Raw genomic sequence first — 57,671 nt, 5'->3', positions numbered from 1 at the left:
GATCTCACTCCACCGTCATTGGAGGATGGGATGAAGGCGCACCGTTATTTGTTTGATATCAGTGTCTGGTATATGCAGGTGTATGTGAACTATGACTTTGAGGCACCGGTTTATAAGTTGCGTGCTCCTGAGAAAAGCGAAAATCCATCTTTGTCAGAGGAGCAGATCAGTGAGCTGATGAAGCCGTTTTTTGAAAAGGGCATGCAGCAGATCGACAAAATGCGAGATGAAATTCAACAGCAGCTCGATGCTATAAAAGAGGAAAAAGAGCGGCTCGCTTTTCGGGAAGATCAAGTCACTGAGGGAGAAGCGGGAGAAGAAAAGGAATCGTTCTTTCTGTTTCAGTATCTAAATCAGGAGGGCCTGGAATATATAGATAAACGGGATAAGAAGGGTGCCTTATGGGTGGTTGGTGATTGGTCATTGAAGGAGAAGCTTTTTGCCCTAAAGGAGCATAAGCTTTATTTCCGCTTCTCTAAAAATGGTGCACGCTCGACTAATCAGGAGCCAGCCTGGTTTTTAATGAATAAAAGCTTTCATGAACAGCCGGACGATTATAAGCAGAATCAGCCTGTTCCTAAAGTTCATGTGCCAGAAAGAAAGCTTGCAACACCTGTTGCAGAGATCAGGGAAGTCCCGAAGGATTTCTGGCAGTCCGCCGGACAGATTAATCATCCTGTACATCTGGCAGGGATGTCCCTAGAGAACTTTTTTATATCCGCTGAAGGGCTGGAGGGATGTCAGACTTTTTCAAGTCTGAATGAAGACCGGCTGAGACAGCTGTATAAAGTTGATAAAGAGTCATTTTTTACTGTGATGCAGGAGCTTTATTTTCTAGGATTCCGTTTTCAAGACAGAATGGCGGCTTTTCAGCCTGGTCCTTCTCTAGAAAAAGATTGTATGGTCCGTATAAAACATGCATCCGGACTGAAGATCCGTGACGTGGCCCCGTTTGCGGTAAGTGAGGGGCTGGCTGAACGGAATATTAGACTTGTACAGGAGCTGGATCTGCTGCTACTTTCCTCACTTAACTGGTGGACAGGTACGGATAATGAGGATTGGCTGAAAAAGATTAAATACAACGCGGAAGTAGCAAATTCAGAGGCTGAAAAGAAAGAGATCTCTGATCATGGGGAGCACTCTCTCATTTACAAAGGAGAACAGTTGTCCATTTCCTTAAATGTGGCTGAAGCGCCGCTGAATGAAATCGGTGTTGAAGGCTGTGAGCACCTGATTAATAAATTTCAATCGATCGGTGTTGATAAGCTGAAGGATATTGATTTTCCGCTGGATGGGATTCATGAAAAGCTGAAGGGTGTCGGTGAAAGAACAGTCGATAAGTTCTGGAGTCAGCTCCCTGCCGAACGTCAATTAGTGATACAACCTGTGGAAGAAACTGACGGTGAACGAAAGGTGTTTTTTGAAGGGCAAATAATCGTAATTCCTGAGGAGCTCAAAGAAATCATGCTCGACAGTCAGGACTTCCCCGGAGCGGAAAAAGCGATTGGAAATATGAAGCAGAACGGGATAGAAAGTCTTAAGGATCTGCCTGCTGATTTAAAGAAATTGAAGGAAATTAAGGGTGTCGGCATTGGAAAAGTGAAGGCTATTGTTGAAAAGCTACCGGCTATCATTCAACGGGAACTTAACCTCGCAGAGATTGCATCGTTACCTCCTTCTGAGTATTACCTTTTTTTAATGAAGGAATGCCAGGAGTGGATTGGCAGAATTACTGAAAGTGAGGAAAATGCAAAGGCGGAAAAAATCCAGCCGAGGTACTTGGAGCTTACGAAAAATCGTTTTGATGCAGATCTTGAAGGTCAGCACTTAACTCTTGAAGCACTTGGTCAGGAAGCCGGCCTAACCCGTGAACGGATCCGTCAAATTATTGCAAAGGGCGATCAACGTTTAGCCGGAAAAGTGGAGCCAGTAATTCGCGCGTTTTTTGCTGCCTCACGGGATTCACTTGCAATAACTGAATTGAAGGATCTCGACCTTTCTTCCTTTAAGGATTACCTCATGGCAAAAGGGCTTGAAGTGCTAGGGTACGAAGTGTTTACGCGGGGCGGCTTAACTTATATAACAAAGCTTGGCAGAGATGCTCTTGAAGACCTTGAAAAATCCATAGTCCGTGAATTCCGCGAAGCTTTTCACCTGCATGTGATTAGTCAGGAGGATCTAACGCATTTCTGTGAGGAGAAAGCAGAGGACGACGCCCTTCCGGATTCCTTCGTTTCGGCAGTAGCTAAACCCGAGATCACCTGGGTTGCGGAGGGGCAGGGGATTCTATCCACCAGCCGTAAAAAGGATGTCGTTGAAATGGTTATGCTTCAATATCCTGAAGGGGTCGACGTATATAAACAGGAGCAGGAGCTGATTAATAAAGCCAATGATTTTATGCCCGGGGAATTTGAAGGAGAGCGGGCTTTTTATTCGATCGCGACGCGTGCAGATTTGTCTGAAACGTTTATTTTATGGGATCGTGGAAGGTATATTCATAACCGCTTCGTTACGGCAGAGGAGTCCTTTATTAAAGACACGCAGGAAATTGCGGTTCAGATAATGGAAAAGGACGGCCCGATTCATGTTCTTAAGCTATATGAAAGAGTGAAAAAGGAAGCTTTGGAGCAGAACATTCCGAGTGAATATGGTCTTTATTCACTGATGAGAAAATATTCGGATACCCGTCTGGATCTTCAGAAATTCCCGCATATTTATCCGGAGGGTACAGATCGTCAGATGAATGCGGATCATATTAAGGAATTTATTCGGGACCGAGGTGGACTGGCTACCTATCAGGAGATGTACGAGCAGTTTGTTGAAAAAAAAGGCTGGAAGAGGTTCACGCTTGAATACAATCTGACCACAAACGAAGAAATCGTTAGCTGCGGACGGGGAGAATATACGCTTTTATCTCTTTATTCCAATGTTTCATCCTCTGATTTGGACTTTGTTACCGCACAGATTCGGAATAAGCTGGAGGAATCCCCTATTACGCTTATTCATTCCTTTTTCGAACAAAATGAGTTGCTGATCAGGGATCTTGGGATAAAAAGTAAGCAGCTTCTCCATGCGATTCTGAAGGACAGGGAGAGAGACAGTTTCCGGATGCCGAGATATCCCTATATTCTCACAAAGGATGCAACGATTGATCAGTTTTCTGCTAAAGGGCTGATTGAGGAGTATATCCAGGAGCAGCAAGATATTGTTCCACGGGAGGAGGTCAGCCAGTGGATCACGGATGTGTTCGGAGAAAATGACAGCATTCTTGATATTGTTTTATTGAATTCAAAGGAAATTCTGTATTACTCAAAAGGGCAGTACGGGGAGTACATCCACAAACAAACGATCGGCTATAATGCGGAGCTGGAGCAGCGGATTCTAAAGGCAGCAGAGCAGCTTTTCTGTGAAGAGTCAGCGTTAAGGGGACGTGAATATGTCTTTCTTGAGGAGCTTGTAAAGGAGGATGTACTTCCTGAGCTGGCTAATGACATTGACTGGGGTGCAGAGCTGTTGGGAGATATTCTGAAAAAATCCGGACAATGGAATCTGATCGGATCCTACGGTGCGATTTTGACGCCAAAGAGCTCTTCCATTAGCACCAATACAGACTTTATCGGGCTTCTGTTGAAAACAGAGTTCGATGGTTCGGTGAGAATAAAGGACCTGCGCCAGTATCTAGCTGCAATTCAATATTCAAATGAAGGAAAGCTGCTCGTTGAGGTGGAGGAGGCATTGAAGAATCAGTCCGCTCCATTCGAAATCGACGGCGATGAAATTCTTTTACGAGACTGGAGTGAAGTAAACATATGAGCATTAAACTGATCGCGCGGGTTTCCTCTTTATTGGAAGAGGAAGATCCTATCGTTCATGAATTAATCATGGAAACCATTTTGCAGGTAAGTGCCAGCCCGATTTCACCGGAGGCACACTCGAAAAAAATCGACCGGCTGTTAGAACGGAAACTGAAAAGCAGGGGAGGTAATGAAGAATGATTATTCAAGCGCTCGAGCTGCAGAACTTCAGACAATATTACGGCTCCCAGCAGCTTGAATTTGCCTATTCAGATGAAGGAAGAATCGTAACAGTGATCCTTGGTGACAACGGGCGGGGGAAAACAGGGATCTACCGTGCGATCATGTTTGCTTTATTTGGTGACCTGAAGCTCATGCAGGATTCTGATGAAGCAGAGATCACGCTGGTGAATCTGAAGGCATTGAAGGAAAACCCAAGCCAGACTGAAGCACGAGTAACCGTAAAGTTTCTCCATGATCAGGAGACCTATGAAATATCACGCTCACTTGTTGCCGGCCAGATCGGCTCACAGGTGAAGGAGCAGTTGAAAGATCAAAAGCTCGTGCATTTGGAGTCCGGAAAAGAATGGACGACATCAAAGGATATCCTTCTAAAGCTGCAGGAAATTGTCGATGAACGCGTAAAGCATTATTTCTTTTTTGATGGAGAACGAATCGAGCGGCTCACAAGGGTCTCAAGACAGCAAAAAGATGAAATTTCTATGGGGATTAAAAATCTTCTTAAAATTGATGAAGTGTTAAAATCCCGAGATGTCCTGCGACTTCTTATGAAAAAATCAAAAAAAGAGCTTGGACAGTTTTCAAAGGGTGAATACAAGAAAGCGCTAATGGAGCTTGAGAAAAAGGAACTGGAACAATTAAACATTCAAGAGGACGAGAAAGCAAAAGCAAAGCTTCTCGTCAAGATGGAGAACGACCTGACTCTTATTGACCAGCAGCTAAAGGAATATGAAACGCTGAAGGTCCTGTTTCGTGAACGGGATGAGCTGGAAGAGCAGATTAAAAAAGCGGATGTCCTGATCACGGATAAAACAGAACACCTGAAAATTTATAACGAATACCTTCCGATGCTTGCAGGGGAGGATCATTTATATCACGTTCAGTCCAGTCTGAAAAATGAGCTTTCCGCTGATAATCTGTCCGGTATTTCTTCAGACTTTGTAGCAAAGCTAATTGAGGATATGAGGTGTATTTGCGGTACTGATTTAGAGAGAAATAACGAACAGTATTATCAGCTTGAACAGCTGAAAAGCTCAATAGCTGATTTTGAAGAAAACCGTTCTGCCCATGAGCTTCAAACCTCCATCCGTTCGCTTTTCTCTTACTTGAGCAAAAGACAGAGCACCATCGACTATCAGCTGACTGAAATAAGAGCTCTTCAATACGAAAAGGAAGAAAGCCAGGTGAAGCTTGAGCAGCTAAACAAAAGGCTATCCTCCTCCTCTGAGGGACACGTTCAGTCATTGAATGATCAACGCACCAGTCTGATCAAAGCCATTGCTGAAACAGAGGGTTTAATGAAACGTTTTAAGGAAAATCTAGCTACAATTGAAGAAGAGATCGGCACTTTAAATAATCAGCTAAAGGATCTGAAACGAAAAAGCGGAGTACGTGATCAGCTGCTCGATAAGCATGACATTTTAGAGCGCTCAGTTGCATCCATGGACGGATTGATCAAAAGATTTGAAGCAGAAATGATTGAAGAGCTGGAATCAGCCACCCAGCAGAATCTAAACTACCTGCTTGATGCAGCTGGACAATCTATGATTAAAAGGGTCGGTATTCAAAAAGACTTTTCAATAGAGGTATACAATGCTTTCGATCAGCCGTTTCTGGCGAATATCTCACAGGGGCAGAGACAAGTGCTTTCCTTAAGCTTTATTACCGCCCTCGCCCAGACAGCGGGTGGAGACAAGGCGCTTGAAATGCCGCTTCTCATGGATACACCGTTTGGACGTCTGTCTGAAATGCATCAAAGAAACTTGATTGAATATCTTCCACAGATTTGCTCCCAGTGGATTCTTCTCGTTACAGATCGGGAGTTTGGAGAAGAGGAAAAAGCAATTTTCGAAGAGTCTGATGCCATCGGCAAATACTATGAGCTTGAATCAACCGAACCTGGTGTCACCATGATACGTGAAATGCAGCCTGCTATGAAGGGAGGAATTTGAGATGTCCGATATCGGTCAGCTGCGAATCTATGTGGATGAACAGCACTTCCCGCTCTATCACCACATGGGAAAAACGCTGTTTCAGCAAAATAGCCAATTCTTCACCTTTTGTGCCATGATCGGCAAAAAAGAAAATCAAAAAAGCCTGGTCCCTCAAAAACACGAACTGTGCCGTGCCGTAACCCTTTCAGAACACGAATGGACTATGATAAAATCCGTCTACTACAAAGAAAACGGTCAGCTGGGCTCTTACAAGGAAATGACCCAACTTATGGAGCAATATGCCCACGCCGGTCTCACCCAACTCTTGGAAAATGACCTCCAGGATCTAGTTTCTCTAACAGACGGCCAGTACCACTTCACTAAAGAAGACCATGACATTCAGCTTTATCTCATGGAATATACGCTCAGGGTGAAGGATGAAGTACCATTTTGATGGAAAAAGCAGCAGGTGGGTCTGTATAGTTTTATTTTAATTCGAAATACATACTGATGCCTGACCCTAGTCCATTACTGTGCAAAGGGTCAGGCATTTTTCAATGATCTTGAGAAATGAGTTCAATATAAAAATAAATTCTACTTCTATTTGCATTTCTTTTTTTGGCTTTAACATTGAATCTACAATCTTTTTCATTGAAATCTGTAATATATGAAATTAATGCAGTGAAATAGTGAAGTTAGTGAAAAAATGGCTGTCGAGCGTTTCTTGACATCGTGAGTACATCTATTGAGATGTGCTTTCTTGTTTTTTAAAACTAATTTAAATATGTCCTTAAACCACATGAAATTTATCGATTGGAAATTATTTGATATACTAGTAGAAACAAAGATTTAGGAGATAGCCATGATATTAGAAATATTAAAGGCGCTAGCAAAACAAAATAAAGTAATCGAAACGTTAACTTTAAAAAAGAAAAACTATATAAGAAAAATGGATGAAGACGGGATTTATGTAGAAACAGAATCTTCTTTAGATAAGTTTCAACGAGGAGAAAAAAATGATTCTTTAGAATTCATTTCTTTTGATTTCCTTCAAGAGGCTTGGAATGAATTTTTAGAGAAACGAATTGCTACTGCCGAAGATTTTATACAGACAAAAGGAAGATCATCATTTGTTATGTCTTTTTTCTCTCAACTACCATTTGGGAGAGCGGTGGAAAAACAACAAAGAACAGCTATTTCATTAATTGAATTTAAGACAGACGATCTGCCAAACCAGCCTCTAGATAAGGTGATGAATTTTCTTCAAGAAATAACTGAAGGGAAATATCAACCTGAAAGCTTAAGTAAACAGGTTGAAGGAAATGAATACCGAATAAAGTCTAGAGCTCGGCAAGACTTAAGGCTGCTTGGCTTCATTGATCATAATCAACATCGGAATGAAGAGCTATTAATGGAATACATACGCGCAGATGACAAACTTGAAGTATTCAGGGAACAGATGTTAACTAAGGAATATTTTAAAATGGCACTGGAATTACTAGCGATTTTAAAACAAGCTACCCCTGAAGAAAAGAAGCAGGCTTTAGTTGAAATGGGGAAATTGATCGTTAGGAATTCTCTTGGAGAAAACTTAATGGTAGAGAGTGTGGCTAAAGAGAGAACGAACCATCTTCTCAATTGGCTTCAAGAAGTTGACCTAATCGATAACCAGTTAAATCCGTTAATATCTCTGACCATTTCAAAGGAGAATACAATGATTCGTGAAAAGCTCTTATACATAATGGATAATTACCTTAATGCAAGAACACAACCATTTGGGGGAAATCAGCTAGGGAGCTACGTTCGTAAAGAAGTTCCAGCAGAATTTAATAAGTTGGATTACATGGATAACGATTATTCTGTAACAGCTTCAGTTGGACAAGGAAATTGGGCCTCTGTTCCGTGGATTGCGATCATGAATAGAGAGATTACGACCTCTACTCAAAGAGGCTATTATCTTGTCTATTTATTTAGCGAAGATATGAAAAGGCTATATCTTACTCTAGCGCAAGGCGTAACTGAAACCTCTCGAGAAGATATGCTCAGAATTAAACAGGAAATCCGGGATAATGTTGAAACAATCCCTAAAGTGAAAAAGGACGATGAGTTGTATTTAGGAGAGTCATCGAAAGCAAAAGGTTATGCTTTATCAACTGCAGCCTACATCGAATACCAAAGAGATTCTTTTCCTTCTGAAGAGGAGCTAATAAACGATTTGGAGCAAATGATGAGTTATTATGAACGTTACATAGAGTATTCGGGTGAAAACACAGATGAACCAGACGTAACAAGTAATAAGAGTGATAGTGAGATAGTTGATCATATCCACTCATACATTTCAAACAAAGGATTCTATTACGAACGAAAAGAAATTTTCAATTTATATCTTTCTTTAAAAACCAAACCATTTGTCATTCTATCCGGTATTTCTGGAACAGGTAAAACAAAAATTGTAGAGTTATTTGCTGAAAGCCTTGGCGCCACAGCAGAAAACGGTCAGTTTGCCTTAATCCCCGTTCGTCCTGACTGGAGCGATGGTTCTGATTTAATAGGCTATGAGAATATAAGTGGAGTGTTCCAGCCAGGTCCTTTTACGAAAGTTTTAATAGAAGCGAATAAGCCGGAGAATCTGCATAAACCATATTTTGTGTTGCTGGATGAGATGAACCTTGCACGTGTGGAGTACTACTTTAGTGATTTATTAAGCATTATGGAGAGTCGGAAACGTGTTGATGGCGAATTTTTGTCAGCGCCAATTGTGGATCGTGAAGAGTTTGGAACGTTGTACTTAAGGGATAATCTTTATGTGATTGGTACCGTCAATATGGACGAAACCACTTATCCATTCAGTCCAAAGGTGTTAGATCGGGCCAATACGATTGAGTACAATGAGGTAGTGTTGGATCATTTTGGTTTCTTAACAAAAGATTCTGAGGTAGAAGCTATTTCTGTTTCGAACGATCAGCTGGCTGGGCGGTTTCTGAATTTGAAGGATGCCTTTTCTAATTATGAATCGTTAATAAGAGAGGTCACTGAACTTCTGATAGAGGTCAATAAAACGCTGGAACCGATTAAAGCACATTTTGGCTACCGGGTTCGAGATGAGATTTGCTTTTATATGATTTATAACGATGAAGGGAAGCTCATGAGTCAGGATGATGCCTTTGACTATCAGCTGCTTCAGAAGGTGCTGCCGCGTTTAACAGGGAACGATATGAAGACAGAAGATGCTTTAAAAAAGCTATTCCGTTTTTGTACGAGCCATGATTGGAGCGAGCAGCATGATGAATCGATTATTCGTGAAGCCCGTTTTAAGAAGTCTGCGAAGAAGTTATCCGGCATGATTTCCAACATTGTTCGCGATGGCTTTGCTTCCTTCTGGGGTAGTTAAAAAATGAATGGATCTGAAACGAAGGAGCTTTTATTTATAGAAACCGAGGATTTTACCCTTTTTATCAAAGGGACTCCATATAATCCAAGATTTCAAAGTCTTTCCCAATATAGAAAGCATACATCCATTGAAAAAGAGAAAATGACTTTTACCTATGAGGGAGAAGCAGTCGAGTCCGTTGAGCTTTATGACGTGGAGCACGATTCGCTGAGGGGACTTGATGACCACCCGCTCTCTCCCATCTTCTTTGAAAATGGCATCTATCAGATCGTGATTTCGCCTAAACATGACAAAATACTGAGCTTTTATCATGAACACCCAGGGCTTCGAAAAGCAGTCGAACCTGTTGGAAGAGGCAAGCATCCGATTCTCATGGGGAACCTTCAATTTATGAATGAAGTCGGGTATACGAGCTTTTCGGTTAAACACGATAAGAAGGTTTTACTGGAAGTGAAGCTTGAAATTTTCCCGACGAAGTTAAGCTATAAGGATGATTATCATAAGCTTTTGGAAGAAGTAAATGATGAAGTGTATAATTTGGCGTTTCATTTTATCAAGAAAACGTTCCTGGGCGCCTCGAGTCATTTGTCGGAAAATCCGTCCTTAGCAGAGTTCTATCGATTAATTGAATTTTATATCGGCAGTTTTACTCGATCCATTCAACGCATTGAGGAGCAGCCGCACCATCAGCTGTTGACAGAGCATCAGCTGGTGAGAGGTGAGCGGATCAAGAAGCTTGATCAAAAAGGGAGAAAGTATTTGCGCCGCAATCCCCAGCTTTTTGTAGAAACGAAAAATGGAGTAGTTCTGCACGACAAACCCGTCTTTCCTGTAAAAGGACTAACGGCTCGAAAAACGATAACGTATGATACGCTTGAAAACCGATTTGTGAAGTGGATGATGGAGCGGCTCCATCATAAACTGAAGGATTTGGAAGAGAAACTACGTCAGCCAGGTCGATACGAAAAGAAAGCAGATGACGATTTATTAGGAAAGACCATATTGATGCAGGCTGCCTTGAAAACTTCTTTAAACAAACCTTTTTGGAAATCAATCAGTGGGTTGGACCGGACAGCGACAAGCATGGTCATTCAGCGGAAAATGGGCTACAGGGAAGCCTATAAAATCTATCTCATTGTGACAAGAGGACTGATGCTTGAAGGAGAGCTCTATAAAATGTCTGTGAAGGATGTTGCGACCCTTTATGAGTATTGGACGTATCTCAAAATGGGCCAGATACTTCGGGCAAACTATATCCCACAATACCAGGATGTTGTGAAAATCAGCCATGGGTCGCTGTTTGTGAATTTGGACCAAACCGCACAAGCAAAACAAGTCTTTCTGCATCCTGAAACCGATGAGCGGATCATTTTATCTTTTCAAAAAAGAGACGGTCAGCTCCCAACCGTTACGCAAAAACCTGACATTATGCTCGAAGTCGAGAAGAAGCATGCCCACAACCGCTATCACTATGTCTTTGATGCCAAATACCGGATCGATTTTGACTTTAACAAGAACCCCGAGGAAAGTAATGCTGAGCGGGTTGGGCCGATGGAAGAGGATATTAATACGATGCATCGGTACCGGGATGCTTTAGTACAGAAGCATCATGACCGTGGTCATTTTGAGCGGTATGCGTTCGGGGCATATGTTCTTTTTCCATGGAACGAGGAAGAGGCGTATCGTGAACATCCTTTTTATAAAAGCATCGATGAAGTGAATATTGGCGGGCTTCCGTTTCTGCCGAATTCAACGATGCTTGTTGAACAGTTGGTAGAGCGGCTAATCGAAAGCAGCCCAGAGGACCTGCAAGAGGAAGGGGTATTGCCTGCCGGTGCCTGGACTCACTGGCAGTCATCGTTGGATGAAAAGGTTCTCGTCTCGACGGTGAATGATGAGGATATGTATCAAAAGTTTAAGAGATTCAAATATATTGACGTGGAAGCTGCCCAATTGAAAAGAGGCTGGCAAGGAAGTGTCTATGCTGCATTATATGTCACAAGCCATGTGAGTGATGCAACAGGTGCAGCCAATGGGATTCAATTTTACGGAAGGATCCTTGACGTAAAAGTGGAGGGGGATCTAGTAAGGTTTGAGGTCGAAAGCTGGAAGACATTGAAGAACGTCATCCAGCCAGTCGGATACGGCATTCAGTCATATTTGATCACGACCATGCCGTTACTGGTGCAAGCAGAGGAACTTCCTGAACTGTTTATGAAGTCCGCTGAAGAAATTAAGCTGTGGCGGATGCTGCGAAGACTCAAAAGTAAAGTGAGAACAAGCTTGGATGAAGTCACAATAGATCACGCTCGAAAAATCCAGGCGTATCAAATTGGACATGTTGAAGTGTTATTCAATGAGGAAAATGAACAAATCGAGATCATGCAGCATGATGATCTCATCAACGCAGTCCCATTTGAAACTTTCCAAAAGCAGCCCACACAAGCGTTTAAGATCATTAGAAAATCATTTTTAGGTAGATGCCTTTTCATATAGAAGAGGCACCTTTTTTTATATCCACCAGGAAAATATACCCATTAGTTTTGAAAAATAAAAGGTGTAGGCCAATCTGTTGGAGAATTTTATAGTAAAGAACTTACGCTGAGGTGAACGATATGTCTCCAATCTCCTATAAAGATTATGATGGACTTGGCTTGGCTGAATTAGTGAGAAAGAAAGAAGTGCAACCGAATGAATTAGTAGAATGCGCGATTCAGGAAATCGAACGGCATAATCCCAACTTAAATGCTGTGATACATAAAATGTATGAACAAGCGAAGCAATCACTAGATATGCCGATTCCAGAGGGGCGGTTCATGGGTGTCCCGATGCTGCTTAAGGACATCACCCAGGAAGTGAAAGGGGAGCCGATCACGTCAGGATCGAGGTCGCTGCAGCAGTACCGGGCAGCCGAGGATTCGAACTATGTCCGAAAGCTGCGGGAGGTCGGTGCGATATTCCTCGGCCAGACGAATGTACCGGAGTTTGCGCTGATGGGAAATACCGAGCCTGCTTTCTATGGCCCGACCAAGAATCCTTGGAATATGGGGCATACACCTGGAGGTTCGAGCGGGGGATCGGCTGCAGCTGTCGCATCTGGAATGGTGCCAATTGCGGGAGCCAATGATGGGGGAGGATCGATTCGGATTCCTGCTGCTTATTGCGGGTTGTTCGGATTAAAGCCGACAAGGGGAAGGACGCCGGTTGGACCAACTGTCGGCCGGAATTGGCAGGGGGCCTCAGTCGATCACGTCCTCACAAGATCCGTGCGGGACAGCGCCGCCATGCTCGATGAATTATCGGTCCATGAAAAATCGGCAGCCCATCATGCCCCTCTCTTTCAAGGGTCATATCTTGATTATGCGAATATTCCTTTGGAACATCCGATGAAAATCGCTTTTTCCTTCGATTCCCCACTCGGAACAGAGGTGCACCCGGAATGTAGAGAAGCCGTTTTGAAAACCGTGAAAATGTTGGAGTCGATGGGCCATCATGTAGAGGAAAAGACGCCTGCCATCGATGGAGTGAAATTGGCCAATAGCTATATGATGATGTACTTTGGGGAAGTGGCGGCAGCGATCAAGTCAAGTGAGCAAGTGCTTGGAAGAAAAGCAAGATTTAACGATGTAGAGGCGACGACCTGGATTTTGGGCTTGCTCGGAAAATCGATGTCGGCAGAGGAATTTGTCCTTCATTTAAGGGAATGGGATAAAGCGGCGTATATCATGGAACAGTTCCATGAAACCTATGACTTCTATGTGACGCCGACAACTGCCTTCCCACCGGCCAAAATCGGCGAACTGGATCCAAGTCCGATGCAAAAACTGGCCATTAATCTCATCGGCAAAATGCGATTGGGCAGCCTATTGAAAAAAACAGGTATCGTAGACCAACTCGCCACGGAGAGCCTCATGCGAACCCCTTTTACACAACTAGCGAATTTGACCGGACAGCCCGCCATGTCCGTCCCGCTGCATCAAACCGCTGACGGACTGCCGTGCGGAGTACAATTCATGGCAGCGAGAGGGAGTGAACACCTGCTGTATCAACTGGCAGGGGAGCTGGAGGAGTCGCCTTATTGGTTGGATTTCCGTGAAAATCCGGTGTTTCAAGCTTGAAGCTTGGGGAACAAGGGATAGTTGAGTTTGTAAAAATAGAAATGATTAGAGTAGAAGGTGCGAGATAACAATCCCCCAGTTTCCTGTAGTTGCTTCGTCCAAAAGGCAATTATGAATTTTAACATTAGTATCTCTTTATTCATTGTTAATCACTCTTTTTTGAGGAAGTCTAAAAGTATTTAAACTAAAATTAGTTATGATCCCTAAAAATTGAGTTAAAGGAATAAAAAGGATAATTACTCTAATTTATAGAATGTAAAGTCTATATGCAATATATAGTGGGGTGATCATGTGGAAAGAATTCTTGAATTGCACTACAACTTTTTTGAGGATATGCAAAGTGATCTAGAATTAAGAGAAACTTTAGAGCGAGAAAAAATAACGGTACTTAATGGATTCTATAAAAATTTTAAATTAGTAAAGAAATATTATAAGCATGTATATTCAAATCAATCAGAAAGAGTTGTACTCTGTGGAATTAATCCAGGGAGAAATGGTGCTGGAAAGACTGGAATACCGTTTCTTGATTTTGATTCTGTATCTCAAATAATTTCTGACCTTGATAGAAATGATAAGGAATCCAGTGCGCAATTTATAAAGTCCATTATTAATGAAATTGGGACTGAATCCTACTATAGCAGTATCTATATGACGAATATTTCATGGTTTGGATTTACGAAAGAAGAGAAAAACTTAAATTATTATGATCTACCAGAGTCTTTATCAGATAGATTTACCGATTCATTTATAGAAGAAATGAAAATTCTTAAGCCAAGAACTATTGTCCCATTGAGCAGAGAGGTTGAAAAAACATTAAAGAAAATGAGAGAAGATGGGAGGTTACAATTTCCGGTAGCCGACCGCTTACCACATCCTTATTATTGTTCTATAGGAAAAAACGCTGTAAAATACAAGGAGATATATGTAAATAGATTAACTGATCTAATTGGAGATAAGAAAAATGTTTTATCTTAACTTATGATCGAAGGAATTCTCAATAGTGGCATGTATTTTAAACTAATTGGGGTGGTTTGAAATGGAGAATACATTAGACTTAAAAAAAGATATGCATAATATTTATATTAAAGCTAAAAAAGAGTGTAATTATAATGCCTCAAGATATTTACAGATGATATCCACCAATGAGAGTCCAGTTACAATAGCAAGAAAACTAACTATATCAAATACTCCCACTGAGGGATTCACTAAATTATGGGAAATGGGCAGGCTTGATTTAACAGTGGAAGCCCTTATATATGAGAATGAAGAGTATCATAAATTCTTCACTGAAGAAGAATTGTACTTTATTAAGAATAAGCTTTCTAAGTATAGTTATCTGTAATTAAAATAAGATTAAACTATTAAATGGCTCAGCTTTAGTAGTTTATTATATGAAGTTTTTTTCAATCATTCGATGCCATCGAATGATTTTTTTTATAAAAAAAATCTAACGAAAAGGTACTAAACTATCGAATGAAAAATCTCACATATGAGTCATAATATCTATCTATAAATCATTCTTTTTCCTTGCGAATTTTACAGTTAATTTACATAAATTTGGTGATCATGTAAAATGTTAAGAAGAATTTAGAGTTTTTATCAGAAGAGGAGTAAACCATGTATACACAGCAGAAAGATCCTTTATGGAAGTTCTCACCAATCCCAAATATAGAAGAATCAAATTTTAATAAAATTCTAGAGCGTTTTTATAATATGCGTGTAACCGGTCTCACGCGTGAAAATACTCAAAACTCGATGGATGGTCGTTTAATTGGCTCTGAGGGGCCGGTTACTTTAACGATTAAGACCGGAAGTATTAAGAAGGCAGACATTCCTGGGATAAATGATGTGATTGATCGCATTAAGTCTTTACAAGGAAGAAACAGTTATACCAAAGAAACAATTGATCATATGCTTAATAAAATCAGCCAGGAAGAGGTTAGATACATATCGTTTGAAGACTCCAATACAAGAGGGCTGACTGGTGCTAAAAATGGTCAAAGCAACTGTGTACGTGATACTTGGGGAATATATGCATACAACAAGGGCGTTCATTTTGAAGAGGCTGATTCTGAGATGGAAACATCACGCGGCGGTTCTCATGGTGTAGGGAAAATTGCTTCCAATGCTGCATCAGATTTACACCTTATGTACTTTGCTAACTGTGATGAGCATGGAGATAAGCACTTAGGAGGAACGGTTCAACTAATTGAGCATTTCTACGAGGGAAAATATTATCGTTCTACTGGTTATTTTACAGATATTAACCGTGATGAATCCAAGTTTTATCCATACGAAAACAATTTTCATTCTGTTTTTGCGAAAAACACCAGAGGGCTGAAAATCATCATTCCGTTTCTTAGAGAAGAATATGATAATGAGAATGATATCATACAGAGCATTTGTGATAGTTTCTTTGTATCTATTTTAGAAGGGAAACTTGAGGTTATCGTCAATGAAGAGAAAATTACTCGTGAGACGATCATTAATTATGTGAAAGACGCCAAGTATTATGAACAGGAAATTACCGAGTCGAAAAAAGTATTCACCCCTTTATATGTAGATACCTATTTGAACGAAACACCTAGAGAATTGAAAGTGTCAGATAGCGTTAGAGATTATCATTTTAATTTATATTTCCGATATAACGAACAAATTCCAAAGGGCCGTGTCGCCATTGTTAGAACCATTGGGATGAAGATAGAAGATTTTAAAGTGGCTTCTAATGCGAACAAACCTTATAACGCCGTTCTTATTGGCGGCTCAGATGAAGATGCGTACATAAAGTCCCTCGAAAATGAATCCCATACAGAATTATCCTGGGAGCATATTAAGGATGCTAAGCTGCAAAAACGTGCAAAACGATTTATCAATAACTTATCTCGTGAGATGGCAAAAGTTATTGAAGAAGCGATAAAAGAAAACAATCCTACAGACGGTGTGCTCAACACGGAAGATATTCTGTACGTTGTAGAAACTCAATTTAAGAATGATTTATCTGAGAGTCTTGGAACTGTCATGATTAACAAAGGAAAGTCAGTTGTTAAAGCGTCCGCAGATGTTCCGAAGAAAGCGAAGAAGAAAAAACCAGAAGGAAAAGACGGGAAAGAAAAAACAGAGAAAAAACGTGATCCCTTAAAGCGTCAAAAAAGAGAAGAAAAGGTCACGGAATCGGAAGAAGAGCTAAAGACAAAATATAGCGCAAATCCGGAGATGGTGGAGCGAATTATTCTGGAAAATAAAGAATTAATTAAGTTCAATTTTACCGAGAGTGATTTGATTACAAACGAAGAAACCTGTGACATCTCTCTTTCTATTATTGATGGTATGGGTGTTGAGTACACGGATGAGTTTAACCTGCAAGGTAACTACCATTCAATTGCCGATCTTTATTCTGGAAAAGAATATGAGATCGATAATAACGTCATTAAGGATGTTCGAATCCGTCAAGGGGTATCAGAACTTCAATTAAGACTTAAAGACAACTTTAACAAATCACTAAAATTTGTGTATTACATCGAGGTGTAACATGATCTATAAAAAAGATGCCAACTTTCCATATCCTGTACTTACAAATACGTCCAATAGTTATGCTTCCAGTCAGTTTATTTTAGATGTGGAACTACATGAAAACGTGCACCATTATCAGTTTGATTTTAACTATGAAATTGACTCGGAATTTATGAACAACCTGTTAAAGAACAGACAAGCTATTCCAATTTTAATTATTCAGTCAAAGGACAATAAGTTCTTTAAATTGGATTTGTCACAACGGTCGATCAAACTGCTAAAATCCCGAATTTCAATAAGCAGCCGTACGTCAATACAGTTGCATATTCAATCGATTGAAGATATATCCTTTAGACGCAATGAGGATTTAAGCATCTTTTACGAAAAGTTTAAGGATGAAATTGTAGTGCCGAAACATTCCATCCTTGGTTATTCCAATGTAGTTATGTTTGAAGGAAGTACTACCAAGCCATTGGAACTTTTTGAAAAGAAGCTTAATCCAGACCTAAAGTCAGCGATAAAGATTGAACTAAGCCATGAAACCATAGTCATTCAATATCGAAATGAAGAGTTCCAGTTTAATAACCTGCCAAAAAGCAACACTTTAAATAACCCTTATGTCTATACTGGAATGCATATGGCTCTGCAGCGTTTCATCGTTAATAACGGTGAAGATAATGAATCTGTGGATTTGCTTGAGATCGATCCACCAGCCAATCCTCTCGATCTAAAACTGTATCATCTTATGAGGAAGAAGATGGTAGAAGAATTAAGCATCGATACGATTGATGAAGTGATCTACGCCATATCCGATCGGATGATTGAAAAATATACATCTGTTGTAAAGGGGTTAATTTCAAGTGGAAATTAGACTTTTAGAAAAAGGCTACAAAAATAATGAGCAATTCTACAAGGATTTCTTAGAGGATCAACTTCAGGTGAAGGAAGAATATTTCTCTAATGAGGTCGTACACCTTGATAAAACACCAGACTTTCCAATCTATATCGCGCAAGGCAGCGAGACCGAACGTAAGGAATTGTTTTTAGAAGCAATCCGTATCCTTACAGATTATTATCTCGATACAGATAGGGATATCCATCTAAATGAACTCTTCTGGCATTCACTTTTGGTAACGAAAAGAGAATATTTATTAGAGAATTATCCTAAAATTAATGAAGGAATTAATCATTTTAATAACATCGTACTGAAGAAATTTGACTGGGAGAATTATATTTATAAATGTGTCCTCGGAGCCCAGTATATAAATGATTTTGTAACAGATCCTGAGCAAAGAGAACGTTACTATTCATTATTAGTCGATAACTTAGATATCTATAACTATATTATTAAGTATGAAATTTTCCGGAATGACCGGTTTTTAATAAACATTTTGGATATAATCGATGAATTAGATCTCTCCAAAATCTTAAAATCGAAAATAAAAAACAGGGACGATTTGGGAAAAGACGAACGGGTCGGCAGGCGGGTAATATTTGAATTTAATAAGAGTTATCCGGTTATAATGTCTCCCATGTTAGAGAAGGATGAGCTAAAGCCTATCTTTTTAAAGTATTTGAGTTATTATTATGATTCTACTGAGGTGCTGGAAGAGGTATAGGGTATTGGATTATTAAAGTTTATAAAGTAAGGAGCCTGAACATTGTTTGCTTTCGGGCTTTTTTAATTGTTTTACTTAATTACAAACAGTGAGGAGAGGTACTATTATGGACAGCATCATCTTCGACCTAGACGGAACCCTGTGGGATTCAATTGATACCGTGTTAGGGTCATGGAATAGCACCATCAGTGAACATAACAAAGTCAATACAGAACTAACACGAAAGCATTTTGAGCAGACGATGGGGCTTCAGATGAAGGAAATCGGAAAGAAATTGTTCCCGGAGCTCGATGAAAACGAGAGGGAGAAACTGCTGAGCGACTTATCGAGGCATGAAATTGGTCACCTCCGTCAACACGGTGGGGAGCTTTACGATAAGGTCGATGAGGTTGTTTCGGTATTGGCGAACAAGTATAAGCTATTCATCGTAAGCAATTGCCAGCATGGCTACATCGAAGCATTTTACCACTATCATGGCCTGGAAAAGTATTTTATCGACTATGAAAATCCGGGGAGGACCGGTCTTTCCAAAGGGGAAAATATTAAGCTGATCATGGAACGCAACGAGCTGAAAGCCCCCGTCTATGTCGGGGATACAAAGGGGGATCAGCAAGCAGCAAAAGAAGCGGGGATTCCATTTGTTTATGCTCGCTATGGATTCGGAGATGTGGAGGATGCTGAAGCTATGATCGATTCTTTTGAAGAGCTGCTGGAACACTTTTAAAAGGACTATCAATGAACCAAAAAGGGACAGTGAACATGTCCCTTATATTGTTAAAGATAAGTGTGCCAATTTTATTAGTGGTAGAGAATTTTATGAATAGAAGTCAATTATGAGGGGTATAAAATGAAATTTTTAGATTGTAATAAAGAGGATTTTGAAACTTATGAAAAGTTTTTGACATTAAATACATGGGCTATGACCAAAAGTTTTTTTGATTTTACAGCTCCTGAAGATGGAAAAAAGATTATTATTCAAAAGATAAAAGTTGAAAGTGAAGTTGTCGCTCTAATTGAATACTCTAAGGGTACGTATGATGAAAATAGCCTATGTATAGATAACTTTGAAGTTTTTCATAAAGGGAATGGGATTGGAAGCGAGATACTTGATTTTATTAAAAAAGAAACCCGGGGTTCTGTAATTGAATTATACGCTTCAACTAAAAGAGCTGATTCATTTTGGAAAAAACATGGATTCGAAGAGGATAATGATGGTTCAGGAACTATTATTCTTCGACTTTTTAATTAGAGTTGAAATCGATTGAATGCTGAACAGTACAACCATACTGTTGAAAAGTTACTGAGACGATTACGTTAAGTGATCGTCTTTTCATATTTGACGGACACTTCCCAATTAAATTCAGATTATTCGGAAAATAATAGCGACAATTCGTTATCTTCTGGTATGATTTCAGTATGAACATTTGTTGTATTGTGAAGTTTTTCTATTAAACTAAAGATGAAGTTTTGCATTGACAATTCAACACAAAGACAAGGAGTGAAGTGATGAAATTTCTGCTCACATCTGCAGGCGTCAATAACAAAAGCATACACGACGCGCTGGTTGACATGCTGGACAAGCCGATCGCAGACTCCAACGCCCTGTGCATTCCCACCGCGATGTATGGACACCCCTGGGTCGGTCCTGGCGTCAAAACCTGGGAGTTTATCAGCGGGAATTCCGAGAATCCCATGGTCGATCTGGGCTGGAAGTCCGTTGGCGTGCTGGAACTCACAGCGCTGCCAAGCATCGATAAAGAACGCTGGGTGCCACTGGTCCAGGAGACGGATGTCCTTCTTGTGTCAGGCGGCGACGCCCTCTACCTGTCCCACTGGATGAAGCAATCCGGGATGGCAGACCTCTTGCCGTCGCTGAAGGCAGTCTATGTGGGAATGAGTGCTGGGAGCATGGCAATGGCACCTAATATCGGGGAAGACTTCGTCGGCTGGACTCCACCCACTGGCAGCGATGAAGCGCTGAGCCTGGTTGATTTTTCAATATTTCCCCATGTGGACCACGAGATGCTGCCAGGGAACACCATGGCTGCTGCAGAGAAATGGGCCGCGGGGATGAAGGGGCCAGCGTATGCGATTGATGATCAGACTGCTATCAAAGTAATTGACGGAACAGCCGAAGTGGTTTCCGAAGGACATTGGAAACGGTTCTCGCCATGATTTTATTCTTTCGCTAGGCTGGAGCCGCTGTGATGAAATGAAAAGAGGATAAAATTGAGCTGGGGATTAGCTTCCATCAAAGTAAGGGGTACTCTTTTTGAAAAGAGTACCCCTTCTATATTCATTATACCACACAAAAAATGGATAAAATAGACTATTCATTCTCAGGTGCTACTGCTAAAATCATTAGAACATTAGTGGTGAGGAGAGATGCGAATGAGTTCATTGGTTCTTGGTCTACAGGAAATCGGAAAAACACAACGTATGCTCGTTGGAGGAAAAGGGGTAAATCTGGGGGAATTATCAAAAATTCGAGGGATACAAGTACCAGAAGGATTTTGTGTGACAACAAAGGGGTACCGCAAAGCCATTGAACACAATGAAACATTTCAATCTTTGTTGAATCAACTAAAAACGGTAAAGGTAGAAGAGCGAGATCAGATTCGTGAGATTAGCAGGGATATTCGTCAAATCATCCTGGAAGTGGAAATTCCAACTGATGTTGTGCATGAAGTTGCTGACCATCTCATCCAGTTTGGTGAGAAACATGCGTATGCAGTGCGTTCCAGTGCGACAGCGGAAGATCTGCCGCATGCCTCTTTTGCCGGTCAGCAAGACACCTATTTAAATATCATCGGAAAAGAAGCCATCTTGCATCATATCAAGAAATGCTGGGCATCTCTTTTTACGGATCGTGCTGTCAGCTACCGTATGCAAAATGGGTTTGACCACAGACAAGTTTATTTATCCGTGATCGTTCAAAGGATGGTTTTCCCACAGGCTTCAGGGGTTTTATTTACAGCTGATCCGCTTACCTCCAACCGCAGGGTATTATCCATTGATGCCAGTTTTGGACTTGGAGAAGCGCTGGTCTCTGGTTTGGTATCGGCCGATCATTATAAAGTTCGGGATGATGAAATCATTGATAAAAAGATTGCTTTCAAAAAATTGGCTGTTACTCCAATTGAAGGCGGCGGAACAAAGACGCAGTCGATTGATCCTGAGCGGCAAAGGTCACAAACACTGACTGACCAGCAAATCTTACAACTTGCACGCATCGGAAGGCAGATTGAAAGTTATTTTGGCTCCCCGCAAGATATCGAATGGTGTTTGGTTGATGATGAATTTTATATGGTTCAGAGTCGTCCGATCACAACGCTTTTCCCCATCCCTGAAGCGAATGATCAAGAAAACCATGTCTATATCTCTGTCGGCCATCAGCAAATGATGACAGACGCAATCAAGCCATTAGGACTGTCTTTTTTCCTGTTAACGACTAATGCACCGATGCGTAAAGCGGGTGGAAGGCTGTTTGTTGATGTCACACGGCATCTTTCTTCATCAGCTAGTAGACACATGTTATTAACTAACATGGGACAACACGATCCGCTCCTAAAAGACGCACTCATGACCATCATTGAGCGGGATTTTATAAAATTGTTGCCTAATGATCATAAAGCATCGAATCCGGTAAGAGGCAATGCAGGTGGAGAGGAACCATTTGAAAAAGATCCATCCATCGTTTCTGATTTCATAAAGCGCAGCCAACTATCCATTGAAGAGTTAAAACAAAACATTAAAACCAAATCAGGATCAGATTTATTTGAGTTTATCCTGGAAGATATTCAGGAATTAAAGAGGATTTTATTTGATCCACAAAGTACAGCTGTATTCATGACTGCCATGAATGCTTCAACATGGATCAATGAAAAAATGAACGAGTGGTTAGGCGAAAAGAACGCAGCGGACACGCTTTCCCAATCTGTACCAAACAATATCACGTCAGAAATGGGGCTTGCTCTATTGGACGTCGCAGATGTGATTCGTCCTTATCCAAAGGTAATTGATTATTTGCAGCGGGTAGAAGATGATGACTTCTTGGATGAAATGGTCAAATTCGATGGTGGGCGGGAAGCAAGAGACGCAATCATTGCTTTTCTCAACAAATACGGAGTGCGATGCGCCGGAGAAATTGATATGACCAGAACGCGATTTAGTGAAAAACCAATGACACTTGTCCCGATGATTCTTGGTAATGTCAAAAACTTTGAACCTAACGCCGGCAAACGCATATTTGAGCAAGGGAAGCGAGTTGCCTTGGAAAAGGAAAAGGAGCTACTAGGTCGATTGAAACAATTGCCGGATGGTGAACAAAAGGCCAAAGAAACAAAACGGATGATTGATCTCATCCGAAATTTCATCGGTTATCGCGAATATCCCAAATACGGCATTGTTAGTCGTTACTTTGTTTATAAGCAGGCACTACTGAAAGAAGCCGAACGACTCTTGCAAATAGGTGTTATTTATAAAAAAGAAGATATATACTATCTCACATTTGAAGAATTCCGTGAAGCCGTATGCACAAATAAAATAGATTACCAGATGATCAACAAAAGAAAAGACGAGTACAAAATATATGAAAAATTGACTCCCCCGCGTGTGATCACATCTGATGGGGAAGTCATTGAAGGGAAGTACAAACGAGAAGACCTCCCAGCCGATGCAATTGCAGGTCTTCCTGTTTCATCAGGAATCATAGAGGGACGCGCTCGTGTTATATTAAACTTGGAACAAGCAGAGTTAGAAGATGGGGATATATTGATCACGACCTTTACTGACCCCAGCTGGACACCATTGTTTGTATCCATAAAAGGCCTGGTAACTGAAGTTGGCGGACTAATGACTCATGGTGCAGTTATCGCACGAGAATATGGATTACCAGCAATTGTCGGCGTGGAAAATGCCACAAAACGAATAAAAGACGGGCAACGAATTCTTGTCAATGGAACAGAAGGGTATATCAAAATATTGTAACGGCTGAATATGCAGCACCACTCCAGTGGTTCTCGGAGCGGTGTATTTGTATTATTGTAATTTTACGTGTATGGAACTAGACCGTATTGGCTGTGTAAAGGTTTGCCTCAACAATTTGAATCCCCAAATACTTCAGCGGGAGCGCGAGGGGCAGTGAACCTGTCCCTGATTTCACTTATATTGTTAAAGATAGTATGCTAATTTTATTAGTTTAAACAAGTTCATCATGGCTAGATTTTGTAATTTGTTAGTAGACTCATACTGCGTAACAAAAAAAGGGGAAATAGAAATAACCTAATGAGCTCTAAATTGGATATTTAAGTTAAAATATAATTAACTTTGCGAAATTTGTACTTAAAGTAACGGGCAGTAATGTTGAAGAAAGGAAAAAACGGTGATTTCAATGGACATAGACTTATTCCCAAGTAAACATGAACTTATTGATATATTTGAGTCAGAACCAAGTGGATTAGATGAAGATATGCCCTGGTATTACAATCAATTAAGGTTTGTATTAAAAAGAAATGAGAGTGTTCTTGAAGCTGAAATTATGCCTTCTGTCAGTGATGTAAAATTAAGATTGCATAATTAAAAACAAACATTTGCTTCTTTACAATTAGAAGATGTAAAAGGATTAAAAATTGAAAAAAAGAATGGTATTGAGTCTTTATGTATTATATTTGAGGATAGTTTGGTAAGGGATTTAATCATTATAACCAAGCCTTTTATTTCAATTTCATGGGGAACTTATAGAGATATATGATTTTTAAAGGGGAGCCAATCTCCAAGAAGGTGACTATTGCTTATTGAGCTAACGGGGCAGGTTAGTTGAAGAAGGATTTTTTCAACACTTTATAGAAAATAGATTGGTAAACATTGTATTTTATAAGGTGTGTGAGACTGAATGAACGTAAATAGAAAAATATTTGAGGATAATATGGAGAAGTACAAGGACCCAGCGATGTATGATTTGCAATATGAGAATTATTTAAAGGACCTTTCCCTGCTGCTTGAATGGGCGAGAAAATCAGGTGGAACTGTTGTAGATCTTGCTTGTGGGACGGGAAGGATTACTATACCAATTGCTCAACAAGGAGTCAAAATTGTTGGGGTTGACTTAAATAAGGGTATGCTTGAACGGGCTAAGCAAAAATCTGAACAGAAGCGTTTAGATATTACTTGGTTGCATCAGGATTGTTCAGATTTTAATCTTGGGTTTACAAGTCCTTTTATGTATATGACTGGAAATTCATTTCAACATTTTTTAACGAATGAATCGCAGGACAACTTATTACAATCTATATATAACCAATTAACCACAGGTGGTATTTTCATATTTGGGACAAGGTTTCCTATCTTTTCTGACCTTATATCTACTGAGACTCTAGAGAAGAATTATTATGATGGTTTAAATAGGCAGGTTTCTGAGTATTATATCGAGAAATATGAGCCTTTGGAGCAAATACTCCATTCAACTTCGGTCAGAAAAATTTATAATTCAAATAAAGAAATAATACAGGAAGAATCAGATAGCATTTCATTACGTTACGTTTTTCCGAAAGAAATGGATAGGATTTTACTGAAAAATGGTTTCAAAGTTATAAATAAATATGGAACTTGGGATAAAAAAAAATTAACTGATGAAAGTTCAGAAATGATTTATGTTTGCCAAAAACGTCAATAGTGGTTGCTAGGCAACCTTTTCTTTTTGCACTAACGGGCAGGGTAGTGGAAAAAAGGGAGAATTAAAAGGTGATAACTATTCAAAAAGCAGTCATTTCAGATGCCGAGAAGCTAACAGAAATAATGAAAAAAACATTTGATGAAGAAGCAAGAAGATGGCTTTTAAATCAAGAAATTACAGATTACAATATTCAACCTCCAGGTTATTCCTCAGTTGAAATGACTAAATATATAATTGAAGAATTAGCTTATTACAAAATAATATATAACAAAGATATTGTTGGTGGCATTATAGTGACCATAACGGGTATCACATTTTCACCTTAACTTCACATCAATACGATCGACATTCATCAATTTTATCTAAGCAGCTAAAGTCTGGGATGAATTTTTACTTGTTGTCGTCCGTTCTGCAGGGACAGTGAACCTGTCCCTGATTTCATCTATTCATATTCCACCCTGTTAAATTCGCGCCAATCCATGGCAACTTGTTTGAAGCATTCATCTCTGGACGGATACCAATCGTCTGTCATCCCTAATTCAAAGACCTGATCTTTGAACCTCCGAAAGGCACCTCTCCCTTGAATGGCGGCTTATAATCGCTCCTTCACATTCTCGTCTTCCACAGAGCAGCAGAAATTTTCCATCATCCGATATTCATTGATTTCATCTTTTTCTTATTTTTGGAAAAAGAACAGTCATTTGTTATTTTCTGGTATGATTTTAATAAGAAGTCAAAGCTAGAGCGATGAAGAATTAGTGAGGTTAGGAGATTTAATAATGAATGAAAAAACATACCTAAGTATAGAAGAACTTATTTCAGTACCCACCTTTTCAGGCATAAACATAAGTGAAAATGGAAAAAACGTAGCATTTGTTAAAAATACAGCTGACTGGAAAGCCAATAAATATAGGAATCACATATGGATATATGAAAAAATTAACGGGGAATGCTACACATTAACAACCAACGATATAGAGGGGACCTCCCCATTATGGGCTCCTGACTCCAGACATATTGCCTACCTTCGTTCAGTTGGTGACGGGGACCAGAAGAAAAATCAGATCTTCGTTGAGTCAATAGATGGTTCTAGCAGAGTTCAAATTACGGATGAGAAAGAAGGAGTCATTAAATTTAAGTGGGAGCCTGCTGGCAAGGGCTTTTATTATGTTGCCCAGTCAAAAGAATCTGAGGAAATCAAGAAACGCAAGGAGATTTATGGAGATTTCCATTATATAGGCAAGGAATACCAGAATCATTGTTTATATTACATACAAAGATCTAAGAACACTGAAAATGAAAAAAGCGTGGCGTATCCACTAACTGACGATCAGGATTTTCATATCCATGAATTTGATCTTTCAGCTAATGGGAAAAAAGCTGTATTTATGGCTGCACCAAGCCCAAATATGGAAGATTTCATAAATGGAGATTTATTCATATTAGATATTGAAGCTGGTGAGCTGCAAAAGGTGAATACAGATAAGTTGTTGGGCGGGAGTGTTTGCATTTCCCCCGAAGGCAGTAAGATATGTTACACAGCGAGCATAGGGGAGAAGGATTACTATAAAACCCAAATACAAGACAGTACACTAGAAATATACGATATGAATCATAGAGTGTTCATTCAACCTTTAACCGATGTTGATAGTACGGTTACTCCATTACGGTGGACAGATAAAGGAATTTTAATGAGATGGCAGAATAAAACGAATTATCATATTGGGTTGTTATCTGAGAACGGCAAGGTGGAAAAGTTAAGTGAAAAAGTAGATGGCTTTATCATCGATGCATCGATAACAAAGGATGGAAAGCATCTATCCTATAGTCATGCCGCATCAAATGAAACCTTTGAAATCTATCTAGACGATAACAAGATAACGGATGAAAATAGCTTTTTCAAAGGAAAGCTTTTAAGCAACAGGGAAGTAATCTCATGGCAAAGTAATGATGGTCTTGAAATAGAAGGGGTTTTATCAACCCCGGTAGACTTCGATTCCAAAAAAAAATATCCTTTACTGGTCCTCATTCATGGTGGTCCAGGGTGGGCATCTTTCCCCATCCATTCAGGCTGTTTCAATGAAAAATATCCTGTTGAGCAGTTCATTGAAAAGGGCTTTATCGTTTTAGAGCCGAACTACAGAGGAAGTACAGGATATGGGAATGAATTCTATAAAGCAAACTATAGAAAACTGGGAATCGGAGACTACTATGATGTTATATCCGGAGTAAATACACTAGTTGACAAGGGGATTGCAGATAAGGATCGAGTGGGGGTCATGGGGTGGAGCCAAGGAGGATTTATATCAGCCTTCTGTTCTTTATATAGTAATCGATTTAAGGCTGCTTCAGTCGGCGGTGGAATCACTAATTGGAGCAGCCATTATGTCCATACAGATATGCCTCACTTTATAAGGATGTATTTAGGAAATAATCCATGGAATGATCCAGAGATCTATCGTAAAACGTCACCCATGACCTATATTAAATCAGCCTGTACACCCACCTTGATCCAACATGGGGAAAAGGATGCAAGAGTTCCAGCTACAAATGCATACGAGCTATATCAAGGTTTAAGGGAAATGGGAGTTGATACAGAATTAATTATCTTTAAAGGAATGGCCTATAGCTCTGACCAGCCACGAATGAATGTGGCGATCATGAAGCAGAATTTGATGTGGTTTTCACACTATATTCTTGGAGAAAGTATGCAGGATTTTTAGGTTTTGAGAAAGGACTAATCGTTCAATAACAGATTAGTCCTTTTATTTGCTGATTAATTACCCATGCACGGTTCCTGTCTTAATTTATTCCAGATTGTTATCGTAATCGCTCCAATTATGACAACGGAAAGAATAATCAAAGTGACATGAAAAAAAGATTCACCAGTGGTCATTCCAAGAAAGCTATATAACATAACGACCGGGATGTTCGAGATCATTATCGTTAAGATGTAGGTGGGATACTTAATCCGGGCAGATGCCGACAAAAAACAAATGGCATCGGTCGGTGCAATTGGGCAGATGATGCCTAATGCTAGAAATTTATAATTATACTTATCCAAAAGTACGTGAAGTGTTGGATGTTTATGTTCAAGAAATTGGTTTATCTTTTTACTAGAAAGTGTTTTTGAAGCCACATATATCAATGTCTCGCTAAGAATCATTCCCGCCATAGATAGAGAAAAACCTAACAGGGGATCAAAACAAACCCCACCTAAAATCATTAGCGTTGTACCCGGTATGAAAGCGAGAAGCCTGACGATCCATAAAGCAACAAAAAATAACATAGTGTACTTTGTGTTGCCATTGATGAATTCCTTTAATGCTTCTAAATTAAGTGTCAGAAGATGGGTTTGCTTTAATATAAAAACGGATAAAAGCCATAAGGCCATAATGACAAGTTTCTTTTTCAATTCGATCATCCTTTGCTTATAATACATACATCATAAGCAAAGAAGATTAAGAAACAGTCGTTTAAATCCTTAAGAAATCTTAAGCCATTATAATAAGGGGTGTTCAACGATAAAGGTGATCCATCCATCTTTATACCTTGCTCGAATATCTCCGCCGTGTAATTCAACAATCCTCCTTGAAATGGCAAGTCCCAGACCCGTACCTTGATTATTCCTTCTTGCTTTATCACCTATATAAAAACGTTCAAATAATTTATTCATATCATGCACAGGAGGGGTATCAACACGGTTCGCTATCTTCATAACCGCCATGGAACCAAGTGTTTCGACATTGATATGGATTTCAGACGGTTTTACGCTGTATTTTATCGCATTCATCAGAAGGTTTTCATAAACACGGATCATTTTTTCAATATCCATCGCAACAGGAATTTCCTCATCAGGTGTTGTCTTAATGATCGTCAGCTTTTGCTTTTCAAACATTGGAATGTATTCACCAATCAATTGTTCTAATACATCCATCAAGTTTACTTCAGTAATGTCTAACTTGACATCAGGGCTTGATAAACGAGTATATTCAAATAATTCATTGATTAAGGTTTCAAGCCGTTTGGATTTGGAGTAAGACGTATGAAGATATTCATTTAACTGATTTGGGTTTGAATATTCACCCTTCCGGAGCAAGTCTAAATAGCCAATGATGGAAGTTAAGGGCGAACGCAAATCATGGGATACGTTAGTGATCAGCTCATTTTTGGCTAGTTCCAGTTGTCTTTCATATTCGAATTTATTGGCCAGCTCTTTTGACATGCTATTGATATTTTCAGCCAATCTGCTTAATTCATCATTCCCCTTCATATCAATCGTCAATCCCAATTTTCCATTGGCCATTTCATTGATACTTTCAGTGATGTGTTTGATATAGATCAGTTTGTTTCGGGTAATGGCCAGAAACGTGAGAATAAAAGAAAGGATCACGAAAGAAAAGATCAAAAACACCAGGACATTATAAGTGGTTACACCGATATCTTCCGTCGTCAGAAACTTGACGTTGTAGAGATGCAAAATAATCTGGGAGATGACGGTCATCACAACAATCGCAACTAAAAAACTAACCGCAACAGCTGCCAGAAGCTTTACAAGTAGTGAATTCTTCATTCGTTTGAATTTCATATTTTATAGCCGACTCCCCAGACCGTTTTGATATAAATGGGACGTTTGGATTCTTCTTCAATCTTCTCCCGGATTTTGGTGATATGCACCATGACGGTATTATCCGATTTGAAAAAGTCTTCCTTCCAAACGGATTCGTATATTTTGCTGACACTTAACACGATCCCTTTATTGCGGGCAAGAAGTTCAAGAATATCAAATTCCTTCGGTGTCAGTCTTACTTCCTTATTCCTTACCCATACCTGACGGGTATCTGTATTTACTTTGAGATCGCCAATTTCAATCAAGCCATTATTGATTTCAGCCTCCGTATTATATTTTTTATATCGCCTGAGCTGAGACTTGATCCTTGCAATCAGTTCCAAAGGATTGAATGGCTTTGTCATATAATCATCGGCTCCAGAAGCAAGTCCATGGATCTTATTCATATCTTCTGATTTCGCAGAGAGCATGATGATGGGCATATGGCGTTCTTCCCGAATCTTCATACAGGCTTCGATTCCATCCATTTTCGGCATCATAATATCTAAAATAATGAGGTCGAAATCCTCCCGTTCCAGTAGTTTTAATGCCTCAAGAGCATCTACAGCCTTTGTTGTCTCCATTCCTTCATTTTCTAAATAAACAGAGATAAGATTTCTGATGTCCGTATCATCATCCACAATTAAAACTTTTGTACTCAATCTATTCACACCTTTTCCACTGTCTTGGAATACGTTTATTTTGGCAGCTTAACACGATGGCAGGAGGGAAGTTTCGGTATTCACGCTTAATGTCAATTTGTTCAAAGTATTGGTCAAAAAGTGATTTTTTCAACAGGGTATATTGAAACGTAATGAACTTACCTCCGTTGGTAAGCAACTTGATGGTTTTATTTAAGATATCATTCGAGACATTCTGGGGCAAACTTGCAAAAGGCAGTCCAGAGATTACATAGTCAATATAAGGAATTCCATACTTTTTCACATACTTATCTATGTTTTCTGCCGAATCGTTTATCATAATCAAGTTATTTTCCGATTTGTATTTTTCTTTTAATGTTTGATAAAACACTTTATTGTTTTCAAACAACATTACGACCGTATGGGGGTTTCTGTATTTTAGGATTTTATCTGTAAATACTCCAGTTCCCACTCCATATTCAACAATATATTGGGCTGATTGGAATTCAACTGCTTCAATCATTCTATCTGCAAGGAAATCTGAACTTGGCAAAACTGCTCCGATTTTTCTGGGACTAATGAGATATTGAAGAAAAAACAGGTTTGGTTTCAAATCTATCCACTCCTTCGAATTGGGTACTACGGAAAGAATAGACTTAAAACCTAAAGGAACAGTAGTGGAATTTCTTAAGAATTCTTAAGAAGAAAGAAAAAGGAGAGCCAATGTCCCTGCTCTCCTTTTGTTATTCCAATTTGAATACTTCTCAGTAAGATATATGGTGTTTGGCGGCGAAAAATGTCATGAAGGGTACATTCTTATGGCGAAGGGGCAGGTTCAGTGAGCGAGGGTGTGAAAAAAATGGGGGTGAAACTATCCCTATGTCCCACGCTCTACCCAATCAGGGAAGGGTGTGTTTTCTAGTAGGGAGATTTCTTGGTTTCATTACTTGCTCTCTGTGATATTGTTTATCTCCCACGTTTCATATGGTGTGAAATTCAAAGGATAAACATAACAAGCCAGTTCGATTTTAAATCTTTTTCCGTTGATATCAACTAGTTCATTCGAAGATATTGTCCCTCCATCAAAGGGAACCCTGGCACTTGCAACAGATTTGATCCGCAGCGGATGCTTCATATTAATTATTTCTTTTACTGCGTTAGGGTCAGTTGAAGGTGCATAAACATCATTTTGATTGAGATGGTTTAATTCATAAGATAATCTTGTTTCTTTATTCCAATTGGAATGCCCGATGATGGGAATGAAAATGATAAGGAAAAGCGCCAGAATTGAAATTGTGATCTTTTTAGCGAGACGTATTCGTAAAAATAAAACGCAAATCAGTAAAACCAGCAACACAATGATACCAAGAGTAGCCCCTAAGTCGCTCAGCAAATAAATCATTATCCCACTTCCTTTTAGTGTAATTTTACACTAATTATACTATATTACACCCTAGTTTTTCAGCCATATTGTGGAATTTTTTAATCTCCCTTTTCTAATGTGCAGTCAATCGGTTACAACCTTTGTTGAACAGCAACAAATTTACGCAAAGAGGCATTTTTTTATCAAATAATGAAACAGCAGAACCGTCCCGGTGTTTCACGTATGGTAAAATATAGTTGAATATTTAGAATATTAAGTTCTTCGACTATGGAGAAAATACGTGGTGATTAAATGAATGAAGAATTAAAAAGGTTATGCGATGAAGATCAGCGTGATATGAAAGAGCTGCCGCCAAACCGTGTAGAGAAAGATAGAATGCGAAGAAAAAGAGTAATGGAAATTTTAAATGAAGGTGGAGCAGCAGAAGGAATTGATTATACTCACGCCGCCGTCATATTCCAACACGGAGAAACGTTGGATGATTGGTGGACAGCTCATCAACTTGCTTATCAAGCGAGTGAATTAGGGTTCCGTCAGGCAAAATGGTTAAGTGCAGTTGCTCTTGATAGATGGCTGCTAAGACAAGGGAAACCTACGAGGTTTGGTACCCAGTATATTCATTTAGGCGGAATGATCCGTCTTGCCCGTTTTGACCTTTCTACAACGGACGAAGAAAGGAAGGAGTGGGATGTGCCTTCTATTTCAGACAGCCTCATGTATAACAATGAAACAATTCGTGGAATGCCCGAGGGAAGGGTTATTTCCTCTTTTAAAATTCCTGAATTGAAAATGAACGTGGTGAGCCTAAGTAAAGATATCGTCCACTCTCCCACATTTGAAGGAGAGATTATTGGCTGCACACCAGATGATCGCCCAATCTTTAGGAATTGTCAAAATTGGAATTGGATTAATAAGAATGACGGAACTACTTTGGACTTAGGCTGGTTATTGATTCCTTACGCACCGACCATTGCCCACATTTTGGTTAACAAAGAAAAAGTAGAATTAAAAGGTTCAAAATTAAACGGGGAGCCTGTTATTTGGGTGGTTGATCATGCGCTCACCTTATATGTTAAAAGCGACAAAGGGGTTTGGGCAATAACGGGGAATGATTATAAGCGTATCGAAGAACTTGCCTTAACATTTCTGCTAGAGCAGCAGGGAAAACACACATAAAGTTTTTTCATCTTTTTTAGTTATTTTAATAAAAGTGTTCAAATCTATAAATCAGCTGGAGGTAGCTAAAGTGAATTTTCACCGTTCACCTATAACATTTGTAAGTCAAGTAAACCTAAAGGTACAAAATTTAGAACGTTCCATCGTTTTTTACAAAGAAGTCATAGGTTTTAAGGTGCTGGAACAATCATCAAGTTCTGCTACACTTAGTGCTGATGGAAAAACGGCTTTGTTATCATTAGAACAACCAGATCATGTCGTTCCGAAACAAGGAAGAACGACAGGGCTATATCATTTTGCATTACTATTGCCTCAGCGAACGGACTTAGCAAGGATTGTGCAGCATTTTAGGGCAAATGGAGTACAATTCGGTTCTTCTGATCATCTGGTTAGTGAAGCACTTTATTTATCTGACCCCGACGGAAATGGAATTGAAATCTATGTAGACCGGGAACCGGCCGAATGGAGTTGGAGCAATGGTGAAGTAGAAATGACCGTTGATCCATTGAATTTCATAGACCTCCTGGCTCTTGTGACACAGCAGTCATGGAATGGCCTACCGTCTGAAACAGTCATGGGGCATATTCATTTGCATGTATCTGAATTGGAAAAAACAGAAGAGTTTTATATTAGGGGACTTGGATTTGAAGTCGTAAATCGATTCGGTACACAGGCACTTTTTATTTCCGATGGCAAATACCATCACCATATTGGTTTAAATACTTGGAATGGAGTCGGTGCACCAACACCGCATGCTAATAGTGCTGGACTAGAATCATTTACCCTAATGCTTTCAAGTGAGGAAAAGAAATCTAAAATTATTGCACAGTTGAGGGGAATTGGGGCAGCCGTTAAAGAAGAAAGTGGTTCTATCGTTACTACCGATCCTTCAGGAAATCGTATACGGCTAGCAGCCCAAAAATAAACCAATATATAGACGCCTATCTCAATAATGGGAACAGTTATCCGATCTTTGTTGATCTTCCTAAATACGACGAACGCATCGAATTCATTGACTCGATGCGTTCAGTTTATAACACTTCATTTAGTTGCTTTTTCATATGCTTCGTCTGAAACAGGTTCTAACCATTCCGGCTTGCCTGCAGTGATTGCAATGTGTTCAAACCAGCTGTCTTTTGCAGCTCCATGCCAATGTTTTACACCATCATGAGTGACTACAACATCACCAGCTTTTAAGAATTGAGCGGGTTTTCCTTCTTCTTGGTACCAACCTTCGCCGCCAGTTACTAATAAAATTTGATATCCATCACGATGAATGTGCCAGTTATTTCGGCATCCTGGTTCGAAGGTAACATTCCCAACACCGACACTCACTTTTGAATCAAAAACTAATGGATTCAGATAACTTTGTCCCACAAAATATTGTGCAAATGCTTCGTTTTTTTCGCCTGCTGGGAAAATCACGCCGTTTTTTACTTCTTCGTGTTTTGCCATTTAAAATCCCTCCATTTCATTTTAATTTGCCGCCAAATACTGGGAAGAAACGATGCTCACCATAATCTTGGATGGGCTCTACATTCTTCAAAGCTTCCATATCTGCATCGCTGATGACAAAATCCAGCTCGGCATTGTTTCTCATGTGATCCGGATTAGCCGTCTTAGGAATGGCGACGAGACCAAGCTGGATATCATAACGTAGGCAAAGCTGAGCTACAGATACCCCATACTTATCAGCTATTACCTTAACCTCTTCATGATCCAACACTGCACCGTGTGCAATGGGTGAATACGCTTCTACCAGGATGTCATGCTTCTGGCAGAATTCAATTAGATCCAGAGGAGTATTGCTCACGTGTGCCAATATCTGATTCGCCATCGGCATGATTTCACAGCTTTCAAGAATATTCTCTACATCATCCTGAAGGAAGTTAGAAAGACCGATTGCTTTTACCTTGCCTGTCTTATAAGCATCCTCCATCGCTTTCCATGCTTCTTTGTTTTCCTCGAAGTAACGGTTCTCCTCACGGAATTCCGTCCAAGGCTGTGGGCTGTGGATAATCAGGAGATCAATGTAATCCAGCCCCATCTTTGCTAATGACTCATCAATGGACTTTGTAACGGCATCATAGGTCTTTGCTTCTGCAGCCACCTTGGTCGTGATGAAGAGTTCTTCTCTTGCGACACCGCAGGAACGGATTCCTTCCCCTACACCAGACTCATTCATATAAGCCTGAGCAGTATCAATATGACGATATCCGATAGATATCGCATCTCGAATTGCCTGTGCGGTTTGTGCGTCGTCAAGCAGCCAGGTTCCGAGCCCCAATTTAGGAATCTCTACACCATTTGATAATTTGTAAGTTTCATTAAACATATTTTACTCTCCTTTGCGATGTTAATTTTCAGGAATAACTTCATTCACGCAAGCTAATGCGTTCAGTGTTCGTGGAAAACCTATATAAGGGAGGCAGTGGGTGATGGCGCTTATTAAAGTGAGCTTGTTGTTGCCGACATTCTTGTTCCCTTGAACATGTGCCTTAACTTGACCTTCAGCACCGCCCAAAGCTGTGATGATGCAGAGTGTCAGCAATTCGCGTGTATTTAAATCCAGTCCCCCGCGAGTATAGAAGTCTCCGAAACAAAATGCGGAAAGGTATTCCTGTATATGCTTTTGATTCGATGGGGCACTCTCATGCATTTTTGTAATTACTTCACCGAAAATCTCCATCTGAACGGCCAATCCCTTGTCAAAGCGATTTGCTTCGTCAACCTGCTTTTGGCTTTCTAATGGCAGCGAAATTTCCTTGGATATAAAAACGTCATTGACTTCATGGATTGCATTTAACGTCATCGGAAATCCAATGTACGGAGCACACTGGTAAACAGCCTCTTTGATTTCTACAGGTGTTAAACCGACATTCAATGCCGCACTGACATGTGCATGTAGCTGAGGCAGCATCTGATTAACCGTAAGAACCACCAGGGTAATTAACTCATGCTTCTTGTCATCCAGATTCCCTTGATAGGAAACTTCCCCAAAAATAAAATGATTTAGAATGTCCTGAAAATCAGGATCGGTATGGTTTACGGCAGTCACTTCATTACCGAATAGCTGTTTATACTTTTCTCTGCTCTTTTCAACACGGTTCATACTTCCACCTCCTGTTTTAAAAAATGAATATTGATTGATTAATCAACACTTGTTTATAATTATAAAAGGTAACAAGCTGCATTCAATGGTTAATGTAGCTCGATTCGTTCATTACTCAACAAATAAATAAAATTTGTTTATTATCTTTAGGAAAAATGGGTGATATAAGATGTCTAAAGTGGATAGAAGAATTACCAAAAGCCAAAAATCCATAAAAAAGGCTGTTACTGAACTAATGTCAGAAAAAAACTATGATGACATAACCATTCAGGATATTGCAGATCGAGCAGATGTGAATCGAGGAACCATTTATCTTCATTACGTTGATAAATATGATCTATTGGATAAGATGATTGAAGAACATATCATCAACCTTCGGGAACTTTGCCAATCTGCATCTGATATGACCTTTCAAGAAGGAAATTATGTCTGGTTCGAATATTTTGAGCAAAATTATTTATTCTTTTCAACAATGTTGGCAAGTAAAGGGGCCCGTTTTTTTCGCCATCGGTTTCTTGAATTAGTCATCCAGGAGTATAAGCCTGAAGTGGATACAACCAAAGGAAAAAACAAGGGTTTCAATGAAGATATCATCCTTCAATTTTTTGCTTCAGCCATCGTTGGGTCAGTGGAATGGTGGTTCAAGAATGGAATGCCTTTGCCGGCTCGTGTTATGGCAGAACAAACAGGGGCATTATTAGATAGGAATCTGGATTAAATTAATGACGAGCATCATTAAAAACTTGCAATACAAAAAACGCCTTCTCCCAATGGGAAAAGGCGTTTTTTTCTAGTTAACTATATTTCACATCAAAACGATCGGCATCCATCACTTTCACCCAGGCTGCGATAAAGTCGCGGACGAATTTTTCCTTATTGTCGTCCTGTGCATAAACTTCCGCGAGGGCGCGAAGTTCTGAGTTTGAACCGAACACGAGGTCGAAGCGTGTAGCGGTGCGTACGACTTCACCTGTCTTGCGGTCGCGGCCTTCGTATTGGTTGAAGCCGGCTGGTTTCCACTCGACGCCCATGTCTAGTAGATTCACGAAGAAGTCGTTAGTCAGTGTGCCGACATGGTCGGTGAACACCCCGTGCTTCGTGCCGTTATGGTTGGCGCCGAGGACGCGCATGCCGCCGAGAAGGACGGTCATTTCAGGGGCCGTCAAGCCGAGCAGCTGCGCTTTGTCGACGAGCATTTCCTCTGGGCTTGTGGAGTATTGCTTCTTCTGATAGTTGCGGAACCCATCGGAAACCGGCTCTAATACATCGAAGCTTTCTGCGTCCGTCTGTTCAGCCGAGGCATCGCCGCGGCCTGGTGTGAATGGAACCGCTGCGTCGAATCCAGCATCCTTCGCCGCTTTTTCGATAGCAGCGCTTCCGCCGAGGACGATCAGGTCGGCTAGGCTGACCTTCTTATCAAGCTGGCTTTGGAGCTCTTGGTAAACCCCAAGGACTTTCTCCAACTGATCCGGTTCGTTCGCTTCCCATTCCTTTTGAGGAGCAAGTCGGATCCTGGCGCCGTTCGCACCTCCGCGCATATCCGAACAGCGGTATGTGCTCGCGGAAGCCCAAGCGGTTTTCACCAGTTCGCTCACGGTCAATCCGGAGTCGAGGATTTTCTCTTTCAGGCTCGCCACTTCCGCATCAGACAGATCATAGTCTACTGCCGGTACGGGATCCTGCCAGATCAATTCTTCCTGTGGAACCTCTGGCCCCAGGTATCGTGCCTTCGGTCCCATGTCGCGGTGAAGCAGCTTGAACCAGGCGCGTGCGAAGGCATCGGCAAACTCGTCCGGGTTCTCGTAATAGCGGCGGGAAATCTTTTCGTATTCCGGATCCATGCGGAGCGCCATATCCGCTGTCGTCATCATCGTCTTCACACGGACCGATGGATCTTCCGCATCCGGGGCCATATGCTCTTCCGCCATATCGACCGCTGTCCATTGGTAAGCGCCGGCTGCACTCTTCGTCAGCTCCCACTCGTACCCGAACAGCAGATCGAAGTAGCCGTTATCCCATTTCGTCGGATTCGATGTCCAAGCGCCATCGACCCCGCTCGAAATCGTATCGCGTCCTTTTCCGCTTCCATAGGTGCTAAGCCAGCCCAGTCCTTGCGTTTCAAGGTCGGCCGCTTCTGGATCGGCACCGACCAGGGATGGATCGCCGGCACCGTGCCCTTTTCCAAATGTATGACCGCCGGCAACAAGGGCAACCGTCTCCTCATCATTCATCGCCATCCGCGCGAATGTGTCGCGGATATCACGTGCACTCGCCACTGGATCAGGCTTGCCGTTCGGACCCTCCGGATTGACATAGATCAGCCCCATCTGCACGGCAGCAAGCGGATCTTCCAGCTCACGGTCGCCGGAGTAGCGGTTGTCTGCAAGCCATTCTTTTTCCGTACCCCAATACACATCTTCTTCCGGATGCCAAATATCTTCACGGCCCCCGGCAAAGCCAAACGTATTCAAGCCCATCGATTCAAGCGCGACGTTTCCTGTCAGCACGAGTAAATCAGCCCAGGAAATCTTGTTTCCATACTTCTGCTTGATCGGCCACAATAGGCGGCGGGCTTTATCCAAGTTGACATTGTCCGGCCAGCTGTTCAGCGGGGCAAAACGCTGCGATCCGTATGCGCCGCCTCCACGTCCGTCAGCCGTACGGTATGTACCTGCAGCATGCCAAGACATCCGGATAAAGAATGGACCGTAATGGCCATAATCCGCCGGCCACCAATCCTGGCTGGCTGTCATCAGCTCATGAAGATCCTTCTTCAGCGCATCGTAATCCAACTTCGAAAACTCTTCGCGATAGTTGAAGTCATCGCCCATCGGATTGGATTTCTTATCATGCTGGCGAAGAACACCCAAATTCAATTGATTCGGCCACCAGTCCTTATTGGTCGTACCACGGGGAGCCGTCGTCGTCGTAATCGCACTGTCCTTGTGATGCGTGACCGGACACTGTCCAGCAGCCGTATGCTCTTCTTGATCAGGCCTATTATTGTTTTCCATTTATCATTCTCCTCCCTGTTTTGAAACACGAAATAGAAGTTAGAGTATTGTGATAATTCTTACTTATATTATAGTGGACGGGACTGCTGATTCAAAGTGAGAAGTGTTGATGGGAGGGATTTTTAAGCAAGAGAGCTAATCAAATCATAGGATAACAAAAGAAATTTGAATGAGGATCAAGTTCCCGTCTCTGTGAAGAAGCAAGCTGAAGGGTACGAGAAAGCGAATCTGATGCCCGACCCGAAGAAAAACCGAGCTGAGGGGAATCAGAAAGCAGATCTGATGCCCGTCGCGGAGAAAAACCGAGCTGAGGGGAATCAGAAAGCAGATCTGATGCCCGTCGCGGAGAAAAACCAAGGTGAAGGGAATCAGAAAGCGGATCTGATGCCCGTCGCGGAGAGAAACCAAGCTGAAGGGAATCAGAAAGCGGATCTGATGCCCGTCGCGGAGAAAAACCGAGCTGAAGGGAATCAGAAAGCGGATCTGATGCCCGTCGCGGAGAAAAACCGAGCTGAGGGGAATCAGAAAGCAGATCTGATGCCCGTCGCGGAGAGAAACCAAGCTGAAGGGAATCAGAAAGCGAATCTGATGCCCGACCCGAAGAAAAACCGAGCTGAGGGGAATCAGAAAGCGGATCTGATGCCCGTCGCGGAGAAAAACCGAGCTGAAGGGAATCAGAAAGCGGATCTGATGCCCGTCGCGGAGAAAAACCGAGCTGAGGGGAATCAGAAAGCAGATCTGATGCCCGTCGCGGAGAGAAACCAAGCTGAAGGGAATCAGAAAGCGAATCTGATGCCCGACCCGAAGAAAAACCGAGCTGAGGGGAATCAGAAAGCGGATCTGATGCCCGTCGCGGAGAAAAACCAAGCTGAAGGGAATCAGAAAGCGGATCTGATGCCCGTCGCGGAGAAAAACCAAGCTGAAGGGAATCAGATATCGGCTTTTATCCTAGCTGTTTGATTACATAAGAAAAAGGAAGAAATCCAATGACATAGGATTCCTTCCTTTTTGATTTGCCCTCAGTGAAAAATCAAGAAGCAGCAACAGTCTCCTCAGGTGCTTGCTCAGCCCGCTTTATGAAAAAGGAGAGGACCAAGCTGATGCCACCGATGATCATGATGGCAAAATAAGTATCACTGATTCCTTGGATCGACGCTTCCATGAGCATGTGGGCTTTCGTGCCGGTTGCCCCGCCCATGATCATATCCTGGAAGTGATCCTTGATTCGATTCGTCATGATCGTGACAAGGAGTGATGTCCCAATGGCACCCGCCACTTGCCTCGCCGTGTTCGAAATGGCGGTCCCATGCCCATGAAGGCTGGTCGGCAGTTGGTTCAGCCCCGCCGTTTGAAGCGGCATCAGAAATAATGCCATCCCGACTCGGCGGCCAGCGTACATCAAAATGAGATGGATATAGCTCGTTGAATCAGACAAATCGGTAAAAGTATACGTGGTTGCCATGATGATGATAATCCCGATGATCGACAGCCATTTCGCACCGAAACGGTCGAACAGTTTTCCGACAGCAGGGCTTAATAGACCCATCAATAAAGCTCCGGGCAGCATCAGGAACCCGGCCTCCAGCGCTGTGAATCCACGGGCTTTTTGAAGATACAACGGAAGCAGGATCATGTCTGCATACATGACCATCGTAATCACGCAATTGATGACCGTCGTCAACGAGAACATGTTGTATTTAAAGGCTCTCAGATCAAGGAACGGACGGTCGGAAACGAGCTGCCTCCACGTAAACACCGCAACGGCGACGACGCCCACAGAAAGGGTCGCGATGACCTCTAGATTTCCCCAGCCCTCATTTCCGGCTTCACTGAACCCATAAAGAAGGGAACCAAATCCGATCGTAGAAAGAATCAAACTGATCGTGTCCAACTTGCTTTCAGTCGTTTCTGAAACATTCTTGAGAAAAACAAATCCGCAAATAATGATGATCACAATAAAAGGTATCATTCCATAGAATAACGTTTGCCACGGGAACACATCGAGAACATATCCGGTCAGCGTCGGTCCGATGGCAGGCGCAAAAATGATTGCAAGGCCGACTGTGCCCATCGCCGTCCCTCTTCGTTCAGGAGGGAAGAGTTTCAACACCACGTTCATGAGCAGGGGCATCGTAATCCCTGTGGACGCTGCCTGGATCAAACGGCCTGTGAGCAATACAGAGAAATTTGGTGCCAGCGCGGAAACAACCGTACCGGCAAGGAAGATGAACATGGAACTTAGGAATAGCTGCCGTGTCGAGAATCGCTGCATCAAAAAGCCTGTCACTGGAATGAGCACACCATTGACCAGCATATACCCCGTTGTCAGCCATTGCCCGGTGGAAGCATCAATATGAAAAGCCTCCATCAACGTTGGAAGAGCAACGGTCATCGTCGTTTGATTAAAAATGGTAAAGAAGGCACCCAGAATCATAATGGTCATGATGGGTCCATTTTTTAGCATACTCGTATCTGTCGCTGCGCTTGCACTCAATACTGCCAACATCCTTCCCAAACAATTAATTTGGCTGTTTTCGCAAGTATCGTTGTTTGATAAGAATTTCTTATGAATTATTCATCAATTGGTGTTGATTGGAGCGGAAGGTGCGAGACTCCGGAGGGATTAGCGGGACAGGTGAGACCCCGCAGCGAAGCGAAGAGGCTCACCGCCCGCCCCTCGGAAAGCGAGCAACCTGCAGCGAAAATCAACATTGCTGGACCTTTGATGAATAACCACAAACTTTACGAATAGAGCCATTAAATTTACAATCTGTAGTATAATAAACAAATCATAAATTAAATTATAAAATCAATATTAGTTGTATTCAACAAACAGTAATGGAAGATTTGTCTATTAGTTTACATCAAAGGATTTTTTGTTGATTAATTAAAGAAAACTCAACAAAAATACCAAAATCGTGGATTAGTGTTTAGAAGGGAAAGAAGCAGATGACGAACAAAAAAAAGCAGACAGATCCTCGGATCATCCGCACACGCCAGCTGCTGAAGGATGCTTTTGTCGAGCTGCTGCAGGAAATGGATCTGGAGAAGTTATCCGTCAACCGTTTGACCGAAACGGCGACGATCAATCGGGTGACATTTTACCTTCATTATAAAGACATCTCAGATATGCTGGATAAGATGGCCGATGATATGATCCTTGATATTTCAAGCGTTTTGGGCGAGCCGGAAGCGAAGCTGAAACCAAATGATGAAGAGAATATGAAGATGCTTGAGAAGTTCCTTGAACACGTCGCGCTGAATGGGAAGTTTTATAAAACGGTGCTCGCGACCAGGAGGATCCCCATCTTTAAAGAGCGTCTATTAACCTTTTTGACTGACTGGCTCGTGACGCGAATCGAGAGCAGGGGAGATGACTCTTTCGTGCAAAAAGCCGGCATCCAACAGGAAATTTTCATCTGGTATGATGCCGCTGCGATCGTTGGAACGATTGAAGCGTGGCTCCGCAATGATATGCCCTATTCTCCGTCCTTCCTCGCCAGACAATTTTATCTGATCCATACAAGGGGATTTGAAAAACGATAAACCATTTTGAAAGGATTGACTTAACATGACAAAAGAAGAATTGGAATACAAAATGAACGAAGTGAAAGCAGATTATATCCGTATCCAGGGAGATGTGGAGAAGTTGGAATCCGTAGGCAGAAACACAGAAATCCAACAAAGAAATTTAGAAGAATTGGAACAGGAGCTTTCCCGCTTGCATAAGCAGCTTGCAGCGATTGACCAGGATTCATGAATATTGAGCTCTAAAGCAAAATAGGTATATAGAAAGACTGATGGTACAAGTTCCATTTTGTACTTAGCTCTCGATTGGGGCTGATTCTATGTATCGAAGGCGTGACAAGCATGTGAATATCGTCATTTTGGTGCTCATTTGCATCTTGATTTTTCACATTATCCGGATCCTCCTCCACGTGAAAATATATTTCGTATACAGCATGGGGATGGGCTATCTATTATTTCTGGGACTCATTTTCTTCCTTATAGTGTTCCTTATTTTCAAAAGGTGAATAATTGGGTACTTTTCTTTGATGGGAAGAGTACCTCTTTTGGTTCAACTTTCTTCAGCAAAGTAAGAGAATGGCGGAAAAAACAGAAAAACCAAATGCTACGCGTGGCTTTCAAAATTCAAATCCTATCACGGTGAAAATTTTTGCGTGAGATATAAAAATACAGCCATTCCATTACGAAACGGCTGTATTCCTTATTCAATATAAGCCCCAGTTAGTGGAATAAGCCTATTATTCACAACGACTACTAAATACTCTTTCAATATCTTCCCGCCTAATCCTCTTCACTAAAATCATATCGCTTGACCAAAAATATCCCCCATTTAAATACTCATCTGTTTGTTCATTTTTCTCAGGAGAGCGTAAGGATGCTTATACTATACGAGAATAGTAAGCTACATCGGTAACTCTGCCGAGTAAATTCGATTCAGGCAACACCGCTACCAAAGTAAATCCGAGTTTTTCAATTAACTTTTTTGAATTCATATTTTTATTATCTATAGTAGCAGATAGGCGTTTAAGGTTTAATGTGCTTTTACAATGCTCAATGACCGCGGAAACCGCTTCATACGCAAAACCGCATCCCCAATGCTCCCTCATGAAGCGATAACCAATTTCGCCAAGATAACCTTCTGCTATTTCTGGAATCATTACATCACCGATGAATTCATCAGTTTCTTTTAATGCGACAGTCCATTTTGTTTCAGTACGGTTCCTAACCATTTCTAACATTGAGTGTTCATCACGAGGGGGATTAATTCCAAGAAATTCTCTTACTTCATCATTGTTAAACATTTTAAGCATATTGGGAATGTCTTTTTCCGCTCTCGGACGTAAAATCAATCGTTCTGTGTGAATGTTCGGTGCTTCTTTTTTGGCCATGATTTATTCCAGCCTTTCGTACATCGATTATTTGGATTCCTTCTTCAAGCAACCGGCCCCGTTAGCTCAATAAGCAATAGGAGCACTCTCCTTCTTGAAGATTAGCCTCCGATTGTTGAATACTTTAAATAACTAACGCTCCTTTTTAGTGGAGAATCCTTCAAACAAAAGTCCACCAAGTGGTTTGTACACTCTATTTACAAAATCCACAAATGGTTGTTTATTGTTAGCTACATAGAACTCGTTTAGAGAATTGAAAAATTCATTGTAAATGCCTTCATCAAAAGATCGTAAAGCCCTAGTTAATCCTTTTCCTCTTCCAGACCAATGATTGTTCAATCTTAAAATGAAATCTGGAATTTCCAACGAAAGGTTATTTAACGTTATCAGAGCTTCTTCTCTGCTTTTCGCATCTTTAAAATCATCTAACAAATCTCCAATAAAGTACCTTGATGCTTTTATATATTCTTCAGTTAACGGAACGGGTCCACTTGAGACGTGTTGAAAAGCATTGTCTTTGACTTGTGAATATTTGATATTGTTTTTCAGAATTTTACCTTCGGAAATCATATTACCTAATATAGGTCTTCCTTTTTGTTTTTCTCGTTCGAATTCTATCAAATATGACTGATAGTTATGGATAAAAGCTTCAATTCTCCAATCATATAAAACAAAACTTTTTCTATAACCTTCCGAATTTGCATCAAAGATAATTATATCTAAATCGGAAGAAGGGGTTTCTTCGCCTCTGGAAGCACTCCCAGCCAATATAGCAAAATCACTATTTGGAAACTCTTCAATAACAAAGCATTTTGCAGCTTCAACTGCTGATTTTTTCATTTTTAAATCCCCCTTACACTCGTTTAACCTTGTCTTATTTAAAAGCAACAATCTTTACAAGAACCTATTTTGCAATGATAATTTTCGGCTCATAAATAGACAATACATCCAGGACTTCATCACCAGTTAAATACAAATGATGCTCGAGAGTGGGATGGGTGAAACTATTAATCAATGGATTTTTATCAAACCATTTGATGAATTCAGAATTACTGACCTTAAAAAAATACGATGATTCTGTACAAATGCGATTCGTTTCATCAACTTTTTTCCCATTCAAATCAAATCTCCCATATTCTGTTCCATACCTGTAGGCCCACACATAATATTCCACATCAGGAACTTCACTTGGTCGGTGTTGATCATAGATGAGATCAACTTGAGTATCGTATGCATCCACAATCGAAATCTTGAAATAATCATCGTGTCTGACAATCTCTTTAAATGCTGTTTGGGCAGGATTTCTTCCTTTAAGAGCTGTAGTTGGCTGCCAAATGTGCAATATATCCTCATGATAAACACTCATCGAATACTCCTCCGTCCCCCACTTCAAGTGTTCTCCCTCACTTTTTAATTAATAGTAGCATAAATTGGAAATCAGGTTATGAAAGAATACCAATCTCCTTTGTTTTTTTATTTAGCTAAATAAAAAAGGAATTAGTTGTAAGCAAATCGAAACTAATCCTGAAGATAAAACAGGATCAATCTCTAATGAAGCGGAATCATCTTGCCTGCTTTTTTAGGCAACAAATGTCGGACTGGACTTTTCTATTTCATTTAAAATTAATAGTGAAAGGAGGAAAGGTATATGGAATGGCTTATTAGAATGAATAATGCATTAGAATACATAGAGGATAGGTTAGATAAGAAAATCGATTATAAAGAATTAGCAAAAGCAGCCTACTGTTCAGAGTTTCATTTTTCAAGAATGTTTTCTTCAATAACTGGAGTTTCACTATCGGAATATATTAGACGCAGGCGATTGACGCTTGCTGCATTTGATTTGCAAAAGAGTGACATTCGAATTATTGAGATAGCCAATCGATATGGATATGAATCTGCTGATTCGTTTTCCCGTGCTTTTCAAAAAACCCATGGAATCAAACCATCTGAATGTCGTCATCAAAGGATACAATTAAAAGCCTATCCAAAGCTCTCTTTTCAATTGACGATAAAAGGAGATACAGAAATGGAATATAGGATTGAAAGTTTGGATTTTGAATTGAGAATTGTAGGTAGAAGCAATCCAGTAAAAACAAGTAGAGCCTTTAAAAAGATTCCAACCCTTTGGAGCAAAGCAAAAAAAGAAGGGGTTATGCAGGAACTGATAGATATGTCATGGGAAAATCCGAAATGCTCACTAGAAGGAATCTTAGGTGTATGCGGAAATCAAGCAGCCATCACTGATGAAGAATTCAATTACTTTATGGGAGTAAGGTATGATGGTGAGTTTCCAGCAGAAATGGAAGAGCTTATTATTCCACCAAGTACATGGGCGGTTTTCCCGAATATTGTGGATGCATGGAAACGTTTATATGCAGAATGGGTCCCAACATCCGGCTATGAACTTGCTGACTTACCGTGTATTGAATGTTATTATGCACCAGGGCGCAAACCCCGTCATGAATTGTGGGTTCCCATTATTCCTGTATAGGAAAGGAGAAACGCGTGGCGGGTTCTTGTGTTTCTTTTCTACACTACCCGATCCTTCCTGTTTTGCAGGAAGGATCGGGTAGTGTATTCTCAATTTTTTTACATAATAATATTACAAGGAAATAGGTTGATTTTTTTGTGAAAGGAAGAATATGAGCGAAATTAAATTAAGAAATATTATGAAACGATTGCATAGTTCTGAACCTGAGAAGCGGACTTGGTTGTGGATTGGTTTTGGTGCCCGTCTGCCGGTGTAAAACCTCCGGGGGAGCAGGCACCGTTTTACTAAGAGTAGTGAACGGACATTTCTGCACGTCCAATCTGTAACAAATATTGCCTCATTCAATGGGGGACATTTCCTTTATTCTGCTTTTCTTCAGATAAATAACATAAATACAAAATGACACTATGAATAATATTGCACCTACCCAACCAGCAGCCTTGGCTTGTTCAATCGTAATACTCTCATTAGAGGATGAACCGCGGTTAAAGAAATTTGTCAGTTGTGCAATTTGATTATTAATTGTATGAAACAAGATAGGGATAATTAATGATTTATATTTAAGGAATAGAACGGATAAAACGATACTCCCTACAAAAAGGTCAAGAAATTGTGAGGAAAAATGCAAAACTGAAAGGGTGAACGAAGAGAGAATGATCGCCCGTTTTACTCCCCATCGAACACCCCAACTTTGCAGCAGGATTCCGCGAAAAAAGAGTTCTTCTATTATCGGTGCAAGTACAATTGCTTGAAATGCCAAAAAGAAAAAATTTGTTAAAGGTTCAACAGTATTTGTGTCTGATGCAAAACTTGAAAGATATTGTGGACTGTAATACACAATATATAGTAAGACAGAAGCTAGAAGTGATATGTTAATGACTTTAGTAAGAATGGTTAGTCCGATAACTTCTATCCAGTTGATTTTTTTTGCCTTCAAGACAAATAGATTTTTAAAGCTAATTGACTTTTGTTGGGTCACTCTGTAGCACAATAAAAAAACGTAAAAGTATGTGAATGTGGAAACTGTATATTTAAACGTAAATGAAGTAAATCCAAAAAAGCCACTTATTGCTCTCAATAGAACAAAGATGGAGATAAAACCGATAAAAATCCAAACTAATAGGTACCTGAATTTAACGTTCTGAAAAGACGATACTTTCGAATCAATATTTTCAATTTTTGCTTGATTAAGTCCTAACACAGTTTATCCTCCAATAGTTTATGGAACGACAGCAAATATTTATTGGCTATACATATTTTACCATGAATTTGAATGACAAAATAAAAAGTTAATGGATTGAAGAATATCACGTCCCAGCAGTGATCCAAAAGAAGAGTGATAGAATTGAGGAGGGTGTTTGAAGTGCTTAACGTAGAAATCAGAAGACCAAGAGTTGAAGACAAAAAAGAAGTGAATTCATTTTTTAAAACCGTGATTACAGACACGTTCATTAATGAAGGAATCGCCGAGATGGTGGATGATCTTCATGCTGAAATTGAAGCGAAGGAAAAGTATTTGGACAGTGATTTCGAAAACAATGGTGAGAAGCGATATTTCTTGATTGCTTTAGATGGTGATCGAATCATTGGTTCCATTGAATATGGTCCTTCAAGTGATCTCATTTGCACGTGCACCAACAATTCCTTCAAAGAGCTGATGGAATTGGGAACCGTATTTGTTCATCCCGACTTTCAGCGAATGGGTGTGGGGAACCTGCTATTGAACGCCATGTATCATGCTTTACAAAATAAAGGCATCGAAGAGCTATGCTTGGATAGTGGATATGCCCGGGCACAGAAGATCTGGAAAAAGAAATTTGGCGAACCTGCTTATTGGTTAAAGGATTATTGGGGCGAAGGATACGACCATATGATATGGCGGATCAAAAGCAGCGATTTGGCATCTTCTTCTAAAAGTAAGTAGTTCCGATAACGTGGAGAAAACTTAAATTCGCAGCCTAAATAACAAGGGAATTAACATTACAATTAACACACCACAAAAGCTTGGGAGTTCCCAAACTTTTGTTATTAAATGTGCTGCTCTTATTCAATTAACTCACCTGTTAGCTAAAGTACAATGCTTCACAAACTTTTCTTGGCACTCAATTTTTTCTTCTTCTCATTAAAAAAAGAGTTGTCTCAATGAAAATTGAGCAACTCTTTTTCGCTTCGTGCTATTTATAATGAAAGTGATTCTTTCCATTTATGATAAAACGAACTAATTGTATTAAACCGATTTGAAGGATTATTTTCCAATGCTTTGATACATATGTTATAAAGAATTCTTGATGCTTCCCACTTTTCGAAGCTTTTATCACTTCTTCCGCCAATAAAAGCAAAGGCTAATCCTGCTAAAGTATATACATTAGTAGCACTGGTGATTGCAGCATTCAATTGATATTCTTCTGGTGCTTTATAGCGACTCGAACCCCAAAAATCCTCACCAATATCATTAAAAAGAGGTCCTTTTCTAAAAAAATCTATATCGCAAATGTGTAGTTCACCATTATTAAAATCGTATAGTATGCTACCATCATAAAAATCAACCATAACATATCCTTTGGCTTCAACGAATGTGGCAAATTCATATATTTGAGTCAATAAAGAAATACGTTCTTGTAAAGGTAAATTTCTCAGTTTAACAAACGGGGAATCAGGTGAATTATACTTTTCAAAAGGAGTAAAATCCCAGTGATTATGCATACATTCTCCATCCACCCATTTAAATTTCAATCCATAACCTCGCTCTGTCTGAAATGCCGTTAAGAAAGGAGTCAGGTGTGGGTGAGCAATATGTCGATAGACTTCTTCTGCTTCTTTTAAGCGTTGAATCGCTGCTTGTATCTCACCCGTATATTCGAGGTTTCTTGCACCAGCATACTTTACGAAATATCGTTCATTATTCTCTTGTATTCCAAAACTGATGTTTCCTGAATCTTGTTGATTAAAAATCGAAAATACTTCTACTTCATTTAGCCAATCGAATTTATGATATTCTTTTAGTTCTAATGATGTTTTATTTTTACCAATGAATACTTGTATCAAATTATACCCCTTCTATTAAGTGTCCGTAGTTTATAGAGGAATGATACGCCACTCAAATGTAATATACCTCTATGTAGTATTTTGAATTTTTCATATGACATCACACCTTTCATATTCACGATAAATTCTACTCTTCCACCATGATGATTTCTTCACAAGGAAAAGAAAATCCTTCTTCAACTAATCTGCCCTTAATGAAGAACTGAATTTTCATAATCGCAGGCGGAAGCCGGGCATCCTGCATAAGAGATAAACCTTCCACAAACTTTGAAAATTACCAGCAACCTTCACGAAAAGGTCTTTTGTTTTTGATGTTTCTCTTGAGAAACTCACCTCACTTTGAAATAATTGGTAATATCTTATTCCTGCATCCTAGGCACAAAAGTATATATAGAAGGTAGTGTAGATCATGAGAAAAATTTCAAATGTTAGTATACTAGCAATCTTAATCATATTGCTGGGAGCTTGTTCGAAGCCCCCTGATGAACGTGTTGAACAACCCGATGCTTCTGGCGCCTCCATGACAGACAGCACAGAAGAAAATGATGCAGAAAACCAATCATCCGAAAGTGATACCAAGACTGAAAAAGGAAAGCAGAATCGGACAGAAGACTTTGACATAGAGGAATATTTGAATGAAAATTACCAGATTGAAAACACTCATTATCAAACGGACTCTTGGGAAAATGAAGACACGGGAAGGACAAACTATACAGTAAACATTCTCCCGGAAACGAAAGAGTATAGCCAAGAAATCGATAATATGTTTCGAAATGGTTATAAAAAGGTTTATAAAGAAACGGAAGCCATTTCGGAAACGGCTAAACAAATCATGGATGAACTCCCTAAAATCAACCCTAAGATACATATCGATTCGATCAATTGGGTATCAACTGATCGTGATTTCTCTGTGACCTTAATACAAGATTATGAAAATAGTGACTCAAATTCAGGAAAGAAAGAAAAGACAAATACGCTATCACAATATTCCGCCGCGCAAATTGAATACGCCCGTGTATGGCTGCAGCTAGGACCCAATCAAGAGCTCGATGAATTGAATGTTTGGCATATGAAAGCGGGGAAGCCACTCAACCCGGATGATGAAACAAGTGCTGTCTACCCGGAAGATGTCATCCAGTTAGCCGGTTCCCGTCTGGTCGATGGTTCAGTGACATATAGCGGCAATGGAGATGGGACAATAAATGTATACAACGTTCCTTTACGTTGGGATGGCAAATACCCTGCAGGCAAAGAGTTCTACACAGATATTATTAAAAATACGAAACTAGTGTATGTTGATCCAGGTGACGATGAAAAAATCATTAAATTAATCAAATTGCTGAATATTCATGAATAAACTGACGAATGGCTATTTTGTTTAGATATATGTTTTAAAAAGGTAAAGATTTTTAATTTGCTTGTCTGATTTTCATCTTATTGTGTTGATTGGAGCGGAAGGTGCGAGACTCCAGGGGGGGGGGAAGCGGGACAGGGGAGACCCCGCAGCGGAGCGAGGAGAGGTAAGGCGGATGTACGATTAAGTCTGGCACGTCCTGTACCAACATCGAACGACCTCACTTCGTGTGAGGTCCCCTGGAAAGCGAGCATCCTTCCGCGGAAATCCACCTTGCACAACCTTGATAATTAGCAACAATCTTACGAAAAGAACCGTTATTTTTTGGACACAAAAGTGGATAGTTCCACAAGAAGGGGATTTTTTACTGTATATCGAATAAAAGTATATAGAAAAATTTGGAGGTAACCATGAACCCTATTCTAAATCAAATCGGTACTGTGTTTATTCCTGTGAGCAACATTGAAGAAGCCCGCAATTGGTATTGTGACATATTAGGTTTGCCAGCAGATGGTGAAATCTTATTCGGTCATTTATATATCGTCCCCATGAACGGGACGGGAATCGTATTGGACAGCAAGATTTATTCAGAGGACCATATATTCAAAGCCCCGCCGTTTCATTTGAATACGAACAACATTGAACAAGCATATGAGTATATGAAAAGTAAAAATGTAGAACTGACAACTGAAATCGAACATAACCATTGGTTCAACTTCAAGGATCCTGATGGCAACCATTTGATGATTTGCCAGTGTTAACTTAAACCAAAGAGGTGCATGCTGCACCTCTTTGGTTTGTAAAGGAGGATACGGGAACGTAGCAAGGCAGTACAAAAAATTGTGCTTACTAGTTAGCTTACTGTGTTTACTAGCTGGCTGCAGCCATACAAAAAGCTTACAAGATACATTCAAAAGACATCATTCGAAAAGTGAAATCATTAAGGTTTTGAAGGTTAACGACGAAGATATTGTTTTATATCTATCTGATAAAAACTATAAGATTAGCGCGGCAGAATACAGCAAAGTGAATAACCAATGGAAGATGGTAAGTGATGTTTCGGAAAATAACACTGGAAAATTATCATTTGGATTTACGCATAAAGGACAAAAAAATGAAGTGCTTTTTGGTCAAATAAATGACCCGAGAATTAAAAAGGTCCAATTAAAAAAAGGAGGAAGGAACAACGTTTAAAGCCAAAATTTTAAAGCAAAATGGAGGGTCTTATTGGTATGTCATTTGGACATATGGAAAAGCAAATTTAATTGGACTTAATGAAGATGGCGAACCAATTTTTTATGTTCGTTTGGAAACATAAAAAAATTTGAAATGCATTTCACAAAGAACTAGGAAAAACTTAAAACGACGTAAAAGCGGAGAATAAGTGTTGGTCATGTTGAGAGGGGAAAAGCATAGATAGAAGTTCGTCACCGTCAATGTTGTTATCTGCTGACGATCAACTTCCAGCTCGATTTTCGAGGTTGAATACTCGTTTGTCGATATTGGTTATTCTGGTGTTCAAATAATGAAAATCGGTTTCAGCGTTTTGTTTGCTCACTTTTAACATGGCTATGACATCATCTGTTTGTGATGCTTCAATCCTATTGACTGTTTGCTTAATATGTTTGACATCTTTTTGTGTATTTGATAGATCATGGCTCAATTTCTTTACATCAGCCTGAGTTTCACTAAGCTTATTTCCAAACTCATCCATTTTGGTTTGGAGTTCGACTAACATCCCGATAATTTGCTTCTCCATTTATCTCACCTCCTTTTTAATATTATAAAACATCCACATTGATCGTACTACCCATGGAAGGCAAATAGAGAGTCTGAATGCCTTTCGGCGGGTTGCCGTGCGGGAAAAAAAGGATGATTTATTTTTTTCTGTTTTTTCTAAATGCAATCCATACTATTAAAATAGAAAATAAACATAGAATTACTTTTCCCTTCCAATTCCAGACCAGTACTTGCTGAATAGAATAGGCTTCTATCACAAGGGCAGGTATTTTTCCGATTGTGCTGGCAGCAGAAAAGTTCATCATGCCTACCTTGCTAATTGCACCAGCCAATGTAACAAGACCCGATGGAATAAATGGAAATATTCTGAGGGCAATAATCATAAAAAATGCTTTGATGCCTTTTGATTTCGTTAATTCGGTTATATATTTGTTTTTTATTTTTGGAGTATCCAAAAGTTTCTTCATGCCTTTTCGATACAAATAAAAGCTGACGATTGCCCCAAGTGCTTCTCCTAAAATGGAAATGATCAATCCATTTTCAAAACCAAAGAGCTTGATATTGGCGGCAGTGATGAAAAAACTTGGTACAACACCTAATACGCTAATCATAATATTCAATATCACGCTGAACACAATTGCATAATCATCCAACGCCTTCAATAAATCTATGAGGTACGATTCCAACTGCTTTCTCTCCTTAAAGCTCTAATCCTTGTACATTCCTTCACAACTCTTCATTGATTTTATCATAGAATGACAAATTCCTATTTGGTTTATGCTGCATCAATATCACATTGACAATAGTTAAGAAAATTTGAAATAATTTGTATAAATAAGGAAAAATTTTCATTTGTACGAAAGAGAGGGAAATCGTATGGCGGACATCATTATTCTCAATGGCGGATCAAGCTCTGGGAAAACGACGCTCGCAAAATGTCTTCAAAATACATTGCCAACGCCATGGCTAAGGTTCAGCATCGACGATTTGGTAGACGCGATGCCTGATGCAATGTTTTCATCAAACAGCGGCATACAATTCGGCGAAGATGGATCAGTTAGTCCAGGAACAGAATTTCGCACATTGGAAACTGCATGGATGCAAGGAATCGGTGAGATGGCCAGAAGGGGGGCCAGTGTCATTGTTGACGATGTCTTCCTTAGAGGAGTCGAAAGCTGCAACCGCTGGAAAGCCAACTTGGAAGGGCTGCAGGTACTGTGGGTCGGTGTCTACTGTGATCCCGTCGTGGCATCCGCCCGTGAACGCGAACGCGGAGACCGCAATGAAGGAATGGCCGCATCACAAGCCACTATCGTTCATGAGGGTATGCACTATGACTTGAAAGTCGATACAACCAAGGCATCGACAGAAGAATGTGTACGGATGATAATAGAAAAAATCATTTTGTGAGAGCCAGTGGGTGTGAATAGGGATACAGTGGTGACTTGTAAATATTTCTTCATTTGATATTGATTGGAGCGAATATCAATCAAAAAAGTTATTTTAGGAATGGTCATTTTACTTATTTTTTTCTTTGCTTTTGAATATCAAAAACCAGTAATGACAACGGGGGGAGCAGTAAAACAAGCGATTGTCTGTGTGAATAACCCCCAAAACGAATCGGGATAAAGCCCATTAACAATACTTTAAACGACCTCCAAAGGGTGGATACACGGATTGAAAAGAAGAATGGTTTACTAAATCAATTGACCAATCAAAGAGAACTAAGGGTTACATTGTTTTTTAAAGGGGAAGAGCCTACAGTCAAAATGAATGCGTATAGTGGAAAATGTATTGATGTATCGGGTCCATTAAATTAACTTATGGCAGACAAAAAAGCTTGAGAAATTTCCCAAGCTTTTTTGTGTGCGAATAAAATGTTAAATCGCAAATGGTTCATATGATTTAATCAAATAACGTTCGATAAACTCTGCCAACCCATCATTTTCGTGGTGCCCTGTAATAAAATCAGCGACTGCCTTCACCTGATCGCCGGCGTTCCCCATGGCGACACCAGTGCCGATGTTGCGCAGCATTTCGATATCATTTGGCCCGTCGCCAATCGCTGCCGCTTCCTTTGGACTAATTCCATGTTCCTCAAGCAAGCTTTTGATCGCAGACCATTTGGAAACCTTCGGAGCCAATATTTCAAATCCGTCATTCCAATCGATCACTTCAGCTTCCTGATGAAACATAGCGGATAATTCAAGACTTGGTGTACCTGTTCGAACACTATATTTCAAAACATCTTGATAGGCTGCCTTTCTTAAATCTCCAATATACCGCGGCGGAATTTTTCCGACTTTTGTCCAGTAATCTATTTCTTCATTCGTTTCCTTACAATAAAGCCCATCCGAAGTATGAACAATCACGTTGCAAGGATGTTCAGCTGTCAGATGATGAAATCGCTCATCGTCCAATCGGACCGTTTTCATTTGCGTAGCTTTTCCTGTCTCTGCATCGTGAATCGAGGCGCCATTCAAACAGATCATCGGCGTCCGCAATCCGATTTGTTTATGGTAGGGAGCGGTCACTTCATAGTGTCTGCCAGTGGCTAGAAACACCTGGACCCCCTGTTCAACGAGCCTATTAATGGCTTCGATATTTCTTTGGGAAATTTCGTTTGAGGCTTTTAACAATGTACCATCCATATCAATAAATACTGCACGCACATTCATGTATCCTACCTCCTCTTTCGCTGTTGACCCCATCCTAACAGGTGAATGTTAAAGATTAGTAAACTCAGTGTATAGATTGAGTGTTTTTTTGGAGAAAGGGAAATAAAGGATTTATGAAGAATAATTAAATAGTTGGAAGAGATATGCTGCATCGCTCTTTCTGGTGGGCGAGGATACCATCACTGACTGGATGAAGAAGCAAGCATGAATAATAATTTCAGGAGACCTTTTATGTTCGAAAATATAAATTACTTGCGAGCGGGAAATGAAAAACAAAATCAGGCGTACAAGGCGATTACAAATTTAGGGATCATGGAAAGCTTGCGGGAGTATCACCCCACACTTTGCGGAACACTTCCGATTGGAATTGATGTAGCCGGTTCTGATTTGGATATAATTATGGAGGTTCACGATTTACAGGAGTTTGAGAAAAAGGTAAATGAATTGTACGGGGGCAAAGAAAGCTATATTGTAAAAAAGCTGGTGATCAGGGAACGCCCGGTCGTTAAAGCCAATTTTAATTTCGATGGTTTCGAATTCGAATTGTTTGCCCAACCCCAGCCTGTAAAAGAACAATATGCTTATCTCCATATGATCATTGAAAACTCGATATTGCATCAGTTTCCAGGGAGTCGAGAAAAAGTAATCGCCTTGAAGAAACAAGGAGTGAAAACAGAGCCTGCTTTTTGCGTGGTTTTACAATTAGAAGGAATCGATCCCTATGAGAGTCTGATCGAATACGGTAAACGCATGGGGATGATTTAAGGAATCAACCATACTCCAGCAGCGTGTCCGCTAGTGTTAAACAACAAAAGAAGCAGCATCACCTTGGTGAACCTAGGTGGTTGCTGCTTCACGACTATTCAGGGATATCGGCATTCGTTTCAAAATCGGCTGCAGGATCCAATCCTAATGATTCACGGAGACGATCGCTGACATCTTGTAAGCTTTTCATTTCTGGAATAAAATAATCGGTTTTGCCGATCCGTTGATTTTGTCCATCAATGGTCAAGGTGGTGATGGAGGATTCCTTCATTGACGAGAATTGCTTTTCTAAGTCATAGATTTCCTTCGCATTCAAGTTGGTATCTACATGTTTCCCTAGAATGTCCGAGATTTCACCAACTTTAAAAAGACTTCCTGCAGAGAGGACTTGACCGCCGGCGGCTTTTAAGAATTGTCTTTGTCTTTCCTCCCTAGAGTAGGAGACGTTGACCGCCCTCTTTCTCATCCGAACAAAGGCGAGTGCTTCTTCCCCATCCAAATGGGCTTGTCCTGCTTTGAAATAAATTTTCTTATCATTATCATAAATATTCCTTTCCCAGAACCCTTTTTTAATATCGATATCCACTCCGCCAAGTGTATCAACAATGTCTCTGAATCCATCAAATCCGACGGAAACAAATTTATCAATCGGCACATTCAAAAGCTTTTCTACGGTTTCGATCTGGAGTTTGTCTTCTCCATAATGCGTTAATGATCCGTATGTATAAGCGGAATTGATCTTATGAACCCCGGTCCATTCACCTGCATGTTCAATGTTCACTCTTGAATCGCGCGGAATGGTGACCATTGTCATTTTCTTCTTCTTTGGATCCATCGTCACTAAGATTTCGGTATCCGCTCTGCCGTCTCTGCCATTCGTGGAATATGTTTCAACTCCCAAAAGCAAAATGGAAATCGGATCTTGTGCCGTATCAACGGCTTTCTCCCGAAATTCTGATTTGTTCCCTTGTCTTTTTAAATCAACCTGTGACTCGTTGATGGCCTGCATGGCATTATAGTATACATACACACCATACCCAACAATCGCGAGAAAGATTATCGTGAGTATGAATAAAATTCTTTTTAGCCATCGTCTCTTTTTTCGCTGTTTTCTTTTTCTGTCATGTCTGGAATCTACCAATCTAGTTACCCCTCTTTTTTAGAGTCTTTAAATTAGACGATTTACCTATACATTAAGTTTCACTTTAAGGGAATATTGTGGCGAAAATAATCGAAATTTTGAACCTGGTGCCCGTCGCGGAGAAAAATCGAGTTGAAGGGAATCAGAAAGCGGATCTGATGCCTGTCGCGGAGAAAAATCGAGCTGAAGGGAATCAGAAAGGGAACCAGGTGCCCGTCGTGGAGAAAAATCGAGTTGAAGGGAATCAGAAAGTGAATCTGATGCCCGTCGCAGAGAAAAATCGAGTTGAAGGGAATCAGAAAGCGGATCTGATGCCCGTCGTG

51 protein-coding genes and 2 pseudogenes (1 of these 53 running past the window's edge) are annotated in these 57,671 nt (G+C 40.4%); 33 read left to right on the top strand and 20 right to left on the bottom strand.

Going from position 1 to position 57,671, the window contains the following annotated elements; genetic code table 11:
- The 20 genes and pseudogenes from D9X91_RS16715 to D9X91_RS16620 form a co-directional block, all read left to right on the top strand.
- A protein-coding gene (locus D9X91_RS16715) for a DUF4145 domain-containing protein (RefSeq protein WP_121681797.1) crosses the window boundary here: on the top strand, window positions 1–3,813 show its 3' portion. 291 nt of this gene lie to the left of the window's left edge; the window shows 3,813 of its 4,104 coding nt (coding positions 292–4,104); its start codon lies beyond the left edge, outside the window; the stop codon is at window positions 3,811–3,813.
- Window positions 3,810–3,995: a hypothetical protein gene (locus D9X91_RS16710; RefSeq protein ID WP_121681796.1), complete on the top strand. Its 186-nt coding sequence runs from the start codon at window positions 3,810–3,812 to the stop codon at window positions 3,993–3,995. Before D9X91_RS16715 ends, D9X91_RS16710 begins: the two co-directional genes overlap by 4 nt.
- Window positions 3,992–5,986 (top strand): AAA family ATPase, encoded by a 1,995-nt coding sequence (locus D9X91_RS16705; RefSeq protein ID WP_121681795.1) that lies wholly within the window; start codon window positions 3,992–3,994, stop codon window positions 5,984–5,986. The genes D9X91_RS16710 and D9X91_RS16705 overlap by 4 nt, the downstream gene beginning before the upstream one ends.
- A 1-nt stretch (window position 5,987) precedes the next feature.
- The gene (locus D9X91_RS16700; protein WP_121681794.1) at window positions 5,988–6,422 is read left to right on the top strand and encodes a hypothetical protein; all 435 of its coding nucleotides are present in this window, start codon (window positions 5,988–5,990) and stop codon (window positions 6,420–6,422) included.
- A gap of 408 nt (window positions 6,423–6,830) precedes the next feature.
- Window positions 6,831–9,359 carry an MrcB family domain-containing protein gene (locus D9X91_RS16695; protein ID WP_121681793.1) on the top strand — a complete coding sequence of 843 codons (2,529 nt, stop codon included), beginning with the start codon at window positions 6,831–6,833 and terminating at the stop codon, window positions 9,357–9,359.
- Between the two features lie 3 nt (window positions 9,360–9,362).
- On the top strand, window positions 9,363–11,855 hold the full coding sequence (locus D9X91_RS16690) for a restriction endonuclease-like protein (protein ID WP_121681792.1): 2,493 nt from the start codon (window positions 9,363–9,365) through the stop codon (window positions 11,853–11,855).
- Between the two features lie 119 nt (window positions 11,856–11,974).
- Window positions 11,975–13,477 carry an amidase family protein gene (locus tag D9X91_RS16685; RefSeq protein ID WP_121681791.1) on the top strand — a complete coding sequence of 501 codons (1,503 nt, stop codon included), beginning with the start codon at window positions 11,975–11,977 and terminating at the stop codon, window positions 13,475–13,477.
- Between the two features lie 291 nt (window positions 13,478–13,768).
- Window positions 13,769–14,452 (top strand): uracil-DNA glycosylase family protein, encoded by a 684-nt coding sequence (locus D9X91_RS16680; RefSeq protein ID WP_121681790.1) that lies wholly within the window; start codon window positions 13,769–13,771, stop codon window positions 14,450–14,452.
- Between the two features lie 61 nt (window positions 14,453–14,513).
- The gene (locus D9X91_RS16675; RefSeq protein ID WP_121681789.1) at window positions 14,514–14,819 is read left to right on the top strand and encodes a hypothetical protein; all 306 of its coding nucleotides are present in this window, start codon (window positions 14,514–14,516) and stop codon (window positions 14,817–14,819) included.
- A gap of 275 nt (window positions 14,820–15,094) precedes the next feature.
- A complete protein-coding gene (locus D9X91_RS16670; protein ID WP_121681788.1) occupies window positions 15,095–17,005 on the top strand; it encodes a hypothetical protein in 1,911 nt (636 codons plus the stop codon).
- A gap of 1 nt (window position 17,006) precedes the next feature.
- Complete coding sequence (locus tag D9X91_RS16665; RefSeq protein ID WP_121681787.1) at window positions 17,007–17,858, top strand: hypothetical protein; 852 nt, start codon at window positions 17,007–17,009, stop codon at window positions 17,856–17,858.
- Window positions 17,848–18,606 carry a hypothetical protein gene (locus D9X91_RS16660; protein WP_121681786.1) on the top strand — a complete coding sequence of 253 codons (759 nt, stop codon included), beginning with the start codon at window positions 17,848–17,850 and terminating at the stop codon, window positions 18,604–18,606. The genes D9X91_RS16665 and D9X91_RS16660 overlap by 11 nt, the downstream gene beginning before the upstream one ends.
- Window positions 18,607–18,712: 106 nt before the next feature.
- Entirely contained in the window at window positions 18,713–19,330 is a 618-nt protein-coding gene (locus D9X91_RS16655; protein ID WP_121681785.1) for an HAD family hydrolase, read from the top strand.
- Between the two features lie 123 nt (window positions 19,331–19,453).
- Window positions 19,454–19,855 (top strand): GNAT family N-acetyltransferase, encoded by a 402-nt coding sequence (locus D9X91_RS16650; RefSeq protein WP_121681784.1) that lies wholly within the window; start codon window positions 19,454–19,456, stop codon window positions 19,853–19,855.
- 257 nt (window positions 19,856–20,112) lie between these two features.
- Window positions 20,113–20,781: a Type 1 glutamine amidotransferase-like domain-containing protein gene (locus D9X91_RS16645; RefSeq protein ID WP_121681783.1), complete on the top strand. Its 669-nt coding sequence runs from the start codon at window positions 20,113–20,115 to the stop codon at window positions 20,779–20,781.
- Window positions 20,782–20,997: 216 nt separating this feature from the next.
- Entirely contained in the window at window positions 20,998–23,595 is a 2,598-nt protein-coding gene (ppsA, locus tag D9X91_RS16640) for a phosphoenolpyruvate synthase (RefSeq protein ID WP_121681782.1), read from the top strand.
- Window positions 23,596–23,998: 403 nt separating this feature from the next.
- Window positions 23,999–24,187 carry a hypothetical protein gene (locus D9X91_RS16635; RefSeq protein ID WP_121681781.1) on the top strand — a complete coding sequence of 63 codons (189 nt, stop codon included), beginning with the start codon at window positions 23,999–24,001 and terminating at the stop codon, window positions 24,185–24,187.
- A 312-nt stretch (window positions 24,188–24,499) separates the two neighbouring features.
- On the top strand, window positions 24,500–25,279 hold the full coding sequence (locus tag D9X91_RS16630; RefSeq protein WP_121681780.1) for a class I SAM-dependent methyltransferase: 780 nt from the start codon (window positions 24,500–24,502) through the stop codon (window positions 25,277–25,279).
- 122 nt (window positions 25,280–25,401) lie between these two features.
- Window positions 25,402–25,596: pseudogene (locus D9X91_RS16625) on the top strand (GNAT family N-acetyltransferase); the annotation flags it as partial.
- Between the two features lie 462 nt (window positions 25,597–26,058).
- Window positions 26,059–28,002 carry a S9 family peptidase gene (locus tag D9X91_RS16620; protein WP_121681779.1) on the top strand — a complete coding sequence of 648 codons (1,944 nt, stop codon included), beginning with the start codon at window positions 26,059–26,061 and terminating at the stop codon, window positions 28,000–28,002.
- A gap of 53 nt (window positions 28,003–28,055) precedes the next feature.
- On the opposite strand, the gene D9X91_RS16615 is transcribed toward D9X91_RS16620, so the two are convergent.
- The 5 genes from D9X91_RS16615 to D9X91_RS16595 form a co-directional block, all read right to left on the bottom strand.
- The gene (locus D9X91_RS16615) at window positions 28,056–28,694 is read right to left on the bottom strand and encodes a TVP38/TMEM64 family protein (protein WP_121681778.1); all 639 of its coding nucleotides are present in this window, start codon (window positions 28,692–28,694) and stop codon (window positions 28,056–28,058) included.
- A gap of 87 nt (window positions 28,695–28,781) precedes the next feature.
- Window positions 28,782–29,867 (bottom strand): HAMP domain-containing sensor histidine kinase, encoded by a 1,086-nt coding sequence (locus D9X91_RS16610; RefSeq protein WP_121681777.1) that lies wholly within the window; start codon window positions 29,865–29,867, stop codon window positions 28,782–28,784.
- Entirely contained in the window at window positions 29,864–30,550 is a 687-nt protein-coding gene (locus tag D9X91_RS16605) for a response regulator transcription factor (protein WP_121681776.1), read from the bottom strand. The genes D9X91_RS16610 and D9X91_RS16605 overlap by 4 nt, the downstream gene beginning before the upstream one ends.
- 1 nt (window position 30,551) lies before the next feature.
- Window positions 30,552–31,142 carry a class I SAM-dependent methyltransferase gene (locus D9X91_RS16600; protein WP_121681775.1) on the bottom strand — a complete coding sequence of 197 codons (591 nt, stop codon included), beginning with the start codon at window positions 31,140–31,142 and terminating at the stop codon, window positions 30,552–30,554.
- Window positions 31,143–31,472: 330 nt separating this feature from the next.
- On the bottom strand, window positions 31,473–31,931 hold the full coding sequence (locus D9X91_RS16595; RefSeq protein ID WP_121681774.1) for a hypothetical protein: 459 nt from the start codon (window positions 31,929–31,931) through the stop codon (window positions 31,473–31,475).
- Window positions 31,932–32,204: 273 nt separating this feature from the next.
- On the opposite strand from D9X91_RS16595, the gene D9X91_RS16590 reads away from it, so the two are divergent.
- On the top strand, window positions 32,205–33,089 hold the full coding sequence (locus tag D9X91_RS16590) for a hypothetical protein (protein WP_121681773.1): 885 nt from the start codon (window positions 32,205–32,207) through the stop codon (window positions 33,087–33,089).
- Window positions 33,090–33,159: 70 nt separating this feature from the next.
- The gene (locus D9X91_RS16585; protein WP_121681772.1) at window positions 33,160–34,014 is read left to right on the top strand and encodes a VOC family protein; all 855 of its coding nucleotides are present in this window, start codon (window positions 33,160–33,162) and stop codon (window positions 34,012–34,014) included.
- Window positions 34,015–34,130: 116 nt separating this feature from the next.
- On the opposite strand, the gene D9X91_RS16580 is transcribed toward D9X91_RS16585, so the two are convergent.
- Genes D9X91_RS16580 through D9X91_RS16570 form a run of 3 tightly spaced genes read right to left on the bottom strand, consistent with a single transcriptional unit; the run spans window position 34,131 to window position 36,201 of the window.
- Complete coding sequence (locus D9X91_RS16580) at window positions 34,131–34,544, bottom strand: cupin domain-containing protein (RefSeq protein WP_121681771.1); 414 nt, start codon at window positions 34,542–34,544, stop codon at window positions 34,131–34,133.
- 16 nt (window positions 34,545–34,560) lie between these two features.
- The gene (locus tag D9X91_RS16575; protein ID WP_121681770.1) at window positions 34,561–35,424 is read right to left on the bottom strand and encodes an aldo/keto reductase; all 864 of its coding nucleotides are present in this window, start codon (window positions 35,422–35,424) and stop codon (window positions 34,561–34,563) included.
- Between the two features lie 21 nt (window positions 35,425–35,445).
- Complete coding sequence (locus tag D9X91_RS16570; protein ID WP_121681769.1) at window positions 35,446–36,201, bottom strand: carboxymuconolactone decarboxylase family protein; 756 nt, start codon at window positions 36,199–36,201, stop codon at window positions 35,446–35,448.
- A gap of 169 nt (window positions 36,202–36,370) precedes the next feature.
- Here D9X91_RS16570 and D9X91_RS16565 point away from each other — a divergent pair, with 169 nt between their 5' ends.
- Complete coding sequence (locus D9X91_RS16565; protein WP_121681768.1) at window positions 36,371–36,919, top strand: TetR/AcrR family transcriptional regulator; 549 nt, start codon at window positions 36,371–36,373, stop codon at window positions 36,917–36,919.
- Between the two features lie 76 nt (window positions 36,920–36,995).
- Here D9X91_RS16565 and katG read toward each other — a convergent pair whose 3' ends face one another.
- Window positions 36,996–39,215 carry a catalase/peroxidase HPI gene (katG, locus tag D9X91_RS16560; protein WP_121681767.1) on the bottom strand — a complete coding sequence of 740 codons (2,220 nt, stop codon included), beginning with the start codon at window positions 39,213–39,215 and terminating at the stop codon, window positions 36,996–36,998.
- A 165-nt stretch (window positions 39,216–39,380) separates the two neighbouring features.
- Here katG and D9X91_RS16555 point away from each other — a divergent pair, with 165 nt between their 5' ends.
- A complete protein-coding gene (locus D9X91_RS16555; protein ID WP_121681766.1) occupies window positions 39,381–40,175 on the top strand; it encodes a hypothetical protein in 795 nt (264 codons plus the stop codon).
- Between the two features lie 70 nt (window positions 40,176–40,245).
- On the opposite strand, the gene D9X91_RS16550 is transcribed toward D9X91_RS16555, so the two are convergent.
- On the bottom strand, window positions 40,246–41,709 hold the full coding sequence (locus D9X91_RS16550; protein WP_407644204.1) for a DHA2 family efflux MFS transporter permease subunit: 1,464 nt from the start codon (window positions 41,707–41,709) through the stop codon (window positions 40,246–40,248).
- A 455-nt stretch (window positions 41,710–42,164) separates the two neighbouring features.
- Between D9X91_RS16550 and D9X91_RS16545 the strand changes: the two genes are divergently transcribed.
- Both D9X91_RS16545 and D9X91_RS16540 read left to right on the top strand, forming a co-directional pair.
- Entirely contained in the window at window positions 42,165–42,761 is a 597-nt protein-coding gene (locus tag D9X91_RS16545) for a TetR/AcrR family transcriptional regulator (RefSeq protein ID WP_121681764.1), read from the top strand.
- A gap of 25 nt (window positions 42,762–42,786) precedes the next feature.
- Window positions 42,787–42,975 carry an SE1832 family protein gene (locus D9X91_RS16540; RefSeq protein ID WP_121681763.1) on the top strand — a complete coding sequence of 63 codons (189 nt, stop codon included), beginning with the start codon at window positions 42,787–42,789 and terminating at the stop codon, window positions 42,973–42,975.
- A gap of 10 nt (window positions 42,976–42,985) precedes the next feature.
- Here D9X91_RS16540 and D9X91_RS22580 read toward each other — a convergent pair whose 3' ends face one another.
- The 4 genes from D9X91_RS22580 to D9X91_RS16520 all read right to left on the bottom strand — a co-directional run bounded on the left by D9X91_RS22580 (window position 42,986) and on the right by D9X91_RS16520 (window position 45,497).
- Complete coding sequence (locus D9X91_RS22580; protein ID WP_158598347.1) at window positions 42,986–43,132, bottom strand: hypothetical protein; 147 nt, start codon at window positions 43,130–43,132, stop codon at window positions 42,986–42,988.
- 489 nt (window positions 43,133–43,621) lie between these two features.
- Window positions 43,622–44,131 carry a GNAT family N-acetyltransferase gene (locus D9X91_RS16530; RefSeq protein ID WP_121681761.1) on the bottom strand — a complete coding sequence of 170 codons (510 nt, stop codon included), beginning with the start codon at window positions 44,129–44,131 and terminating at the stop codon, window positions 43,622–43,624.
- Window positions 44,132–44,263: 132 nt separating this feature from the next.
- Window positions 44,264–44,971 carry a nucleotidyltransferase domain-containing protein gene (locus D9X91_RS16525; RefSeq protein ID WP_121681760.1) on the bottom strand — a complete coding sequence of 236 codons (708 nt, stop codon included), beginning with the start codon at window positions 44,969–44,971 and terminating at the stop codon, window positions 44,264–44,266.
- A gap of 64 nt (window positions 44,972–45,035) precedes the next feature.
- A complete protein-coding gene (locus tag D9X91_RS16520; RefSeq protein WP_121681759.1) occupies window positions 45,036–45,497 on the bottom strand; it encodes a hypothetical protein in 462 nt (153 codons plus the stop codon).
- A 282-nt stretch (window positions 45,498–45,779) separates the two neighbouring features.
- Here D9X91_RS16520 and D9X91_RS16515 point away from each other — a divergent pair, with 282 nt between their 5' ends.
- Window positions 45,780–46,625, top strand: coding sequence for an AraC family transcriptional regulator (locus D9X91_RS16515; RefSeq protein WP_121681758.1), 846 nt, complete (start codon window positions 45,780–45,782; stop codon window positions 46,623–46,625).
- Between the two features lie 337 nt (window positions 46,626–46,962).
- Here D9X91_RS16515 and D9X91_RS16510 read toward each other — a convergent pair whose 3' ends face one another.
- Window positions 46,963–47,826, bottom strand: coding sequence for a CPBP family intramembrane glutamic endopeptidase (locus D9X91_RS16510; RefSeq protein WP_121681757.1), 864 nt, complete (start codon window positions 47,824–47,826; stop codon window positions 46,963–46,965).
- A gap of 162 nt (window positions 47,827–47,988) precedes the next feature.
- Between D9X91_RS16510 and D9X91_RS16505 the strand changes: the two genes are divergently transcribed.
- Window positions 47,989–48,549 carry a GNAT family N-acetyltransferase gene (locus tag D9X91_RS16505; RefSeq protein WP_121681756.1) on the top strand — a complete coding sequence of 187 codons (561 nt, stop codon included), beginning with the start codon at window positions 47,989–47,991 and terminating at the stop codon, window positions 48,547–48,549.
- Between the two features lie 254 nt (window positions 48,550–48,803).
- Here the strand turns inward: D9X91_RS16505 and D9X91_RS16500 are convergent, their stop codons facing one another.
- The gene (locus D9X91_RS16500; protein WP_121681755.1) at window positions 48,804–49,670 is read right to left on the bottom strand and encodes a serine/threonine protein kinase; all 867 of its coding nucleotides are present in this window, start codon (window positions 49,668–49,670) and stop codon (window positions 48,804–48,806) included.
- A 940-nt stretch (window positions 49,671–50,610) separates the two neighbouring features.
- Between D9X91_RS16500 and D9X91_RS16495 the strand changes: the two are divergent.
- Both D9X91_RS16495 and D9X91_RS16490 read left to right on the top strand, forming a co-directional pair.
- Window positions 50,611–51,027: pseudogene (locus D9X91_RS16495) on the top strand (hypothetical protein); the annotation flags it as partial.
- Between the two features lie 407 nt (window positions 51,028–51,434).
- A complete protein-coding gene (locus D9X91_RS16490) occupies window positions 51,435–51,785 on the top strand; it encodes a VOC family protein (RefSeq protein ID WP_121681754.1) in 351 nt (116 codons plus the stop codon).
- 695 nt (window positions 51,786–52,480) lie between these two features.
- On the opposite strand, the gene D9X91_RS16480 is transcribed toward D9X91_RS16490, so the two are convergent.
- Complete coding sequence (locus D9X91_RS16480) at window positions 52,481–52,783, bottom strand: hypothetical protein (RefSeq protein ID WP_121681752.1); 303 nt, start codon at window positions 52,781–52,783, stop codon at window positions 52,481–52,483.
- Window positions 52,784–52,901: 118 nt separating this feature from the next.
- Complete coding sequence (locus D9X91_RS16475; RefSeq protein ID WP_233569827.1) at window positions 52,902–53,450, bottom strand: TVP38/TMEM64 family protein; 549 nt, start codon at window positions 53,448–53,450, stop codon at window positions 52,902–52,904.
- Between the two features lie 190 nt (window positions 53,451–53,640).
- Between D9X91_RS16475 and D9X91_RS16470 the strand changes: the two genes are divergently transcribed.
- Window positions 53,641–54,174, top strand: coding sequence for a chloramphenicol phosphotransferase CPT family protein (locus D9X91_RS16470; protein WP_199738131.1), 534 nt, complete (start codon window positions 53,641–53,643; stop codon window positions 54,172–54,174).
- Between the two features lie 470 nt (window positions 54,175–54,644).
- Here the strand turns inward: D9X91_RS16470 and D9X91_RS16465 are convergent, their stop codons facing one another.
- Complete coding sequence (locus D9X91_RS16465; RefSeq protein ID WP_121681751.1) at window positions 54,645–55,442, bottom strand: HAD family hydrolase; 798 nt, start codon at window positions 55,440–55,442, stop codon at window positions 54,645–54,647.
- A 231-nt stretch (window positions 55,443–55,673) separates the two neighbouring features.
- On the opposite strand from D9X91_RS16465, the gene D9X91_RS16460 reads away from it, so the two are divergent.
- On the top strand, window positions 55,674–56,207 hold the full coding sequence (locus D9X91_RS16460; protein ID WP_121681750.1) for a DUF4269 domain-containing protein: 534 nt from the start codon (window positions 55,674–55,676) through the stop codon (window positions 56,205–56,207).
- A gap of 94 nt (window positions 56,208–56,301) precedes the next feature.
- On the opposite strand, the gene D9X91_RS16455 is transcribed toward D9X91_RS16460, so the two are convergent.
- Window positions 56,302–57,348, bottom strand: a complete 1,047-nt coding sequence (locus D9X91_RS16455; protein ID WP_121681749.1) for an LCP family protein — start codon at window positions 57,346–57,348, stop codon at window positions 56,302–56,304.
- Between the two features lie 77 nt (window positions 57,349–57,425).
- On the opposite strand from D9X91_RS16455, the gene D9X91_RS16450 reads away from it, so the two are divergent.
- Window positions 57,426–57,671: hypothetical protein (locus tag D9X91_RS16450; protein WP_148709083.1), on the top strand; the 246-nt coding region annotated here is incomplete at its 3' end.

Source organism: Falsibacillus albus, from assembly GCF_003668575.1.
GTDB classification, from domain to species: Bacteria; Bacillota; Bacilli; order Bacillales; family DSM-25281; genus Falsibacillus; species Falsibacillus albus.
The sequence above is the reverse complement of the archived record's forward strand: the minus strand, read 5'-3'. Positions and strand labels throughout refer to the sequence as shown.

Bases quoted from the DNA above. Each gene is read 5' to 3' on its own strand.
- D9X91_RS16690 (WP_121681792.1), top strand. From the start codon at position 9,363: ATGAATGGATCTGAAACGAAGGAGCTTTTATTTATAGAAACCGAGGAT.
- D9X91_RS16630 (WP_121681780.1), top strand. From the start codon at position 24,500: ATGAACGTAAATAGAAAAATATTTGAGGATAATATGGAGAAGTACAAG.
- D9X91_RS16655 (WP_121681785.1), top strand. From the start codon at position 18,713: ATGGACAGCATCATCTTCGACCTAGACGGAACCCTGTGGGATTCAATT.
- D9X91_RS16670 (WP_121681788.1), top strand. From the start codon at position 15,095: ATGTATACACAGCAGAAAGATCCTTTATGGAAGTTCTCACCAATCCCA.
- D9X91_RS16590 (WP_121681773.1), top strand. From the start codon at position 32,205: ATGAATGAAGAATTAAAAAGGTTATGCGATGAAGATCAGCGTGATATG.
- D9X91_RS16575 (WP_121681770.1), bottom strand. From the start codon at position 35,424: ATGTTTAATGAAACTTACAAATTATCAAATGGTGTAGAGATTCCTAAA.
- D9X91_RS16565 (WP_121681768.1), top strand. From the start codon at position 36,371: ATGTCTAAAGTGGATAGAAGAATTACCAAAAGCCAAAAATCCATAAAA.
- katG (WP_121681767.1), bottom strand. From the start codon at position 39,215: ATGGAAAACAATAATAGGCCTGATCAAGAAGAGCATACGGCTGCTGGA.
- D9X91_RS16530 (WP_121681761.1), bottom strand. From the start codon at position 44,131: ATGGCCAAAAAAGAAGCACCGAACATTCACACAGAACGATTGATTTTA.
- D9X91_RS16675 (WP_121681789.1), top strand. From the start codon at position 14,514: ATGGAGAATACATTAGACTTAAAAAAAGATATGCATAATATTTATATT.
- ppsA (WP_121681782.1), top strand. From the start codon at position 20,998: ATGAGTTCATTGGTTCTTGGTCTACAGGAAATCGGAAAAACACAACGT.
- D9X91_RS16540 (WP_121681763.1), top strand. From the start codon at position 42,787: ATGACAAAAGAAGAATTGGAATACAAAATGAACGAAGTGAAAGCAGAT.
- D9X91_RS16470 (WP_199738131.1), top strand. From the start codon at position 53,641: ATGGCGGACATCATTATTCTCAATGGCGGATCAAGCTCTGGGAAAACG.
- D9X91_RS16710 (WP_121681796.1), top strand. From the start codon at position 3,810: ATGAGCATTAAACTGATCGCGCGGGTTTCCTCTTTATTGGAAGAGGAA.
- D9X91_RS16705 (WP_121681795.1), top strand. From the start codon at position 3,992: ATGATTATTCAAGCGCTCGAGCTGCAGAACTTCAGACAATATTACGGC.
- D9X91_RS16665 (WP_121681787.1), top strand. From the start codon at position 17,007: ATGATCTATAAAAAAGATGCCAACTTTCCATATCCTGTACTTACAAAT.
- D9X91_RS16515 (WP_121681758.1), top strand. From the start codon at position 45,780: ATGGAATGGCTTATTAGAATGAATAATGCATTAGAATACATAGAGGAT.
- D9X91_RS16610 (WP_121681777.1), bottom strand. From the start codon at position 29,867: ATGAAATTCAAACGAATGAAGAATTCACTACTTGTAAAGCTTCTGGCA.
- D9X91_RS16645 (WP_121681783.1), top strand. From the start codon at position 20,113: ATGAAATTTCTGCTCACATCTGCAGGCGTCAATAACAAAAGCATACAC.
- D9X91_RS16525 (WP_121681760.1), bottom strand. From the start codon at position 44,971: ATGAAAAAATCAGCAGTTGAAGCTGCAAAATGCTTTGTTATTGAAGAG.
- D9X91_RS16700 (WP_121681794.1), top strand. From the start codon at position 5,988: ATGTCCGATATCGGTCAGCTGCGAATCTATGTGGATGAACAGCACTTC.
- D9X91_RS16620 (WP_121681779.1), top strand. From the start codon at position 26,059: ATGAATGAAAAAACATACCTAAGTATAGAAGAACTTATTTCAGTACCC.
- D9X91_RS16595 (WP_121681774.1), bottom strand. From the start codon at position 31,931: ATGATTTATTTGCTGAGCGACTTAGGGGCTACTCTTGGTATCATTGTG.
- D9X91_RS16480 (WP_121681752.1), bottom strand. From the start codon at position 52,783: ATGGAGAAGCAAATTATCGGGATGTTAGTCGAACTCCAAACCAAAATG.
- D9X91_RS16460 (WP_121681750.1), top strand. From the start codon at position 55,674: ATGTTCGAAAATATAAATTACTTGCGAGCGGGAAATGAAAAACAAAAT.
- D9X91_RS16570 (WP_121681769.1), bottom strand. From the start codon at position 36,201: ATGAACCGTGTTGAAAAGAGCAGAGAAAAGTATAAACAGCTATTCGGT.
- D9X91_RS16650 (WP_121681784.1), top strand. From the start codon at position 19,454: ATGAAATTTTTAGATTGTAATAAAGAGGATTTTGAAACTTATGAAAAG.
- D9X91_RS16580 (WP_121681771.1), bottom strand. From the start codon at position 34,544: ATGGCAAAACACGAAGAAGTAAAAAACGGCGTGATTTTCCCAGCAGGC.
- D9X91_RS16465 (WP_121681751.1), bottom strand. From the start codon at position 55,442: ATGAATGTGCGTGCAGTATTTATTGATATGGATGGTACATTGTTAAAA.
- D9X91_RS16490 (WP_121681754.1), top strand. From the start codon at position 51,435: ATGAACCCTATTCTAAATCAAATCGGTACTGTGTTTATTCCTGTGAGC.
- D9X91_RS16545 (WP_121681764.1), top strand. From the start codon at position 42,165: ATGACGAACAAAAAAAAGCAGACAGATCCTCGGATCATCCGCACACGC.
- D9X91_RS16520 (WP_121681759.1), bottom strand. From the start codon at position 45,497: ATGAGTGTTTATCATGAGGATATATTGCACATTTGGCAGCCAACTACA.
- D9X91_RS16635 (WP_121681781.1), top strand. From the start codon at position 23,999: ATGGACATAGACTTATTCCCAAGTAAACATGAACTTATTGATATATTT.
- D9X91_RS16685 (WP_121681791.1), top strand. From the start codon at position 11,975: ATGTCTCCAATCTCCTATAAAGATTATGATGGACTTGGCTTGGCTGAA.
- D9X91_RS16695 (WP_121681793.1), top strand. From the start codon at position 6,831: ATGATATTAGAAATATTAAAGGCGCTAGCAAAACAAAATAAAGTAATC.